Below are 57,671 nucleotides of genomic sequence, written 5' to 3'. Positions count from 1 at the left end.
AGGAATCCAATACGGTAATCGCAGACGAAACGCTAAAAGATATGATCAACAGGACAAACGACATTTTAGAAAAGCTCTATGCCGAGGGAAACATAGATTCGGCGGCTACTTATTTCGCTGACGACCTGATCCAGATGCCTCCGAATGCAAAGGTTATAAAGGGCAAGGAAGCCTTTATTGAAGAATGGAATCAATCTGTTGCCATAGGATTGTGGAAATTCGACCTGGAAGCTTTAGATGTGCGCCGTAGCGGGGAGATGGCCGTTGAGCTCGGCAGATACACTTTAACATTCGAACCCAATGAGAAAGCACCCATGCCGGGATTCACCGATACCGGGCATTACCTAGTGCTCTGGGAGAAACAGGGAGACGAATGGAAAATCATATGGGATGCTCCCGTAAGCGAACTCCCTCCAGGAGGTATGGAATAATTATTAAGAAAATATTCCTTATCTTCATCTCCATTAAAAACCCAAATCATGAGAACCTTAATTTGCTGCTTGTTTGGCGTCATGCTGTTATCCAGCGGATGCAAAACCATTATCGTACCTTCCGGAAGCGCCAAGGCACCCCCGGGTCAGGTCAAGAAAGTTACCGGGGCACAGTCGGCCAAGGCTTACGCACCGGGTCAACAAAAAAATAAGAATAAAAAGAATTAGAACATCAACCGGGCAGCGCCCGGTTTTTTTATGCTCCATTCCCCGGAAAATATTTAGGTCTACCTCGCTCAATATTAGCGCATTATTCTTATTTTTAAGCAACAACACCCATCAACATCATGATCATTACTACCAATATCATCAATGAATTTCTTCAGACCAGACAGGCCACAGATGAGATCTGCGCCCCCTTGAAGATCGAAGATTATGTGGTGCAGCCCATAGTGGATGTATCTCCCCCGAAATGGCACCTGGGGCATACGTCCTGGTTTTTTGAAGAATTTATCCTGACCAAACACAAACCGGGATATGAGCCCTACGATAAACGCTACAAATACATTTTTAACAGTTATTACGAAACTGCAGGAGAGCATATTTTGCGGACGAAACGTGGCAACCTTACCCGCCCTACGGTAGAGGAAGTTTATAGCTACCGGGATTTTATCACCCAGCAGCTCACTGAGTTTCTCGAGGATCATCTCAACGAGGAACTCTTTGACCTGATGACCATAGGAATACACCACGAAAAACAACACCAGGAACTCCTGATCTCAGATATCAAGTACATCCTCGGCCATAACCCCTTATTACCGAGGTATTCCCAAACGTTTGAGGAGCACGACCTGGAAAAACAGAAACAAAAATGGCTTCGGATTGACAAAGGGCTTTACGACATCGGCTACCAGGGTCGCGATTTTTGTTTCGACAATGAGCTCGGAGTACATAAGGTATATCTCGCCCCGTACAAGATCAGTAATAAACTCGTCACGAATGGGGAATACCTGGAATTCATGGAAGACGGCGGGTATGAAAAGGTAGATTTATGGCATGCTGAAGGTTGGGACTGGATAAGAAGAGAGCACATCAAAGCTCCCTTGTACTGGTATTGGCACAAGACCCGATGGAAACACTATACTCTGAAAGGTTTTAAGGAGATCGATCCGGAAACCCCGGTTACCCATATCTCCTATTACGAAGCCTATGCCTATGCACAATGGAAAGGAAAACGCCTTCCCACAGAATTTGAATGGGAAGCAGGACAGGAGGTTTTTGACTGGGGAAAACGATGGGAATGGACAGAGAGTGCCTACCTCCCTTATCCGGGATTCGCAAAGGCTGCAGGACCCCTGGGTGAATACAACGGTAAATTCATGGTGAACCAAAAAGTCTTAAGGGGAGCATCTGTTGCAACTTCCAGGAAGCACAGCAGGTCCACATACCGAAATTTCTTCCATCCACATCTCAGGTGGCAGTATACCGGGATTCGACTGGCGCAATAATCCGAAGAATGAGCACGGAAAAAACACCTGTCACATTTGCCAGCTCTTTTGAAAGGGATATATATGAAGGACTTACTGCCGATCCTAAATTCCTATATTCCAAATACATCTATGATCGAAGGGGAGATGAGCTCTTCCAAAAGATCATGGAACTACCCGAATACTATCTGACCCGGGCAGAATTTGAGATCCTGCGCACGCACCGAAAAGAGATCTGTCAGATCTTCAGGGGCAGCAAAGGGTTTGATCTTATTGAGCTGGGTGCTGGAGACGGTAAAAAAACCAGGCTTCTCCTTGAGGAACTGGATAAGGACGGTGCAGCATTCAGTTACATTCCCGTAGATATAAGTCAGAATGCATTGCACAACCTGGAGGCCAAACTCAAAGCAGAATTCCCAACCATGAAGGTCCTGCCAAGGCAGGGCATGTATTTTGAGGTGCTACAACAACTCTCCTCCTACAACAGCCGGAAAAAGGTCATCATGGTACTGGGTTCCAATATTGGAAACCTTCTGCATCCGCAGGCCATCACCTTTCTTAAGAACATTGAAAGCAGCATGAACAAAAGCGATATGCTATTCATGGGCTTTGACCAGAAAAAAGATCCTCAAAAGATCCTGGATGCCTATAATGATCCCGGGGGAGTTACTGCAGCCTTCAATAAGAATCTTCTGGTAAGAATCAACCGGGAACTCAAGGGTGACTTCTGTACAGAAAAGTTCCGGCACTGGGAATGTTATGATCCGGAATCGGGTACTGCCAAAAGTTTTCTGGTTGCCACAGAGGCTATGGAGGTGTACCTTAAAAAACTTGACCTCCGTATTCATTTCAAACCCTGGGAAACCATTCATACAGAAATCTCACAAAAATATGATGACGAGACTGTAACATGGCTTGCCAACCAGGCCAACCTAGCTATCACCGAGACCTTTACCAGCACTGAAGGCAGCTATAAGAATTATGTATTTAAGAAACAGTAATACGTTATACCCATGGAACCGGAAGGACTCTTAAACGCCCACCAACATAAATTACATCACCTGGCTCAATTTCTGGCCGCCTTCGGAAACAGTTATCTTCCGGCAGAACCTGATGACAGCCAGACCAACCTGGGTTGGGATATAGAAAAAAGCGCCCTCATTTCCCGGATTTACAATGAGGTTTATCTCGAACTGGAATATCCGGGATTAATGCTTTACCTGGTTTCAGGGCCGCAGCGCAAGGCTTTTGATCCCTTAGGTGCCTCCCCCGGAGACATTGAAAGCTGGATTAGGGAAACCCTTTCTTCCTGTGGTATTGACCCCGGAAAGTACCGGCTTCAAATGGGATTTACCCCCACCTCCCCGGAAGATCTTTTTATAAGCCTGGACAATACCGATGAGAAGGTCCTGCTGCAATTAACAGAGGAACGCAATATTGCTCAAAAAGCGCTGGAAGAATTCAGGGATACCCATCCAATGGAATGTTCCCCGGTTAGGATTTGGCCCCATCATTTTGACACCGGAATGCTGGTATATCCGGATCCGGATACAAAAAGTAAGAGTTTTGGCCTGGGATACGCCCCGGCAGACCGGGTTTCTGAGGTGCCATATTTTTATGCCTACGCCCGGTCAGACCGGAATATAAATTATGACGGTCTGCCTGAAATGGCGCCGGCTCAATGGCATATTAACAATTGGAAGGGGGCATTAATCCCGGTAGACCGGGCGCTGGATCTGAGGACCATCACCCGGTTCTACAAGGATTTTACTTTAGAAATGAAAAACAGGATTTGAATTACAAGCTCAGTACAGCATTCTCTGTACCCGCATAATCATTCCAGCGGAATCCGTCCGCCTGCTCCTCATTCACATAGTCACCATCGATCAGGTAACGAAACTCGTATGATTGCTCAACGGGAAGGTCAAGAGTTCCCTTGAAGTTTCCATTCTTCAGTTTCTTTAAAGCAGCTTTCTTAGGGTTCCATTCGTTAAAATCTCCCACTACGGCCACTTTTTTCGCTTCAGATGCAGGCACGGTAAAGGTTACCTTGCATACTGGCCTTGATTTAAGATACTGTTTAGAAATTGCCATGGTATTAAATTTAAATTGTTTGTTTATGAGAACAAATTTAGAATTTCATCCGAGCCAAACAACTGTATAACAAATAATTACCGATTTCTTAATATATACATGGTATAAATCAAAAATCGACAAATTATCTCCGACAATTCTTAATATTCTTAACGGGGTAGGCTATGCTTTAGGATATTCACAAGCTTATCCACCTCTTCCTTTTTATTATAATAATGAAAACCCACCCTGAGACGGCCGTTTCTAATAGCGAAAACAACATGTCGTTGCTCCAGGGCAGCCAACTGCTTTTCACTGACTTCAAGAGCGAAAAAGGGAGCGTGATCCTTCCGTCTGAGAACCCCTTCTTCAAGAAATCCCTCACTTCCTAGTGCCTCACGGGCATAATCCTTTAATTCCCGAACTCTATGCTCTACGGTTTCCATGCCAAGGGTACCGAGTTGATCCAGGGCAAACTTCAGGCTTCCCATAGCCATACTGTCCAGATGACCCGGCTCAAGATGGTTCTGCAAATGGGTGTTTTCCCGTAAAAACCACTCTTCTCTGGGCTCCCATTTCATAGAATGTTCGTAGAATCGTGAAGCCACCTCCGGCCTTACCAGGAAAAAACCATTCCCGGTTCCGGCCAACATCCATTTATATCCGCTCGCCCCCAGAACATCGATCCCCGACCGCTCAAAATCAAATTCTTCAACCCCAAGGTATTGGGTGGCATCGGCAACAAACAGGGTATCAGGGTACTGTTCCTTTAATGATCTGAGAAAGTCTATGCCCAGCTGTAAACCAGACAAATACTGCACAAGACTAAAAGCAAAGACATCAGGCGCATGGCGCTCAAAGTAACGGAGAATTTCCTCCTCCATATCAAAAGAGGCCTTCACCGTTCCGGTCTTTTTGAATCCAGATGTGATCACCGGCCAGTTCAGGGAGGGATAATCCCCATCCAGTAAGAGAAAGTGAAGGTCTTTCTTCAATCCGCCGCATAAGACCTTCCATCCGAAAGAAAAATTAGGCGTCAGGTAAACCCTGTCTGGGGTGGTATTGGTAAAAGAGGCCACGGTTGCCCTTACTCCATCAAGCTCCTTAATGAAGCGCTCCTTAAACCTGCTGCCCCCCACAAGGTAATCCAGGTCGTGTTCCTGCCTCCATTCCATCAGGCTTTCACTGAGTAATCCATAGGCCGGGGTATTGAGATAGGTATATTGCTGCGTATAAGGAAACTGGCTACCAAAATGACCTGTATGCTCCATAGGAATTGATTTCAATGCTGTTCTGCTATAATTTAGTCTTGCTTTGTGTAACTTTGTTAGACACACCTAAAGGTAATGATTATGTTCTCAAAGAAAAGAAACCTGAAAGAGATCGATCCCGAACAGCATGAGATGCTTGAAAAAGCGCAGAAACGGATTCAGCAGAAGAAGCGTCTGTATTATCATTTCGTGATCTTCCTGATCGGCAGCGTATTTATGATCGTCCTGAACAAGGTTCTTAAGTACGGAGAAGAATACAACTGGTTTTTATGGGCGATCCTCACCTGGGCCTTTCTTTTTATCATTCATTTCTTCAACGTCTTTATCACCCCTTCCTTTCTCGGGAAGGAATGGGAACGGGAACAACGTGAGAAGCTTGTTCAGAAGCAAAAAACCAGGATAGAAGAAATTAAAAGGGAGGTGGAAAGAACCCACCCGCTTCCTGAAGACCCTACTAAAACCCTCGAATAAATGATTACTATGATCGCGGCGGCCGCCGAGAATAATGCCCTGGGAAAAGACAATGACCTGGTATGGCATTTACCTGACGATTTTAAAAGATTTAAAGCCTTGACCACAGGCCATTTTATCTTAATGGGGAGAAAGACCTTTGAGAGCTTTCCCAAACTCCTGCCCAATCGCACCCATGTGGTCATTACAAGGCAGAAAAATTATCATCCGGAAGGGTGCATTATTACTGACAGTCTTGAAAAAGCCATCGAAGTATCAAAAAGCGACCCACAACCCTTTATTATCGGAGGGGGAGAGATCTACAGACAGGGCATGGAAAAAGCCGACCTGATAGAGCTTACACGGGTTCATGGGGAATTTGAGGCTGACACCTTCTTTCCAGATATCGATGAGGCACATTGGGAACTTATATCAGAGGAGTTTCACCCTGCAGACGAGCGTCACAATTACGCCTTTACCTACCTCACCTACAAACGAAAGTCCTGATCCATGCTCAGCGAACCCTTAAGGAACGCTATTGATTCCCGTTTTGGCAAGGTACAGGCACCCCCCGAGCCACTTCACGGGGGAGACATAAACGAGGTATGGCTGGTACATACGTCATTCGGTAAGATAGTACTCAAAACACACTCCGATCCCTACCCGGGCATGTTCCCCGCCGAAGCTAAGGGATTAAATCTCCTTTCCCGGTCGGATACCTTCAGGAATCCAGAGGTATACCTTGATTCTGAAGCGTACCTGATAATGGAATACATCTCCCCCGGCGCCCCACAGCAGGTCAAAGGAAACCAACTGGGAAATGCCCTGGCCGGGTTGCACCGAAATACCGCTGCCCTGTACGGACTGGATCACGATAATTACATTGGCAGCCTGCCACAGTCTAACCGGCAGCATAAAAACGCAGCGGAATTCTACGTACAGGAAAGACTCTTGCCTCAGTTTGAGATGGCCATAAATAAGGGGTATACCTTTCGCGGCCTGGACAACTTTCTTCAAAAACTTGAAGTTCTTATTCCGGAAGAGCCGGCATCATTGATCAATGGCGATCTGTGGAGTGGAAATTACATGGTGAGTGAAAAGGCAGAACCCTGCCTGATCGACCCCGCTGTGAGTTATGCCTCCAGGGAAATGGACCTGGCCATGATGGCCTTGTTTGGCGGATTTCCGAAGAACCATATACCGGCCTATAACGAAGTCTATCCCCTAACCCCTTTATGGGAGCAACGTATCCCGTTATGGCAATTGTATTACATTCTCGTGCATCTCAATCTGTTTGGGTCGGGATATTATTCGCGGGTGATGCAAATCATTAAAACGTATATTTAAGCTCCCCGTTTCTTTCCGGATAACACTTGATACCAGCTTTAAAAAAAGGTCTGATTCCCCACACGAAGGCACTACTTTTTGAGAAGAAGGAGATGGGATATGGCTATTAAACCGCCAGCATAAAAAAAGACTTTTTCCCGCTGTCATTGGAAAAGGGAAGTCATCCTTATGGGATGGGCGCGTAAGGCCGGCTTAGGGTGCTTTCTATTAAAATATGCAGTTTAAAACTCAAGCGGAAAGACCTCAAAAGGATCCTGGACATCATTCAGGAAGTACTTCAGAAGTTCCGGATCGCTATTGGTGTAAAATCTCAGGAAAGGCGGCTTACTATGGTCGGTAGCGGCAGCATGATGTACCTCCAGTACTCTCTTTGTCTGCATGGCCACGGCGCGACCGCTGTCAATGATCCTGATGCCATCCGGAAACATTTCAGAAATTCTATCGGCCAGGTACGGATAATGTGTACAGCCCAGCACCAGGTGATCGATGCCTTCTTCGATCATAGGGTCAAGGTATTTATGCAGAAGGAGGGTCATTTCATGGGATTCGACTTTCCCCTGCTCTATAAGGGGAACTAGGCCATCTCCCATTTGCTCGATCACTTTGATCCCGGCCGCGTAATCGCCGGAGGTCTTTGCAAAAAGTGCACTGCTGAGGGTCCCCCTGGTGGCCAGCACCCCTATCACCCCGGTAAGAGTTTGCAGGGCGGCGGGTTTTATTGCAGGCTCAATCCCGATAAAGGGCACCGGATAATGCGCCCGAAGGTAGGAAATGGCATTCGTTGTGGCGGTATTGCAGGCGACCACAATTAATTTACAGCCCATTTCGAGCAGCAATTCCGTATTTTTTATACTGAGTCCCAGGATCTCCTCAGAAGACCTTTCTCCATAAGGCGCGTTAGCGCTATCGGCCAAATAGATGGTCGATTCAAGAGGTAAAAGCCCGTGCAGCTCCTTCCATATGGAAGTACCACCAACGCCGGAGTCGAAAATGCCAACAGGTTGCGTGTTCATGATGCTTAAAAATAAAAAAACTGCCCGCAACATTGCGGGCAGTTTTTAAAAATTCGTTGTCCAACTTCTTAGAAGCCCAGAGCAGTTCTTACATCAGCTGTAATATCGGCTCCATCGGCCAGAATGATTCCAGAACCTGCAGAAGCATCAAGAACGTAGTCAAATCCTTTATCCTTCCCTACTTTCTGAATGGCATCATTCACTTTTTTAAGGATCGGCTCAAGAAGCTCCATTTTCTTCTTTTCGATCTCCTGGGCAGCTACCTGCTGAGCCTGCTGGATATTCGCCTGCATTCCCTGGATCTCCTGGGCTCTTTTCGCATTCTCCTCATCTGTTTTCCCGGCTGCTTCATTTTCATAAAGCTTCGCCTTGTTTTGTAATTCCTGGTAAGTAGAACGTATATCGGCCTCGTAGCTTTTTCCTAATTTCTGGATCTCAGCTTCTGCAGCTTTCATCTCCGGCATTTCGCTCATCAGTTTGTCCACAAAGATATGGGCCACCTTGGTTTGCGCGTTTGCAAAACTCATCGATCCTACTGCAATAACAACTGCAATTACTAACGTCTTTAAGTGTTTCATGGTTTTAAAATTTCAAAAATAGATTTAGTGTTACTTTTATTAATTGTATTCTGAACTTTGCTCTGAGTTCTCTTCAGAACCCTCTTCTCCGTTTTCTTTTTCCTTGGCTTTACGTTTGGCCTCGCGTTCCTCCAGCATTTTCTTGCGCCGCTCTTCGTAAGCCTTTTTACGATCTTCAATTTCTTTCAGCTTGGCTGCCCTTCTGGCCTCAATGAGGGAGTCTCTTTCCGATTTCTTTTCCTCATAGGCATCCTGACGCGCCTTTAGTTCCGGATCGATCTCTTCGAAAGCCTCCAGAACGGAAGGCTTCCCTTCCCGCGCATCGGTTTTCCTGTTGATATCGATCATCCGAAGCACCTGCTCACTCACATCGAAACGCTTTTCTGCAAAGAGCATAACCACATCTGCAGAACGGTCGAAAATGAAATCATACTTCCTGCTGGCTGCCAGCTCCTGAACGGCATTAAAAACCTGATCCTGTATGGGCTGAACCAACTGACTGCGTTGCCTTACCAGGTCTCCCTGAGGTCCAAAGCGATCCTGCTGATAATCCAGCACCTCTTCTTCCAGGGCCTTGATCTCTACCTCCCGCTCCTCAATAAGTTCTTTGGTCAGCAATATGCGTTCAGTATCGAGATCTTCCTTCATTTGCTCTATAGACAACTGCTGCTCTTCGATCTCCTTTTTCCATTTGGCGACCTTTTTCTGAAGCAGCTCATTGGCAACCTGATATTCATTCACATTCTCAAGAATGTAATCCATATCGACATAGCCAATGCGAACGCTTCGCTGTGCCAGTGCAAACTGGGTCGCGATCACGCTGAACATTATGAAAAGAACTTTTAATCTCATGGCAATTCCTGTTTTGATTTCCGGGTATTTCGGGCATAAAATACGCATAAAATACCACTTGAAACAGCCCAAATATATTAACAGCGATTAACAATAAGAAAATATCGTGCCAAAAATTAGAACTGTTGTCCGATGATAAAGTGGGTTTGCCAGCCACTGATCTGTGTATCTCCCGGAATACGGTCGAATCCATATCCAAAATCGATTCCTAGCAATCCGAATGCAGGCATAAAAATCCTGATTCCCAGACCAGCTGAACGTTTTAATTCAAAAGGATTATACTGTTGGAAATTGGTAAAGCCGGCTCCACCTTCTGCAAATCCAAGGGCATAAATAGAAGCCGATGGTTTAAGGGTGATCGGATACCTTAGTTCCAGGGAGAATTTATTATAAATGGTTGAACCTTCCTGTCCGGAAAGCGACTGGTTTGGATAACCACGCAACTGAACATTTTCTCTTCCATCGAGGGTAAAGTTTCCTAAACCGTCTCCTCCGAGGAAGAATCGTTCAAATGGAATCACTCCACGATCCTGGTTATAGGCCCCGAGGAAACCAAACTCTGCACCGGTTTTTAATACGAGCTTATCAATAATATTGGTATACCAGGCCCCGGAGAACTTGATCTTATAGAACTCCAGCCACTTTAACTTTTCCTGGGAGATCTTTCCCTGATCCGGAACTACTTGCCCCTGTTCGTCAAGTGTCTGAAAATCCGGGTCGTCTTCAAGATTGGCATAGTCTACCCCGTTAAATAATGAATAGGGTGCGGTTAACTTCACACTCACATTAAACAGCGACCCTCTTAACGGGAAGATCGGGTTTACCGAGGTGTTATTTCTGGTTAGCGCTACCGTATAAGACAGGTTGTTGGAATCTCCGTTTCCATCAGGGAAAGGGAAGATCGACTGGAATCCGAAATAATTCTGAAGTTCATAGCTCTGGAAGCTCAGGGCGTGCGACAACTGGAAGCTGTCGTCAGGCCACTGCAAACGCTTGGCTAATCCGAGCGTGATTCCGTTGATCACAAAACGCTGATCTCTATCTACCTCTCTTGAAATGAAATTGTACTGGAACTGAAGTGTTCTGGATAAAGAAACCGAGAATTGTACCGGTTTTTTCCCTCCCATCCATGGTTCTGAAAAAGAGAAGCTATAGGTCTGGAAAAAGCGGCTGGCCTGCAAACGCAAAGAAAGCTTTTGTCCGTCCCCCATAGGAATAGGTTTATAAGCGTCCTTATTAAATAAGTCTTTAATGGCAAAATTACTGAAAGAAAGTCCCAGGGTTCCGATAAATCCGCCTCCACCGTATCCACCCTGAAGTTCGATCTGGGAAGAACCTTTTTCCTGAACTCCATACTGCAGGTCCACAGTACCGTTTTGCGGATCCGGGTTTAGTACCTGGATATCTATGGTTTCCGGATCAAAGAATCCCATTTGTCCGAGTTCCCTGATCGTACGTACCACGCGGTCTTTAGAGTAGAGCTGTCCCGGACGGGTTCTCATTTCCCTGTAGATCACATGGTCATTGGTCTTATCGTTACCAACCACATCCACCCTGTTCAGGTAGGCTTGTTTCCCTTCGTTCACACGGATCTCAAAATCGATGGTATCGTTTACAGCCGCAACCTCCACGGTATTGATGCTTGAAAACAGGTACCCCGTATTCTGGTACAGGTTCTCAATGGTATTTGCGTCGGGATTCGGATCACTGATCTGTTCAGCCATCAGTACTCCATTATAGACATCTCCTTTATCGATCCCAAGCAGGGTATGCAGATATTCGTCTGTATAGGCCGCGTTCCCTACAAAGTCGATATCCCCAAAATAGTAACGGTCGCCTTCTTCCACAGCAATATCTATGGAAATGGTATTATCGTCATTATAGATGATCGAATCGGAAAGTACACGGGCATCGCGGTATCCGTTCTCCTTATATTTATTTACAATGGATTTCAGGTCTTCCTGATAATCTTCAGGGATAAACTTCGACTTCTTCCAAAAGCGTCCAAACACCTTTTCCTTGGTGTTCTTCATGGACTTTTTCACCTTCCCGTCAGAAAGTTTTTCATTGCCTTGAATAGCAATATCCTTGATCTTTACCTTCTCCCCCTTGTCTACATTGATCACCATTTTAACCCCATTAGCCTGGGTGGTATCTTGAATGGTATTGATGTTGACCTTAGTATTGAGGTATCCCTCCTTTTTATACTTGTTCAAAAGGTAGTTCCGGGTATTGGCAAGGAACCCTTCGGTTACCTTTTCTCCCTTCTTAACGTCAGCCTCCTTGAGTACCTCATCGGCCTTACGTTCTTTAACCCCCTTTATCTTTGCTTCGGTAAGGGTAGGCAATTCGACGATCTCCAGTTCGAGGTAGATCTTATCGCCCTCCACACCGGTCTGATATACATTGATATCACTAAACAATCGCAGGTCCCACAGCCGGTTGATCACCTCACTCAGTTCCTCTCCGGGAACGGTGATCTCCTGGCCCACTCTTAATCCTGTAAAGGTAATTACGGTTTGTTCATTAAAACTTTTTAGTCCAGTGACTTCCAGTCCGCCAAGCGTATAGGTCTTTCCCTTATCGAAAGAAACATCCTGGGCCTTTACCCCAAGCGTCATAGTCATAAACAGGATCACAAAAAATACACCCAAATATCTCCTTAGCATGATATATTTAGTTAAGTTGTTCGCTTGTCTTTCCAAATCTGCGTTCTCGGTTTTGATAATTTAAAATTGCTTCGAACAAGTGTTCTTCGGTAAAATCGGGCCACAAGGTACGGGTAAAGTACAATTCGGCATAGGCAATCTGCCATAAAAGAAAATTGCTTATCCGGTGTTCTCCACTGGTACGGATAAGCAGATCGACATCTGGCAGGTCATGTGTATAAAGATGATTATTAATGAGCTCTTCATCAATATCATCTTTAGAAATTATGTTATTTTTAACTTTATCGGCGATCTCTCTGACGGCGCTTTTCAGCTCTTCCCGGGAGCCGTAACTCAGCGCAAGGGTAAGGGTCATCCGATCGTTTTTACTGGTTTTTTCGATTACCTCCAGCAGCTCCTTTTTCGCCTTAGCAGGCAGGGCGTCCAGGGTACCGATGGCATTAAGTCTGATCCTATTTTCCTGCAGGGTACTCAATTCCTTGCGAAGAGAAGCCACCAATAATTTCATAAGGGTATCCACCTCCAGTTTCGGACGTTTCCAGTTTTCTGTAGAAAAAGCGTAGAGGGTCAGGTTCGCAACACCGATCCGGGCACAGGCCTCAACCACTTTGCGAACAGACTTGGTTCCATTTTCATGGCCAAAAACACGAAGTTTTCCTTTCTGTTTTGCCCACCTGCCATTGCCATCCATAATAATGGCAATATGTTTTGGTAAGTTATCCTTATTGATAAGCTGTTCATTCATCACACATCAGTCATAACACGAGTAACACGGTTTTCGTATAAAGGTGTAGGTTAGGGTTACACCCGTAAATACGAACCAATCGTTACTGTATACATTTCCAAATCTTTCGGCACTGTTCACATTACCTGAAGGGTTGCTGCCGTCCAGGTTATTGCTAAAAGAATACCTGGCACCCAGCTCGGCACCCAACACCCAATGCTGCCCTACCTTCCCTTTTGCGCCAAGGGCCATCGGTATGGCAAAAGTACTTCGGCTGCCATCTGCAACCGCTTCGGCATTAGTGGTTGCGGTATAGTACAGATCCTCGTGCATGAGCACCGATACACCACCGTAGATGTAAGGAGTGAAGGGTTTACTGAAATCGTGAAGATCGAACTCCACAAAATTAAACTCCATTCCCAGGGAAACTTCAAGGGCCTTATTCTTAAAGCTAAGATCCCTTTCCAGTCGGGCCGCATTGGTCGACTCGGCATCGTCTCCTCTAAGTTCGGTATAGATCACACTTAAACGGTAAGCATAACGCGAACTCAGGTTCCACTTCCCTAATCCCCCGAATGCCGGTTGGTTAGGCCTGATAAAATAATCGGACCCTACATCCCCAATGTAATTGGAGCCGCCCAGAAATGCCCCAAGCTCGTAGGTCTGGGCATTTACCAAGCCGGTAGTACACAGCAGTATGGCAACAAGTAAGGTTCTCATATAGTTCAAGGTTTGCAAATATATACAATATGACATACCAAAGGTAATATCACGTGAATGAATGTGCTTTTAAAACAAAAAATTACCAAAAATATTGCTCTGATTGATTGAACTGCTGTGCTCAGTTGCGCTTATCCTCACCCCAGAGGAGCTTTTTCCGAAGGGTATTCAAAAAGCTATCTTCTGTGAGGTAGACCATTCCAATGGAGAACGGGGCCTTTTCAATAAGGATCTCCGTTTCGTTGTGCAGGGTAGCCAGACGGCTATCCAGGGAAACCAAAAAGTACTCTTCCCTCCCACTTACAGTAAGGCGTATGCGTGTCTTATCCGGAATAACCAGTGGCCTGGCATTGAGATTATGGGGTGCAATGGGAGTAAGCACAAATGCGTTGGTAGCCGGGGTCACCACAGGACCATTACAACTCAGGGAGTACCCGGTTGACCCGGTGGGGGTGGCAATGATAAGTCCATCTGCCCAATAGGCCGTAAGGTATTCGTCGTCCAGCCAGGTATTTACTGTAATCATGGAAGTGGTGTTTTTTCTGCTAACCGCTACCTCATTCAGAGCGAAATTCACCTCTGTCTGAGCTTCCACCCCCGGCCTTGTGGTTACCTGGAGCAGGCTTCGCCTGCGCACCTCATAATTTCCATCGAGTACCGAATTGATCGCCCGGGTAATATCGCCTTTCTGCACGGTAGCCAAAAACCCCAGCCTTCCGGTATTCACTCCCATTATGGGAATATCGAGATCCCTTACAAATAAAACCGACCGGAGCATGGTGCCATCTCCCCCGACACTAATGAGGAGGTCATACGAATCGTTCAGGTCAAAAAAGGAGGAGAAACACGTGTAGGACCGCTTGAGAAGGCCATGACATTCAAGATCTTTGTAATATCGGGTCTCGAACACTACTTCCACCTGTCGTTCGTGAAGCAGATCGAGCAAACCACTCACATATTCTGCGGCATCTTCCTGGTAGTGCTGGCCGTAGATTCCTATTTTCAAAAGCTTATCTTTTTTGGTTTTTTTGATTACAAATTGCCGCGAACCGGCGGAGGGGTGTTTTTCGGTCAGATATTCAAATATCGGTTCAGGTATTCCGAACGTCTTTTAAGTTCTTCCACATAGCTGTCGTCCTCATTGCCCGAGATCACATTATAACTGTACCTTCTGAAGGTTTGAATGATATCGTCAAGGCCCGAGGAACTCACCTTCACAGTAACCTGGGTAATATCGTCATGCATATCGGAAATAAATGCTCCGAGCAGACGCCCATTGTTGCTTTCCACGATCTGAGAGATCTCGCTAAAGGAATAGTCAGACATCCCCTTCTCTACGATCACCACACCCCCTTGTTCACTCAGAAAGGGTGTTTCCCGAAAAAGTCCGATCATATCGAGTAGTTCATAATACCCCAGGTAATTTCCATCCTGGTCGAGAACGGGCATAATATTCGAGTTTCCTGCGGCAAAAGCTTCAAGAACGTCCAGCCAAACGGTGCGTTTTCTTACAAAAAAATGATCCAGCAGATAGAGGTAATCATTCACTTTCTTATCCTTATCAAACCCTTCCACATCTTCTTCTGAAATCAGTCCCAGCAACTTATCGTTATCCACCACGGGAATATGGGTGCAGGTTGAAAGGGCAAACATCTCCCCAGCCATAGCCACAGAGTAATTTGGCAGCAACGGCAAACAGTCGTTCATTATGTGGGATTGCAAATTCATTTCCGGCATTTCTTTAGCAAATTAATCAATTTATATAACAAAAAAGCAGTCTATCCTTTGTATTTTTGTGCAGTTTTTCCAAAAAACCATCCAACAATGGCAAAATTAAGCGTCAATATAAATAAGATCGCCACCCTGAGAAATTCAAGAGGCGGAAATGTGCCGGACCTGCTGAAGGCTGCCACAGACATACAGGATTTCGGAGCAGAAGGAATCACGATCCATCCCAGGCCTGATGAGCGACACATCAGGTACCAGGATGCCCGGGACCTGAAGCATGTGGTACACACCGAGTTCAACATTGAAGGCAACCCGGTTAAAAAGTTCATCGATTTGGTGCTGGAGGTGAAGCCTACCCAGGTTACCCTGGTACCCGATGCGGAGGATGCGATCACTTCCAATGCCGGATGGGATACGGTAAAACACAGGGATTTTCTCCGAGAAGTGATCTCCGAGTTCAAATCGAACAACATCAGAACCTCGATATTTGTAGACGCGGATAGCGCCATGATAGAGGGGGCTGTGGCCACAGGCACAGACCGGATAGAGCTGTATACCGAATCGTATGCCTTAGGTTACAGTCGAGGAGCACACGAGGCAGCCGTTCAGCCTTATGCAGAGGCCGCTGCACTCGCTACCAAACTTGGAATGGGGGTTAATGCAGGCCATGACCTTAACCTGGAAAATCTCCGGTATTTCAGGCAACAGCTGCCTTCATTACTGGAAGTCTCCATTGGTCATGCCCTGATATCTGAATCCCTGTATCTCGGCCTGGAGAACGTCGTTCAAATGTACCTGGAAAGACTTAGATAAATGGAAGAACAGCTGTATAGCAAAATACTAGGAAAAGGTACTCCCCTATTCATCTTACACGGATTTTTAGGCATGTCTGACAATTGGAAGACCCTGGGCGCCCAATACGCCGACGAGGGGTATGAAGTGCACCTTATTGATCAGCGAAATCACGGGAGGAGTTTTCATTCAGAGCGTTTTGATTACACCGCAATGAGTGAAGACCTGCTCCAGTACGCCAACCGGCATCACATAGAGCAATTTCTCCTGTTAGGGCATTCTATGGGAGGTAAATCTGCGATGACTTTTGCTGTGACACACCCCGAAATGGTAGCCGGGCTATTGGTAGCCGATATCGCACCAAAGTATTATCCGCCCCACCACCAGCAGATCATAAACGGGTTAAAGGCGATTAACCTTGGTGCAGTGCACTCGAGGGGGGATGCCGAAGCCATGCTGGCTGAACACATTAAGATAAGGAGCATACGGCAATTCCTCCTGAAGAACCTCTACCGGAAGAACAGCGATGAATTCGCGTTTCGTTTCAACCTCGATGTACTGGCCGGGCGAATGGAAGAAATTGGTGCGCCGCTTCAGGCTGCGGGCACCTATTCAGGTCCCACCCTATTTCTGAGAGGTGCGGCATCCGATTATATCAAAGACGAAGACAAAGCACAGATACAAAATCATTTCCCCCATGCAGGGGTTAAAGACATCTCTGGTGCCGGCCACTGGCTGCATGCAGAGAATCCCGAAGAATTCCTTAAAAAAAGCCTGGAATTCTTCAACCCTCTACATACCTGAACCTATTTTTTCAAACCTCTGGAATGCCCTGAATAAAACAGGGCTATCCTCAAATTAAATTCGATTTATGAAAACCAGATTTATGACGATTCTTGCCTTGTTGGCACTTGCACATTCGTATGCAGGTGGTTTCAGGGTAGCTTTACAAGGACAGAGAGCCCTGGCCATGGGACATACCGGAGTAGCGGTAGTAAACACATCTGAAGTGGCATTTTTTAATCCGGCCGGAATGAGCTTTCTGGAAGAAAAATTATCGGTAAGCTTCGGCATGAGTGCCATTTTCTCCAATATTGCCTTCCAGAATGAAGCTTTCGGATACAGTGTACGATCGGAAAGTTCTGTAGGAACCCCGTTCAACCTGTATGGCACGTATAAGATCAATGAAAAATTAAGCCTGGGAATTGCCGTTTACACCCCTTACGGTTCACAAGTGCAATACCCCGACAATTGGGCCGGTTCGCATCTGGTGAACGATATCGAACTTTCGGCTATTTTTTTCCAGCCCACCATTTCCTATAAGATCACAGATAAGATCAGTGTAGGAGGAGGCCCGATCTACGTTAGCGGAAATGTGAATTTCAGCAGAAACCTCGACCGTTCCACCACCAATACAGAGGGAGAGCGAATTGGGGTAACCATCGATCAAAGCGGGATCGGAGCATGGGGCTACACTGCCGGACTGATGTTTAAGCCTACAGACAAGCTCACCATGGGGATCAACTACCGCTCTGAGATCAATGTGGAGGCCCGGGACGGGAATGCAGATTTCAGAAATATCCCGGAGAACCTTCAAAACCAGTTCGCCGACGGTACTTTTGATGCCGACCTCCCGCTTCCAGCAGAACTATCTGTTGGAGCATCCTACCAGGTAAACGGAAAATGGCTGGTTGCGTTTGATTACAACAGAGTGTTCTGGAATGCATATGAAGCCCTGGATGTGCAATTCTCAAACGGTCTGGAATCGATTAATCCACGGAACTACAAAGATTCTTCCACCTACCGTTTTGGATTCCAGTACAACGCCAGCGAGACCTTCACCCTGAGAGGGGGCTATTATTTTGATGAGTCTCCGGTTCAGGATGGATACTTTGCCCCCGAGACTCCCAGAAATAACTCCAACAACTTTACTGCCGGGCTAAGCGTACAGATCAGCAACCGATTTGCCATAGACGCCTCTTTCCTGTATATCCATTTTAACGAGATCGACGCGTCTTACGATTATTATTTCGAAAACGGGCAGGCAGCACCTTTCGGAGGTACCTATAAAAACAACGCCTTTATTCCCGGACTCGGAATTACTTACTCTTTGTAACAACCAAATAAATGAAGATACCCATGAAGAAGATTTTATATATCGCTGTTGCCATGGCGGCTTTCAGCAGTTGTGAACCCGAATTCAACAACCCCGTAGACGAAGTCGGATTCTACGATCAGGGACAGGTGGACCTCTCCACCTATGTGGCCCTCGGAAATTCCCTTACTTCGGGATATGCCGACGGCGCCTTATACATTGACGCCCAGGAAAATTCCTATCCCAATATCCTGGCCTCGAAATTTGCCTTTGCAGGAGGCGGAAATTTCACCCAGCCCCTGATGAATGACAATATTGGAGGACTCCTTTTTAACGGGCAGGCCATTGCCGGAACCCGTTTGGTACTCAGCTATGACGCCAGCGGAAACCCATTCCCTACAAACATAGCGGGATCACCCACCACCGAGGTTACCAACACCCTGGAAGGACCTTTCAATAATATGGGCGTTCCAGGCGCCAAGAGTTATCACCTGGTGGCTCCCGGTTACGGTAATGCAGCCGGGATCGGATCGACCGCCAACCCTTACTTTGTAAGAATGGCCAGCGATGCAGAATCTACCGTATTGGCCGACGCGGCTGCTCAGTCTCCAACATTTTTCTCCCTTTGGATCGGTAATAACGATGTACTTACCTATGCCATTTCGGGCGGAACGGGAGAAGACCGAACCGGAAACCTCGACCCCACCTCGTATAACAGCAATGACATTACCGATCCGAATGTTTTTGCTGCCGTAACCTCACAGGTGGTTAACACCATGACCTCGGCCGGTGCTAAAGGGGTGCTGATCAATATCCCCGATGTAACCAAGGTGCCGTTCTTTACTACAGTACCCAACAACGCCCTGGTTCTGGATGCCGGACAGGCCGCCCAACTCACCCTGTTCTTCCAGGCAGTAGCCGGGATCACTACCCAGGGACTCATCAATCAGGGCGTACCTGCAGCTCAGGCGCAACAAATTGCGGCCCAGTATGCGATCAATTTTACCGAAGGTGCGAACCGATGGATCATCGATGTTCCAGCCACGCAAACAAACCCTCTGGGATTCCGACAAATGACGGAGGAAGAGCGGGTATTATTAACCATAGACCGATCTGCCCTGCAAACCCAGGGATACGGAAGCGTTGCCATTACCCCGGATGTACTCCAGGTACTTGGAAAACTGCAGCAAGGCGCCCAGATCACGGAAGCAGAAGCCAACCTGGTTATCGGAGCTGTTAACGGGATCGACGATAAGGATGCCCTTGACAGTAGCGAGATCAACGCCATCGACACGGCAAGAAGCGCTTACAACAGTACCCTGGCAGGACTGGCCCAGCAAAACGACCTGATCCTCCTGGATTTTGAAGCCCTGTTTGACCGTATCGCGGAATCGGGTTATCAGTTCAATGGCGGACAAGTCACCACCGAGTTTGGAAGCGGAGGCGCCTTCTCTCTTGACGGCATCCACCTTACTCCAAGAGGTTATGCCATTGTTGCACACGAGATGATCCAGGCGATCAACGAACAATACGAAGCAAATCTGCCTGGAGTGAACCCGGCAGATTACCCTACGGTATTTGTTCAATAAACTATAGCTGAAGTTTCAGGGGAATGTTTGAAAATTCTTTATATTTAAAGATAATTCACAAGACTTATGAAGTACATTTTCAACCTTCTCCTGAGCGCTTTAGCCGTTTTTATCCTTGAAAACATTCTACCCGGTGTCTCTGTTGACAGCTTCGGAACCGCAATATGGGTAGCTTTCGCCTTAAGCCTGCTCAACCTTTTTGTAAAACCCCTGCTCATTCTCCTGACCCTGCCGGTAACCATACTCACCCTCGGCCTGTTTCTTCTGGTGATCAATGCCCTGATCATACAGATGGCCAGCAGCCTGGTAGACGGTTTTAGTGTCAGCAGCTTCTGGTGGGCACTGATCTTCAGTCTCCTGTTCTCCATCCTGCAATCGATACTTCAATCGATGACCAAAGAAGGGCGGAAGAAATAATTCCGGAGAGCTCCACATTCCATCCTGTTCCCGAAAGGCCTGAACCTCAACAGAATTGTTAAGGAATATTAAAATTTTAATATTTTGTAATTCAGGTATTTAAAAACTTTGGGGAGTTCACATTTTGTACTATTTTTGCAAGCCGAAATTAAGGGGTTTAAACTATATTTTAGTACGAATGAATATTACAAGAGAGCAAATTGATGAGCTGAATGCAATTGTAAAAGTTGCCATCACTAAAGAAGATTACAGCGACCGTGTAGACAAGATACTAACTGATTACCGCAAGAACGCGAACATACCCGGATTCAGAAAGGGTCACGTTCCCATGGGATTGGTGAAAAAGCAATACGGCAAGGCCGTATTGGTTGACGAAGTTAACAAGCTACTTCAAGACTCCCTTAACAAATACCTTACAGAAGAAAAACTGGACGTACTTGGAAATCCGCTTCCCAAGACCCAGGACAACCTGGACTGGGATGCTGAAGAGTTCAACTTCGAGTTCGAACTCGGACTTGCACCGGAATTCGAAGTAGATCTGAATACAAAAAAACCGATCACTCATTACAACATCATCGCCGATGACAAGATGATCGATGAGCAGGTAGACCGTATCGCCAAGCAATACGGAAAACTGATCTCTCAGGAAGAAGTAAGCGAAGAGAGCGAGATCACAGGTACCTTCAAAAATGAGGAGAAAGAGATCGAAAACCGCTTCACATTCACATTGGATCAGATCAAAGGAAAGAACAACCAGAAGAAATTCACCGGTGCTAAACCCGGAGCGGTTCTCGAGCTGAAAAGCAAAAAGTTGTTCGAAGATGATCACCAGTTAATGCAGGCCCTTCAGGTAAGTCACGAAGAGGCTCATGACCTTGACATCGACCTTACATTCACCATTGACGAGATCAACAAAAGAGAGGCTGCCGAACTCACCCAGGAGCTTTTTGATAAGCTATTCGGAAAAGACGTGGTGACCTCGGAAGCGGAAATGCGCACCAAGATCAAGGAGGATGCCGAGAAGCAATTCCAGCAGCAGTCTGATCAGAAACTGTTAAATGACATCACCGAATATCTGGTAGAGCACACTGATTTCGCCCTTCCTGCCGAATTCCTTAAAAAGTGGATTCAGGTTACCGGAGAAAGCGAACTTACCGAGGAGCAAGCCAGCGAGGAATACGAAAAGTCTGAGAAAGGGCTGCGTTACCAACTTATCGAAGGCAAACTCATGAAAGACAATGGTATTGAAACCAAATATCAGGATCTTGTTGAATTCGCCAAGGATTACGTCAGAATGCAAATGGCACAATTCGGTCAGACCGATCCGGATGAAAAGGTACTGGAAGATATTGCAGGTCGCGTATTATCCAACCAGGAAGAAGCCAAAAGATTGTCTGAACAATTAATGAGTCAGAAACTGGTTGACCTTTACAAGGAAAAGGCAAACCTGAAGACCAAAGAGATCACCTATGAAGACTTCGTTAAAGAGGTTTATGGGTAATCTGTGTAAAAAATAAATAAGTATATTTAAGGCGTTAGAACGTAAGGTTTAACGCCTTTTTTATACAAATCTATAGTCAATCAAACACCTATGAACATAGAAAGAGAATTCAGAGCCTTTGCAACCAAAGATCAGGGAATAAGCAGCACCTATTACGACAAGATCGTAAGTTCGCTGACCCCGGTCGGGCTCACTCCGAATATTATCGAAGAACGCCAGATGAATGCCGTAGCCATGGACGTGTTTTCAAGGCTTATGATGGATCGAATCATCTTTCTGGGAACGGCTATTAACGACCAGGTCGCCAATATCGTTCAGGCCCAGTTGTTATTCCTGGAAAGCACAGATGCTTCAAAAGACATTCAGATCTATATCAATTCTCCGGGAGGAAGCGTTTACGCAGGCCTGGGGATATACGACACCATGCAGTACATTAAACCGGATGTAGCCACGATCTGCACCGGAATGGCGGCATCTATGGGAGCTGTATTGCTTTGTGCAGGGGAGAAAGGAAAACGTTCGGCCCTGCCACACTCCAGAGTAATGATACATCAGCCTCTTGGTGGTGCCCAGGGTCAGGCCAGTGACATTGAGATCACAGCCAGGGAGATCCTGAAATTAAAAGAGGAACTCTACCAGATCATTTCTAAACATTCTGGACAGACCTATAAAAAAGTGAATGAAGACAGTGACCGTGATTACTGGATGAAGGCGCATGAAGCCAAAGATTACGGAATGATTGATGAAGTGCTGGAACGGACCAAATAAACACATCCCTTCCGGACGGAAATGAAGTTTAAACAGGAATGGTTTTTTTCAAAAAAGCCACTCTGAAAGTGAATTAAAATGACAAAGGAAAATCTAGAATGTTCTTTTTGCGGACGTAAAAAACCGGAGACCAACCTGCTAATTGCAGGACTGGATGCCCATATTTGCGATCGTTGTATAGAGCAGGCTCATGGAATTGTCCTGGAAGAAACCAGTCAATCCAAGTCCAACGAACTCTCAGCAGAACTTGTTCTCAAAAAACCTATAGAGATCAAGGCCTTTCTGGATCAGTTCATCATCGGGCAGGAAGCCACTAAAAAAGTAATGTCGGTAGCGGTATACAACCACTATAAAAGGTTACTCCAACCCCCGTCTAAAGATGATATTGAAATTCAAAAGAGTAACATTATCATGGTCGGGCAAACTGGTACCGGAAAAACGCTTATCGCCAAAACCATAGCCAAGATGCTCAATGTACCCCTGGCTATTGTTGATGCGACCGTACTTACGGAGGCCGGATATGTAGGGGAGGATGTGGAAAGCATCCTGACCCGACTGTTACAGGCAGCAGATTACAACCTTGAAAAAGCAGAACGCGGGATTGTATTTATCGACGAGATCGACAAGATCGCCCGTAAGAGCGACAACCCTTCCATTACCAGGGATGTTTCCGGAGAAGGGGTGCAACAGGCCCTGTTGAAACTTCTTGAGGGTACTACTGTAAACGTTCCGCCTAAGGGAGGACGCAAGCACCCCGATCAGAAATTCATCGAGGTCAATACCGAGAACATTCTTTTTGTGGCCGGAGGTGCATTTGACGGCATCGAAAGAAATATTTCGAAACGACTCAATATGCAGGCCGTTGGATACAACTCGGCCAAAGAGTCTGAAATTCTTGATAAGGAAAACTTATTGCAGTACATTATCCCTAAGGACCTTAAGGACTTCGGACTTATCCCGGAGATCATCGGCCGATTACCGGTGCTTACCCATATGGATCCACTGGATGCCAAGACCCTGCGTGCAATTCTTACCGAACCTAAAAATGCGATCATCAAACAGTATGAAAAACTGTTCGACATGGATGATATCCGGTTCGAGATCAAGGAAGACGCCCTGGATTACATCGTAGAGAAGGCCATTGAATACAATCTCGGCGCAAGAGGACTGCGCTCTTTGTGTGAGACCATTCTTACCGATGCCATGTTTGAACTGCCCAGCGGGGAAGACAAGGAGTTCTCGGTAGACAAGTCATATGCCGAAGAAAAACTCACTAAAGCTAAGATCAACAAACTCAAGGCAGTATCCTGATACGGCCTTTTGCATAAATACACGAATCCCGGGAGCAATTCCGGGATTTTTTTATTTATAAGTACGAGATTTATTACTTTTATCTAAATTCTTTACTTATGCACCGTATCATATTACCTCTTTTTACCTTATTCTTTTTCAGCCTCTCTGTTCCGGCACAGACCTTATCTTCTGCCGAACAGGCCATTGTTACATCCGTTTCCCGGAATCATCAGGAAGCCCTTAAATTCCTGGAAGAGACGGTTAATACAAACAGCGGAACTTTAAACCTGGAAGGCGTAAGGCAGGTGGGTATGCTCTACAGAGAAGCGCTGGACGAGCTGGGGTTTGAGACCCGATGGATTTCTATGCCCGAAGAAATGGAACGGGCCGGGCATCTTTTCGCAGAGAAAAAAGGCACATCCGGAAAAAGCCTGTTACTCATCGGTCATCTGGATACGGTATTTGAAGACGACAGTCCCTTCCAGGATTTCACTGTGATCAATGATTCTACGGCGGCGGGTCCCGGGGCCAATGACATGAAGGGCGGAAATGCCATTATTGTTTACGCCCTGAAAGCCTTGCATGAGAATGGATTACTGGACAATGCCAGGATCACTGTTGCCCTAACCGGAGACGAAGAAAGCACGGGAAAGCCCTTATCGATAAGTCGCAGAGACCTGGTTGAAGCGGCTAAAAACAGTGATATCGCCTTAGGATTTGAAACTTCAAGCGGATTCGAATACGCCACGGTTGCACGAAGGGGTGCCTCCGGCTGGCAGCTAAAAGTTACCGGAAAAAGAGCACATTCTTCCGGTATTTTCAACGAGAGAACGGGAGCAGGAGCTATTTTCGAAACTTCCCGAATCCTGAATTCCTTTTACGACAGACTAAGCACTGTAAAATACCTCACCTTCAACCCAGGCATCATTCTCGGAGGCACCAGCATTACTTCTGAGAACCCCACAAAAGGCACCGCTTTCGGAAAAAGTAATGTGGTATCCCAGACAGCCATGGTGAGCGGTGGACTGCGTTTTATATCAGAAGCCCAGAAAGACAGCGCCAGGGCCATAATGAGTGAAATAGTAAAAAAACAATCTGCCGCAAACCTCTGCGGAGATTACCTTTACCGACAGCTATCCTGCCATGCCTCCTACAGAAGGCAATATGGCATTGCTGGAAGTGCTAAACCAGGTAAGCCTGGACCTTGGACAGGGAGGAGTCATGGCTTATGACCCCGGAAGAAGAGGCGCTGCAGACATCTCTTTTGTTGCCGCCTATGTAGATGGACTTGACGGACTCGGGTCTATGGGAACCGGGGCACACACCCTGGACGAAACGGTTGACCTCAACACCTTTGAGGCGCTCACCAAAAGAACAGCCCTGTTGATCTACAGGCTCATCAAGGAATAAAATAAAAATCACATGGTGTAAAAGCGGGATGATCCGTTGGCTAAAGGGAGTTAGCCTTCTGTTAGTTCATCAGCAACATCTCCTCCAGGTAATCCCTTGAATTGGAAAGGCGCGGCACCTTGTGCTGACCGCCGAGCTTATCGTGTTTCTTTAACCAATCGTAAAACAGGTTTTTTCGGGCTATATGAAGCAAGGGCCTTCTCAGGGTCATATTGTTATAGCGCTTGGCCTCGTAATCAGAGTTAAGCGACTGCAGATGGGTATCCAGCAATTCCAGGAACTGGTTCTCGCATTCGGGTAGTTTCCTGAATTCGATAAGCCATTCATGAGCCCCCTTCTCCTTCCCTTTCATAAAAACCGGAGCAGCCGTATAATCGATAATTTCGGCCCCGGTTGCACTGCAGGCGCGCTTCAGCGCTTCTTCAGCATTCTCTATGATGAGTTCTTCCCCGAAAACATTTATATGATGCTTGGTTCGCCCGGTTACCTTAACCCTATACGGGTGTACGGAGGTGAAGCGCACGGTATCTCCTATGAGGTAGCGCCACAACCCCGCATTCGTGGTAATAATCATGGCGTAATTCCGGTCCTTTTCGACCTCCCAAAGGGGAATCACCTTTTCTGAAGGGGTCCCGAAGGTTTCCATTGGAATAAACTCGTAAAAAATACCGTAATCCAGCATGAGAAGCAGCTCATCGGAATCATTGCGATCCTGGATCCCAAAAAAGCCTTCAGAGGCATTGTAGATCTCGTAATACCTGAAATTTCCTTTTGGCAGAAGCTTTTCGTATTGTTCGCGGTACGGATTAAAGCTTACCCCTCCGTGAAAATAGACCTCCAGGTTTTCCCATACCTCGAAAAGATGCTCCTTCCCGGTCTTTTCCAGGACCCGGTTCAACAACACCAGCATCCAGGAAGGAACCCCGGCAAAACTGGTAACATCCTCTTTTATCGTCTCCTCAACAATAGCTTCCAGTTTGGTTTCCCATTCACTCATCAGAGACACCCTGTTGCTCGGAGTACTGCTCATTTCTGCCCAGAAGGGAAGGTTATCAATAATGATGGCTGAAAGATCTCCAAAAAAGGTATTCTGATCCTGGTGAATCTCCTTACTTCCACCCAGCCTGAGGCTCTTCCCGTTAAACAGCTTCGAGTCTTCATTGTTGTTAAAATAGAGGGACAACATATCCTTGCCCGCCTTAAAATGGCAATCTTCCAGCGACTCGTTACTCACCGGAATAAACTTGCTCTTGGCGTTGGTTGTTCCGCTGCTCTTGGCAAACCACTTGATGGGGGTGGGCCAGAAGATATTTCCCTCTCCCCTTCTCGCCCGCTCGATCATAGGCTCAATGTCTTCGTACCTGCTCACAGGGATCCTGCGGGCGAAGTCCTCATACCCGGATAAGGATTCAAAATCAAACTTCCTGCCTATCTCTGTTTCCTGTGACACAGAGAGTACCTGGTGCAGCACTTCGGTCTGGACTTCTCCGGGATATTTTAAAAAAAGTTCGATCTGGTGAAAGCGCTTTTTTAAAAGCCAGGAGGCCACAGAATGAAATAAAGGGATTGGCATTTTTTTGATTTATATTTGGATAAAAATAGCAAAAAACTTTAACCATGTACGAAGGCGTTCTCACTAAAATGGAAACCGAATTCACCAAGCCGGTAAACTACTACCTGGTGTTTGAAAATGATTTTCTGAACATCAACCAATTACTGGACAAAAAGGTGAGTATACGCTTTATAAAACATCAATGTCTCAACTGCGGACTCAACAAGCCCATTTACCGCCAGGGATTCTGCCAGAGTTGTTTTTTCGAGGTACCCCAGGCTGCAGAATGGATCATGAAGCCTGAACTTTCCAAAGCGCATACAGGAGAGGAAGATCGCGACCTGGAATACGAAAAAAGGGTGCAGTTACAACCCCATATTGTTTACCTGGCCAACTCCAGCAATATTAAGGTAGGAGTTACGCGAAAGACCCAGGTACCCACACGATGGATCGACCAGGGCGCTCATGAAGCGATAGAGATCGTGGAAGTACCCAACCGCTACCTGGCAGGGATCACCGAGGTAGCCCTGAAAGAACATATATCCGACAAGACCAACTGGAGAAAAATGCTCCGGAATGAGATTGATGATGAAGACCTGGTAAGTTACAGAGATCAGTTAAAACAATACATTCCGGAAGAGGCCCTGGAATATTTTATCGCCAGTAACAAGGAGACCAATATCGACTTCCCGGTACTCCAATACCCACAAAAACCAAAAAGCCTCAACCTTGACAAAACCCCGGAATATCAAGGGGTGCTAAAAGGAGTTAAGGGTCAATACCTGATCTTTGAAGATGAGACCGTTTTTAATGTGAGGAGTTATGAGGGATATGTGGTGAAGGTCGAGGTGGTTTAGTTTGTTGGGTACGGAGGTACATGGGTACGGAGGTACACGGGTACATGGGTACGGAGGTACAAGGGTACGGAAGGGCAGTAAACTTTAAGCAATATAATAGCCTCACGACTCACGACCTACCGTGCTTTGCACAGGCAGGCAAGCTCCCGACTACCGACCTACCGTGCTTCGCACAGGCAAGCAAGCTCCCGACTCCCGACTCCCGACTACCTCTTAATCCGTATTCACCTTCCAGGCGTGACTTTCATCAGCAAAGATCTCCTTCCCGAAGATGGGCACCTCCGATTTTACCCGGTTCACGATCTCTTCGGTAGCCTGGTAGATCATTTTGCGCCTTTCGGCTGAGGCAAACACCACAAAACAAATCTCTCCGGCATTTACCCTGCCCAGGCTGTGGTAGATATGCAGGCAATGCAACGGGTATTTTTCAAACGCCGCTTCCCTGATCTCACTGAGCTTCTCATGCGCCATGGAGGTATAGGAACTGAATTCTATCGCCGCCACTTCCTTTCCGTCCATTTCATCGGCTCTGACCTGTCCCATAAAGATATTATGTGCTCCGATCCCGGTTTTGGTGCGATGCTTATCGATTACCTCTGCCAGGAAGGTTGCCGGAATGGCCCCTTCAAAAAAAACCTTATCTATTTTCTTTCCCATAATGCGATTTTTCAAAATATTCTGGTGCACTTCGCCTACATCCGGAAAGTGCCCCTTAAAACTACATATTTTTCCGGAACCCTTTCCTGAAAACCGTTTCACAATGCGAATCCATCCCGGATTCTGTGATGCAAATTATTTTGCATGGCCTCAGGTGCTTAACCGAAACCGCAGCAAACAACTCCCTTCCAATTAAACACCGGAAACCATATTCTAACATCCTGCTATTTTTTATATTTACGGTCTATGGAAAAATCAACCTTATTTACAGCCATCCGCGACAATCACCTGAACAAGGTAAAAGAGATCCTCACCGCGCATCCGGATTGGATCAACGCCACAGACGACCGTGGCTCGGGACCGTTACTTTTATCGGCCTATTTCGGACTCATTGAGATGACACGCCTGCTCCTGGAATTCAACCCCGATGTAGACGCCAAAGACCTTTCCGGAAACACCGCTCTTATGGGAGTCTCTTTTAAGGGGTATACCAATATTGCACGTATGCTACTGGAAGCCGGAGCCGATACAAACATCAAGAATGGGAATAACTCCACTGCCCTGATCTTTGCAGCCACTTTCGGAAAAGATGATATCGTAAAACTCCTGCTGGAGCATGGAGCAAAAAAAGAGATCACAGACAGTGCGGGATATACGGCGCTGGATCACGCCAAAATGCAGGGGATGCAGCAGGCAGTCAGCCTCCTGGAGTAAGGTCTTAGCTAAGTGCCCGGATGCAGATGATATTCCAGCAACCCTTCGATCGGACGACGAATAAAATTACCAGGCATCATTCCGTGGGCCTCTAGTATTTCTGACAAAAGGGGCCGGGCGTGATAAGCCACTGATCCGGCAAAATGAACGGGGTAGGTCGAACATTCCTCTTTATAGAACCCCAGATGTGTATCTACAAAAGATTCCAACACATCCCGGGTAAGCTCCTGCATAAAGGGATGGTCCAGATTTTCTAAGACAAAGGGCGCAAAGGATGCCAGGTATGCATTGGGGTAGCCTGAATTGTAAACACCCTGCCTTACTGCTTGCGGACTCACCTCATAATCAGTCCTTAATTGCTTCGCCAGCGCTTCCGGCAACCGGTTATAATAAAACGCCTTGAGCAGTACCCGACCCAGGTGATTTCCGCTCCCATCATCCATCAGCATATACCCGAGAGAAGGTTGCCTGATCTCCACTTCCGATCCGTTATAAAAACAGCAATTGGAACCGGTTCCCAGAATGGCTACAACTCCGGGGGTCCTGGTACAGCTGTATACCGCTCCAAGGATATCCTCCCGGACGGTAAACCTGGTGGCCGACTGAAAGAATGACCTGAAGATCTCCTTTAGAAAATCCTGAGAAACTGCAGCACCGCATCCGGCCCCATAGAAATACACCTCTTTTACAAGGTGCCTGACCGCTGTGAGCTCTGCACATTCCAATAGCCGCGCCTCTAGATCTTCCTTCCGGAGCAACCCGGGATTTAATCCGCGCGTACGAAACCTGGTCTTTTCTTCCGTTTGCGCATTATACAAGATCCAGTCGCATTTGGTAGATCCGCCATCTGCTACCAGGATCATTTCGTTTGTTTAAAATGATACCGCTTAAAGGCCTCAATTGCGGCGTAATCGGCAAGACCAAGCTTGTGAGATTTAGCCGCAGTATGTTTGTTCCTTTCTTCTGCCCGTACCCAGAACTCCCTCGAATCGTCGCCCTGGAACATCACCCCGTCTTTTTGGGACTGATGAAAGAAAATGGCGCTGCGCTTTTTAAGTACCTGATCGGGACTCATAGGCACAGCCATTTCGATCTCGTGCATATCCCATTCATGCCATGCTCCGCGATACAACCACACCCAGCAGTCGTCCATATAAGCATTATCCTTCAGAACGTCCAGTGCCTCAAACAAGGCATCCAGACAAACCTTGTGCGTTCCGTGCGGATCTGCAAGGTCGCCCGCCGCATAGATCTGATGCGGCTTTATACCCTCGATCAGGCTACACATGATGTCAATATCATCCTGGCCCAGGGGTTTTTTCTTTATGGCTCCAGTTTCATAAAAAGGGAGATTGAGGAAATGAACATGATCGTCAGCCAGCCCAAGGTACCTGGCAGCTCCAAGTGATTCCTTTTGCCGTATCAGTCCCTTGAGAGCTCTCACCTCAGGAGCGTCAATACTTCCGTCGTCGTGCGCTTTTATACTCTTAATAATGTCTTTAAAGACAGCTGAATCCGGATTAAGCTTTGTGGCCACCTCTGCAAACTTTAAGGCCTCATGATTGGATACCGCGATATTGCCTGAAGTCTGGTAAGCCACATGCACCTCATGCCCCTGCTCTACCAGGCGATCAAAGGTGCCTCCCATGGAGATCACGTCGTCATCAGGGTGCGGACTCAGGATAAGCACCCGTTTTCTCGCAGGTTCAGAGCGCTCCGGACGATTGGAATCGTCTGCCCCGGGCTTACCGCCCGGCCACCCCGAAATGGTGTGCTGCAATACGTTAAACATTTTGATATTAAGATCGTAGGAGGATCCTTCCTTAGTGAGAAGGCCTTCCATTCCGTTATCGTTATAATCCTTATCGGTGAGTCTGAGAATGGATTTCTCCGTCCTGTCGCATAACCAGACCACGGCTTTTCTGGTAAGCTCCGTTGTCCACTCACAAGGACCTACCAGCCAGGGCGTTTTTATTCGTGTAAGCTCTGCCGCAGCCCCCTTATCCATGATAAAGGTGGTGTTCTTATGTTCCTGTAAATAGGTAGAGGGCACATGTGAAGTCACCGGTCCTTCGACCGCCTTCTGAACGATCTCCGCCTTGTTTTGTCCCCAGGCCAGCAAAACGATACGCCGGGCATCCAGTACCGATCGCACCCCCATGGTGATGGCCTTTTTGGGTACATTTTCGATTCCTAAAAATGACGGAGCTGCATCTGAACGGGTAAGGTGATCAAGGGTGATGAGCCGCGTACGCGAATTGTAATGAGATCCGGGCTCATTAAACCCGATATGTCCGGTTCTTCCGATCCCTAAAAGCTGAAAATCCAGCCCTCCATATGACTTTATCTTCTTCTCATAATTCACACAAAATTCCAGCACCTCCTCAGGCTCAATGTCGCCCTTGGGAATATTGATCTGATCTTCGGGAATGTCGATGTGACGGAATAAATATTCATGCATAAAATAATGATAGCTCTGTACGTTCTGAGCTGTCATCGGATAGTACTCATCCAGGTTAAAGGTGACCACGTTCTTAAAACTGAGTCCTTCTTCCCTGTGCATGCGCACCAATTCTTCATAAACCCGTATAGGGGAAGATCCTGTTGCCAGTCCGAGCACACAGGGCTTGCCTTCCACCTCTTTCTGGCGGATGAGCGCTGCGATCTCCATGGCCACTACCGTGGAGGCGAAATGCGCATCATCGTAAACCACATTGTGAATTTTTTCAAATCGGGTATTCTCGTAGATCCCCGCTTCCTGGTAACTGATATCCTTTAGGTTCCGTAGCTGTTCTTCGGCTATCATGATGAGTTGGTTTAATGTTGAATACTAAATGCCGGGGTACCCCCGAACCGATAGCAAATGCTGCTATTCAAATTAAAATTACAAAAATTAATAGCAATATACTGCATTTTTTAAGATAAAAAACTGCAATAAATTGCAGTATCGCCTGCCGATTTACTGCAAACCCCGTTTATTCCTGGGGCTGAAGTAAGAAAAGTATGCCCAAATAGATATTGAAACGTTGTGCTTTAGCTCTGAGGGAGAAGAAGTGGGGTTTACAGAAAAGAACCCTTTATGAAGCTTGCTTTTGTTCGTAGCAGGGAGAAGAACATGATATTTTTACCAATCGCCTTCTGCATTAAGTACGGGCATGCAGCATACCTGTATATATACCATGTCCGGGCACCTGCTATCTTGGTCCGCACTATTGGCATAACCCCATCATGACACGGTAAAAGCATCGAAGCAATCCGAAAAACACAAACCCTGCCCGAACAGGTTAATTACGGTTTTGGGTGGTGTCTTTTTTCTTTTTATTGAAAAGGGAATTCAAAATATTTCCGGCAGCCTCCTTTACAGCATCCTTCTCCGCTGAAGTAGCGGTTTTTGTACTATCTGCAACTGCACCGGTACCGGCGCCGTCATTCTGTCCGAGCACTTTATTCACCAGGTTCCCCAGTTCATCAGTACCTTTCTTAGTAAGTTCTTCTGTTTTTTCCCTTGACAATTGGGCGATAAAATTCTCGACCGACTTATCCAGGTTGGTGGTAAAGGAAGGGCTGTTGAGCGCCCCACCGATCTTCACATCCACCGGCACGGTACGCTTCTCAAAATCCTTTATATTCAACTTACCGGCCAGGCTGCTCACATCCTTTCCGAGGTATGATGCCGGAACATCAATGGTCAGGGTATAATCCATGTTCCCGTCAAAATAATGCCCGCCGCTAATTACTGCATGCATTCCCTTTACATTCACATCCAGGGGTCTGAGTCGAACCTGGCCGTCTGCAAAATCAAGGGCAGCTTTAAGCTCTTTCCCCGCAAGTTCTCCCAGATCTACGAAAGCGAGTTTCTCATTCAGGGAGTTCACCATGCCGAGTTCATTTTTCTTCACTTGCTCCACCTTGAGCTGACCCAGAAGTTCACCTGCAAGGGAACTCCAAACGGGATGCATATCTTTATCAAGTATTCCGGCAAGGTTAATTGTACCATTAAGCTCGCCTTCGAAAATTCTCGCCACGGGCGCAAGGTTCTTCAAAACCTCCATTTTGGAGAAGGCGGAGGCGAAATCAAATTCAGAAGCTTTGAGACTCACATCGTATACAGGCTGAAGGGTCTGCCCTTTCACCAGCCCGTTCATCGCGACCCGTCCGCCGAATAATCCGGAACTGAGCTCGGTAATCCTCAGGTCCTGGTCGGCCAGCATCATTTTAGCCCGGGCCTGTTTTAGTGTCATATTATCGTAAACCACTTCCTGAGCGGCCCCATTGATCTCCAGGTTCATAAAAGCGGGAAACAACCCTTCGTCTGATGAAGATTCTCCGGGGTTCGCAGCAGGGTCCTTATCCTCCGCTCCGGTTCCACCTTCCTGGGCGCCTTCCTGCTCCATATCCATAAAATCTGCCACCACCAGCTTATCTGAGCGGAGGTCCAGCTTTCCGCGAACAACCCCATCATCAGAAAGAACATTCAGATAATTGGTGAGCACCCCGTTAAGCTCGAGATCGGATGTGCCGGTGCGGACCCTGGCCTTTTCGACATTCATTGAAGTATTGGTAACCCTTAGAAAAGCCTCTTCCACCATTACATCCTGAGGCAGGTAGTCGCTTCCGAAACGCACTCCCTTTAACCTGAGATCTCCCCTTACATCAATTTGTTCGTATGCCTGCCTTTCCACAGCCTGCATATCGAAGGATGAAAACACCTCCATATCCACAATTCCCTGAAGATCCTTAAGTGTACCTGCGGGCATTAATTTCGAGAAGTTTCCAAGATTCAGCACCCCACTTGCCTGCAGTCTTACTCTGGGGTTCCCACCAAGTTTTTCCGCAAGCACCTGCATATCAAGACGATCTCCTGCCAAATTAAAATGCAGGGTATCCAGGCGAAGAAAGGTGTCCTCTGCAACACCTGACGCATTGCCCAGCTCTCCCCTCAGGCTGATTTCCTCCATGGAAAGGGGCATGGAGGTATATTTAAAGGAGGCATTATCAGCTCCCATCTGAACGGAAAACTGCGGGATGGTTTCCTCCCCAAGCAGCCCCGAAACATTCCCTCTAAAGGTAAAGGACCCACTGGCTTCGATACCGGCCAGGTCTCCGGAATACTTTTCAGGGATAAGGGAGAGAAATTGTCTGAAATCTGTAGAAGGAGTTTCAAACCTGAGATCAAAATCGGTCCCCGTTTCCAACAGGGCAATACCCCCATCAAAAACCAGAGGCAACCGGTTGATATGAGCCGTATTCTCCTTAAATACGAACGACAGGATCTCGAGATCCAGCTCCATATCCGCCTTCCAGTCAAATACATTCCTTTTCAAATAATCGGTCCCCCCGTAGCTCATTGTAAACAAGCCGGAGGTTTCTGTTGACAGTACCGTTTTTTGAGCCGATAGATCCCCGGTTCCGCGGTGATAAAGGCTGTCCAACTCCACATATAATCCTTCTTTTCGGTCTTCATAGATCAACCTGATATCTTCAAGTTCATAAGCTTTAAGGGTAAGCCCCTTTCCGGGCCCCTCTTCGGCCGGAGATGATGTATTTCCAGTACCGGGATCCTCCTTGGCGATATCGTAATTCACCCTACCCTGTTCATCTGAAACCAGGCGAACATAGGCCTCCCGGATCCTGAAATGATCGATGGTGTAAGGAGCTACACTCCCTGAAAACAGGGTTTTAATTGGCATGTCCAGGTCAACCCTTTCCGCATAAAACAGGGTATCTCCCTCAAAAGGAGCCTGATTCACGATACTCAGGTTATCGATTCCAAGGTTAAGCGAAGGAAAGCTCCGGAAAAAACTGAGATCGGTGTCGCCAAAATCTACGGTAGCCTGAAGCTCTTTGTTGATTTGCTGTTTCAAGGCCTCGGTAAGACGCCCCCTGAACAAAAAGGGTAACAGTACCAGCAGGAGCAGAAGCACAGCAAAAATTACGATTACGGGGCGGAGAATTTTTTTCATAACATAAGATCTTTAACAGGACCGCTAAAGCATTTTGCGATCCCGGGCGCTTTCGAGGTGAAAGCCAAGATCGATCTCTTCATTGATGGCAAGACCGAACTGTTTCCTGAAAATATAAACAAACAAATACAATAATGGGGTATCGAGCAGGGCGATTATCACTTTAAATATAAAACCACTCACCACCAAACCATAGAAATTATCCCAGGAGAGCACACCGAAAATACAAAGCAACAGGATAACGGTAAACGTATCGATAAATTGCGAACTAAAGGTGGAAAAATTATTTCTAAGCCAGAGGTATTTCCCCTTGGTCAATCGCTTCCAGAAATGATAGATCCCTATATCGATATACTGAGCGAAAAGGTAAGCCAGCATGGAAGCCAGCACCGCTATCGGAGAAAGGGCGAAAACCGTTTGAAACAGATCGTCGTTCACCGGCGACCAGCTGTTCGCAGGCACCACATTAGCGAGCAGGATGATCGTCATGGAAAAGAGGGAAGCAAAGATCCCTGCCGTCACTACCTGGTTTGCCTTCTTGCGCCCATAGACCTCAGAGATAAGGTCCGTTATTAAAAAGGTTAACGGGTAAGGCAGAATTCCCACGGAAAGCTCAAACAAGGGAGCCCCGAACAGCTGGGTATCTTCTCCAAAAGGGTACCAGTAAAAGAATTTCTGGAAGATCAGGTTAGACACCACCAGGGAAGTGATGAACAAAGCCGCTAGAAAGAGATACACCTTAAACGCGAGGCGTTTCTTTTTTAGATCCATAAAAGTTTATTGTATTTGGAGTTCAAAGGGCAACCTTGCCTGCACGCCTTTCATAGCAGCCATTTGCCGGATCTTTGTAAGCAGCTCATACACTTCGGCCCCAAGTTCCTGTTTGAGAATATCTTCCCGGGCATCAAAGAATCCTATCCCCAGGTCGCCCAGTGCATCCCTGAAATTGGATTCATACACGGGGTAATCAACTGTAACGTAGTCGGAAATCCCAGCCGATCCGGCAGCATATCTGATCGCATCGTCCAGAGACCCCAACTCATCCACCAATCCCTTTTCCACCGCCTGGGCTCCACTCCAGACCCGACCCTGAGCCACCTCATTAACCTGTTCTGTGGTCATGTCGCGACCCTCTGCCACGATTCGCAGAAAATGCTGGTAATTCTCCTCAATAGATTCTTCTGAATACTTTTTGAAGGTTTCTGTTGGTGACTCGAACAGGCTGTAGGCCGTTGAGTTCTTATTGGTATTCACCTGCTCGGCATTGATACCCCACCTGGAAGCCAGTTCCCGGATATTAGGAATGGTAACAAACACCCCGATAGAGCCGGTAATGGTGGTTGGCTCAGCAAAGATCCGGTTTCCTGCGGCAGCGATATAATAGCCGCCGGATGCCGCATAGTTCCCCATGGAAACCACAACGGGCTTCACTTTTTGTGTCACCTCCACCTCACGCCATATGAGGTCTGAGGTAAGCGCCAATCCTCCCGGGGAATTCACCCTGAGCACAATAGCCTTTACCCTGTTGTCTTCCCGGGCATCTTTAAGGGACTTATACATGATACCCTGCCCGATCACATCCTTAGAACCTTTCCCGTACCCGATATCGCCCTGGGCATACACTACAGCAATACGGTTGGCTGCCGACTTTGATCGGGTTCTGGCCGTATATTCAGCGTACTTCTCCAGGTTGATGAACTCAAGGTCATTACCCGCATTCGTACCTGCCTGCTCCTTTAAGAAATCATCGTACTGATCTGCATAGAGAAGGCCATCTACGAATCCATTTTCCAGCGCCATCTCCGGGGTTCGGGCCAGCAACTGATCGGCGTACCCATTCAGGGTTTCCACCTCCAGGCCCCGGCTTTCTGAAATATCCAGGAGGTACTGTTCCCATACCGACCCCAATAATTCGGTGATCTGCCGTCGGTTTTCCTCGCTCATGGAGTTCCCCAGAAAAGGCTCTACAGCGCTTTTGTATTTTCCATGACGCACCACTTCCATCCGCAAACCGCTTTTATCCTGGAAATCGCCAAAGAAAAGCACCTCAGACGAAAGTCCTCTGAAATCCAGGATCCCCTGAGGGTTCAGAAAAACAGAATCAGCTACAGAAGACAACCAATAATCTTTCTGGGCATACAACTCCGCATAGGCGTAAACAAACTTCCCGGAATCTTTAAATTCCTGCAAGGCTTTGCGCAGTGTCTGGGCCGTGGCATTACCAGCCTGAAGCATTGAATTTTCGATACTGATCCCTTTTATCCTGTCATCCTCAGCCGCATGCTCAATAGCCCGAAGCATATGATTTAAGCCGTCATACTCTTCAAACTCATAATCGAGATCGTTGATGCGAAATTGCCCTCCGTAATCCGGAACCGGCCCCTGAAGAGAAATTCTCAGGATCGAATTGTTTTTTACCCGTACTACCGGGTCGGCCCCGGCAGTGGCTCCTACCATAATGAGCAGCAACAACATAAAGATAATTCCCAGGGCAAGTAAGGTCCCTAAAATGGAAGCGAGAAGATTTCTCAGAAAATTCATAGGCTAGAACTGATTATCAGGCAGCAGGGGGCAACAGTCAAATCCACCCCCAATAAACCATCGCAATTTTTTATTAACATGAGTAACAAAGATAATCTTTTGTAGATTTCTTTTAGTTACTTTGCCAAGATCATGAAACAGTTGAAGAAGGCATATATTTCTTTGGGAAGTAACAGTGGAGAGAAACTATACAATCTGCAAACCGCCGTTTCTTTATTAAGGGAAAGAGCCGGAACTGTAACCAAGGTTTCGCAGGTATACCAAACCCCTTCCTGGGGATTCGAGGCAGATGATTTTTTAAATGCCTGCATCGCCCTGGATACAGAACTCCACCCACAGGAATTGCTTGAGATCCTGCTGAATATCGAAAAATCCTTAGGACGGGTACGATCGGACCAGAAAGGTTACCAATCGCGAAGCATCGACCTGGACATCCTGTTTTATGACCGGGAGATCATAGACGAAACCGACCTTCGGATCCCCCACCCTCAGCTGGAAAAAAGGAGGTTTGTTTTGCAACCCCTGGCCGATATCGCTCCTGATCTATTGCACCCTGTACTGAATAAGACCACCTCCGAGCTTTTGGAAGCGTGTCCGGACACAAGCACATTGGAGCGCACTTCGATGGTCCTGCACAGCAGCATTCATAATTTCAGTAAATTCAATTATGTGGCCATCGAGGGAAATATTGGTGCAGGTAAAACCACCTTATCCACAATGATATCAGGGGACTTTAACGGTAAACTTCTTTTAGAGCAGTTTGCAGACAATCCATTTCTCCCAAGGTTCTACGAAGACAAGGACCGTTACGCCTTCCCCCTGGAAATGTCCTTTCTCGCCGAACGCTATCAGCAATTCGTAAACGACAGTACTCAGAAAGACCTGTTCAAATCGTTTATGGTGAGCGATTACGACATCTATAAATCGTTGATATTTGCCCGGGTTACCCTCCAGGATGAAGAGTTCAAACTCTACAGGCGATTATTCAACATCATGTATAAGGATATCACCAAACCGGACATCTACGTATACCTGTACCAAAGCACAGAACGTCTTTTGGAGAACATCAGAAAGAGAGGAAGAAGCTACGAGCAGCAGATCGCCCCGGAATACCTGAAAGACATCAATCGTGCCTACCTGGATTTTATCAAAACTCAGCCCGAACTAAATGCCCTGATCATCGATATCACAGAACTGGACTTTGTTAAAAACCCCCAGGACTACCAACATATAATCGACGAAATACATCTTTTTTCAGATAAACAGTAGAGGCGCTATTTTTTTAAGATATTTTTTGGTTTTTCCGTCAAGGATGCATTAATTAGGGGCACCAAAAACACCTTGAAAACTAGCTAACTTTACTTAATATTTAAACCACCAAGCCCGATCTGTCGGGCTTTTTTTATTCAAGGTTCCAGGTATTCTTCGCCTTTAATTTCGCGAACATATCCCAAAGCACCACCCCGGCACTTACTGAAATATTAAGAGAATGTTTGGTTCCGTATTGCGGAATTTCAATCACCGCCTTACAGGCACTCACCACTTTTTGCTGCACCCCTTTCACCTCATTTCCAAATACCAGGGCGTAGATAGTATTAGGCTCCGGCTCAAAGTCGTTAAGCATCACCGCGTTTTCGGCCTGCTCCACAGCCAGGGTAACCACCCCCCGGGCGTTCAGTTCTTCTATCACCTCCAGGCAATCTTCCTCATATTGCCATGCCACACTATCTGTAGCACCCAGAGCAGTTTTATGAATGTCTTTATGGGGCGGGGTGGCCGTGATACCACAGAGGATCACTTTTTCCACCAGGAATGCATCACAACTGCGAAATACAGAGCCAATATTGTTCAGGCTTCTGATGTTGTCGAGCACCACAATAAGCGGCACCTTTTCTGCCTTTTTAAATCCTTCCACATCCAGCCTGTTCAATTCGCTGTTCCTGAGTTTGCGCATACCGAAATCTTTAGGTGCAAAAATAACCCTATCCCCCGATATAAAAAACTGTGTCAGCACCAAGTTTAAGTGGGGTGCTGCAGGAAAAAATAATCAACAACACCTGTTTATAAAGAATGGAGGGCAGGTCTGAAAACCGGGCAAAAAAACGTAAATTTGAGGTTCACCAAAAAGCAGACAGTTTTGGCAAAATCAGGCAAGAAAGAGACTCCGTTAATGAAGCAATACAACAGCATCAAGGCCAAATATCCGGATGCCTTGTTACTGTTCAGAGTGGGTGATTTTTATGAAACTTTTGGAGAAGATGCCGTTCGGGCAGCCAAGATCCTTGGCATAGTACTCACCCAGAGAAATAACGGGGGCGACCGGACCGAATTGGCCGGATTCCCTCATCATTCCCTTCACACCTACCTGCCGAAACTGGTAAAGGCCGGAGAGCGGGTCGCCATATGCGACCAGCTGGAAGACCCAAAGCAAACCAAGACCATCGTAAAACGCGGGGTTACCGAACTGGTCACTCCCGGAGTAGCCCTGAATGACGACATCCTGCGTTCGCGATCCAACAACTTTCTCTGCGCCGTACACTACGGCAAGAAAGAACTCGGAATAGCCTTTCTGGATGTATCCACCGGAGAATTTCTTACAGCCCAGGGCAATGAAGAACATATCGACAAGCTCCTGCAAAATTTTAATCCAAGTGAGGTCCTGATCTCCAAAAAACACAAGAAGGAGTACCTGGATACCTATCAGAAGGAGTACCATAGTTTTTTCCTGGAAGACTGGGTATACCAGGAAGACTATGCCCAGGAAACCCTGAACAAGCATTTTAAGACTTCCTCCCTGAAAGGGTTCGGGATCGACCACCTCAGGGAAGGCATCATTGCTGCAGGTGCAGCACTTCACTACCTCAGTGAAACCCAGCACACCCAGCTCAACCACATCAACACCATCAATCGTATTGCCCAGGAGTCCTATGTCTGGATGGACCGCTTTACGATCAGGAACCTGGAACTCTACCAGACCCCGCAGCAACAAGGGGTCACCCTGCTGGATGTGATCGACAAGACCATCTCTCCTATGGGAGGCCGACTGATGAAGCGATGGTTAGCACTGCCACTGAAAGACCCGAAACAGATCCTGGAGCGGCAGGAGATCACCGCCTTCCTGATCGGGGAGGAAACCCTCCTGGAGAAAATACTGCACCATATCAAACAACTCAGCGATATTGAACGCCTTATCTCCAAGGTTGCCACCGGAAAGATCAACCCCAGGGAGGTGATCCAGCTCAAGAATTCCCTGGAGGCCATTATTCCGCTGAAGCAACTGGCAATAAACAGCGAGAATGAAACCCTGAGTCGCCTGGGCCAACAGATCGGCGATTGCGAGGCTTTGAGAACCCGTATCAAGGAGATGCTCAACGAGGAAGCTCCGGTAAACATCGCTAAGGGAGATGCTATCGCCCAGGGATACTCTGAAGAACTTGACGAACTGCGCGCTCTGGCCTTTTCCGGAAAAGATTACCTGGATGCCATGCTGGAAAGGGAGATGAAGGCTACCGGGATCCCCTCTTTAAAAATATCGAGCAACAATGTTTTCGGCTACTATATCGAGGTGCGTAATACACATAAGGATAAAGTCCCTGAAGGATGGGTTCGCAAGCAAACCCTGGTAAGCGCAGAGCGATATATCACTGAAGAATTAAAGGAATACGAAGCAAAGATCCTCGGAGCAGAAGAAAAGATCGGCATCCTGGAACAACAGATCTTCACCCAGCTGGTCGTATGGATGCAGGAATACATTTCGGAGGTCAAGAAAAATGCTACCCTTGTGGCCCGGATCGACTGCCTGGCGGGCTTTGCTGTTCTGGCTAAGGAGAACAACTATACCCGCCCGAATGTGAACGACAGCTGTGACCTGGAGATCAAGGAAGGGCGTCATCCGGTAATTGAAAAACAACTCCCGCCGGGAGAACCTTATATTGCCAACGACGTGCGACTTGACAGGGATGCCCAGCAACTGATCATGATCACCGGGCCCAACATGAGTGGTAAATCGGCTATCCTTCGCCAGACCGCCCTAATCGTTCTGCTGGCACAGATGGGAAGTTTTGTGCCTGCCACCGCGGCAGATATAGGCGTGGTCGATAAGATTTTTACCCGGGTGGGTGCCAGCGACAATATTTCGATGGGGGAATCGACCTTTATGGTGGAAATGAATGAAACTGCCTCTATTCTTAATAACATCAGTGATCGCAGCCTGGTTTTACTCGATGAGATCGGACGCGGCACCAGCACCTATGACGGGATCTCGATTGCATGGGCCATAGCCGAATACCTTCACGAGCATCCGTCCCGGGCAAAGACGCTTTTTGCCACACATTACCACGAGCTTAACGAAATGAGCGAGACCTTTGAGCGCATAAAGAATTACAATGTCTCAGTAAAAGAACTGAAAGACAACGTACTCTTTCTCCGCAAACTGGTTCCGGGCGGCAGCGAACACAGCTTCGGGATCCATGTGGCCAGGATGGCGGGAATGCCCAACCAGGTGATTAACAGGGCGAATAAGATCCTTGCGAAACTGGAGAAGTCGCACAGCAGTGAAGAGCTCACCAGTAAATTACAGGATGCCAGGGATGAAATGCAACTGAGTTTCTTTAACCTGGACGATCCGCTTCTTGAGGAGATCAAACAGGAAATTCTGCACACAGACATCGATACCCTCACCCCGGTTGAAGCCCTGATGAAGCTCAATGAGATCAAGCGGATGTTATTAAAGAAAAAGCAGGCGTAGTGAGGTTCGAGAGCTGAGTTTCAGGGACGAGTTTGAGCAAGGAGTTCGAGGGACGAGTTTCAGGAACGAGTAATTAAGTACAGATATTAAACCCATCGTCTTCGCGAGGGAGCAACGTGACCGTGGCGACCTGCTGAAATGACTTAAGAGGTACGGGTTAAGGGTGGTTGGAGTCACCTTTTTGGAATTTGAAATTTTGATTTCGGGAATTAAATTTCCGATTTAGCATTTAACTTCAACTCGGCCTGCAGGTTGCTTTAAAATGGGAAAAATAATTTTCAAAAAATCTTTGCAATAAGGAGAATTGTTTTAAATTTGCGACCGCAATAAGGCCTGTTCCATCAGGCATTGCACGATCTTAACATCCATGCGAAAATAGCTCAGTTGGTAGAGCGCAACCTTGCCAAGGTTGAGGTCGCGGGTTCGAATCCCGTTTTTCGCTCAAAGGCCCGAAGAGGCATGTTCTTATAAATACGGGGTTGCATCAACCGCGTATTTTTTTTACCGATGCGAAAGCAGCTCGAGTGGTGGAATTGGTAGACACGCTGGACTTAAAATCCAGTGGGCAGCAATGTCCGTGCGGGTTCAAGTCCCGCCTCGAGTACAGATGCATAAAAAGCCGGAACTTGCGTTCCGGCTTTTTTGTTTTCAGGAGCCCGTCAAAAACTTGTTTTTGAAAGGGCGGATGGAAACAAAAAAGGAGGACCCGAAGGGGCCTGGCTTTTTATGTTCAACATGTTCGGACGGGACTCAGCGAGCTTAGCGAGCTAACACCGCCACGATAGTGATAGAGTTATGCAGTGATGCGGTTATACAGTAATGCCGTAAGAAATCACATCCCGAAGGAGCGGGGCTTTTTATACTAAACATGACGTTTTCGGGACTCAGCGAGCTTAGCGAGCTAACACCGCCACGATAGTGATAGAGTTATGCAGTGATGCGGTTATACAGTGATGCCGCAAGAAATCACATCCCGAAGGGGTCTGGCTTTTTATACTCAACATGACGTTTTCGGGACTCAGCGAGCTTAGCGAGCTAACACCGCCTAATTAAAGTAATGGAGTGACAAGGTGATGTTATGAAAACTTAGTACTGAAGGAATCTTAACCTTAAAAGCAATACCTGCACCCCCGCCCCCTTCCGTCAACGCCTTTGGCGTTGTACCCCATGTGCCATCAGGCTCCTTCGCTAAAATGGTTCACCGAACCATTTCTATACGCTCGACCCTCCCCTACAGGGGAAGGAACCCATCACCTGTAATCCATTTACGCGAGGTCCGGCTTATTATGCTCAACATGTTTGGGTGGGAGTCGGGAGTCGGGAGTCGGGAGTCGGGAGTCGGGAGTCGGGAGTCGGGAGTCGGGAGTCGGGAGTCGGGAGTCGGGAGTCGGGAGTCGGGAGTCGGGAGTCGGGAGTCGATAAAAATTTAGTTGTCCTGAATACCCAAAAACATTGTCATGTATTTACTTTTAAATTATTTTCTTACATTTAATAGGTGTAACTAAAATATTTTCAGCTATTTACCACAGCACACCCCACTAAAAACAACCTTTTTTCATTTGTTATAATACCGAATCAAAACTGTCTTTTGGTGTTATTTTAAACTACAAGAAAAAACCATCTTCCAACCAAATACCGCATTTCATGAAAAAATTGTTCCTCCTGATTATCCTGGCCCTTCTTGGCGCCAATTGCAATACGCAACAACCGGAATCCACCACAAAAACCGACACAGCAGACCAAAAATCAGGCTACCTGGATTATTCCGGACGGGATGATATCCTCAGCGGCGGGGTCAAAATGATCCCCATCACTACCCCAAAGGGAGAATTTGAGGTATGGACCAAACGCATTGGAAACAATCCTGATATGAAGGTACTGATCCTTCATGGCGGGCCCGGTGCAAACCATGAACTTTATGAAGTTTTCGACTCCTTTTTCCCGGCAGCCAACATCGAGTATTATTACTATGACCAATTGGAATCGGCCTTTAGTGATCAACCCAATGATCCGGATCTCTGGACCATCGACCACTTTGTAGAAGAGGTGGAACAAGTACGGCAGGCTCTGAACCTGGACAGCTCCAACTTCTACCTGTACGGGAATTCCTGGGGAGGGATCTTAGCCATGGAATATGCCTTTAAGTACCAGAACAACCTGAAGGGACTTATCATTTCCAACATGGTGTCCTCTGTGCCCGAATACAACAAATACGCTAACGAGGTACTCGCTCCGATGCTTCCGGAAGAAGTCCTGAAAGAAGTCAGGAAGTTGGAGGCGAATGAAGAATACGACAATCCAAGGTACAGTGAACTCCTATTCGAACACTATTATACCGAACACATTCTCCGGATGCCTCTGGAAGAATGGCCGGAACCGGTTATGAGAGGATTTTCAAGATTAAATTACGACATCTACCTGGCCATGCAGGGGCCCAGTGAATTTGGTATCGTAGGTGATGCTTCCCTGAAAGACTGGGATCGCAGCAAAGACCTGCCTCAAATTTCCGTTCCTACCCTGGTAATCGGCGCCGCTCACGATACCATGGACCCGAAACACATGGAATGGATGGCGGGTCAGGTAGAAAACGGCCAATACCTGCATTGCCCCAATGGAAGTCACCTGGCCATGTACGACGATGCCGACACCTATTTTACAGGGATGATAAAATTCATCAGGGAGGTTAATTCCGGAGCCTTTAACCAACCCTCATCCTGAAATATGGACTCGCTATTTAACAACACCTGGATCGTCAACATTCTATCCGGCCTGCTAACCTCGGTGATCCTGTTTGCCGGGGGCTTCTTTCTGGGTAAGCAAAGGGAACGAAAAAAGAGCAAGGGAAGATCCCTGGAAGAATATGAATTCTACCCCTTCATTGTTGATGAGCATGGCTTTCCCAATTTTGACCTTCCCAGGTTTAACGAAGGAGTAAGATACCTGCTCAAAAGCTATGACTTTTCAGCCGCCCGTCAGTTGTTGTTCATAGGAGAACAGAACAATGTGCGATTCTTCCTCACGGGAGATGAACTCCGCAATTACAAAAAATTCTTTAAGAAGTACAACGGCAACGAGGTTATAGACGACAACCTGGCCCACCTGGAGAACTACAAGACCCTGGTGAAGCTCATTGGAAAAACCTTCAGACACAGTGGTATTGAGATCCTGTTGCACAACCTGATGAATCCATCCAAATCAATCATCGCCCTGGAGAATCCGGTAACCGGACGTCAGATTGGGGATGGAACCACCATGCTTGTACTCGATCTTAAAAAGCGTAATGCCCTGAAGCAGGATAAACTTAATTATGAACTCAATATCGGAAGCAGAACCTTTAAGTGCACCACCATCCCGATCTACCGAAAGGATTTTGGACTCATAGGAGCCGTTTGCATTAACATCGACGTGAACTACATCAATGACCATGTCATGGAAACGATGGAAAATGTCCGGGATTTTTTCAGGGATTTTTGTGAAACTGAAATGGTCCTGGAAGAAAATATACTGAGCAAATACGAATACAAACTGGCCAGCGCCGGAAAACGGCATTTTAAAGACAGGGCTGGCGCCCATTAATATGAGAATGCGTTAAATCCTTACCAGACGGGAAGGAATTGGTTACAGCTGCATTTATCGCTTACCGATATTTACGATCAAAAAACAGGGCGCTATCCAGTAGATCTGCCTATTCTAGCATGGCTTAGTCAAAACCCCTTACCACCTTCGGCCTGGAAAATATTTTTTACCACACTGGTTATCTGACATTTAACTATCTTTACATTACCTATTGAATACTACCTGCCGTTAAAAATAAACAACCCATGAAAAGGCTCGAATTTCTCAAAAAAGGACTCTTTGGGATAGGTGGTGTTATAGGAATAAACACCCTTATTTCTTCAGGAAAGCAGCAACCGGATCCCACCAATACACCCTGCAACACCACCCCGACCGAAACCAGGGGACCCTTCCCAAATAAAACCCCGTTGGATTATGTAAGGGAAAATATCATAGGAAACCGGGTAGGCATTCCTCTGCAGATAGCACTGGAAGTTCTCGACAGCAAAAATAATTGCACCCCCATTAGCGGTGTAGCCATAGACATATGGCATTGTGATAATCATGGGAAATATTCTGAATACGGTAACCACCGCCTGCAACCTGAAGACCTGACGGCGGAGCATTTCTTAAGAGGACGGCAAATTACCGATGCCATGGGCAGGGCGAACTTCATCAGTATATTCCCCGGCTTCTACCCGGACAGGGCACCTCATATACACGTAGAGATCAAGGACCAACATGAAAACTCCCTGCTGATAACGCAAATTGCCTTTCCCGATACCCTTTGTGAAGAGGTTTACCAAACCCAACATTATGACGGAACCAATTTTCTGCACAACCTCTCGGATGGTATTTTCAAAGACAGCCTGGACCTGAACATGACCGAAACCATCACCGGGAATGTCAATGAAGGCTACAGCATGAAAAAGAAACTCATTATTTGATAAACTTTATCCACTTTCGGAGCCTGCAATTGCTCTTAATACAGGAATGAAAGGTAATTTCTATATTTGAGGATGTCTTGTTAAAATCCATTATGTTCATGAAAAATGAAATGAAATGGGTGGCCCTATGCATCCTGATAGCAGGAAGTTTCTGCCTGATAATAACAGGTGGCGACTTTGCTCCGGATACAGAGGTTACCCTGAATGTTCGCGACACCTACTACCTTATCCATCAACGGGTCTTATACCTCCTGTCCTCCCTGTTATTGCTGATACTGGTGTATTCAGGAAGGTTACTCTTCTATCGGTTCAGAAACCTGTGGGTTAACTTTATTTTTCTAACCTCCCTTTTCGGGCTCTTCGCAGCGATAACCCATCTCCTCTTTTAATAACACCGGCGACTCCGGCAAATCAAAAATTCAGGCAGGGGGCTCCTCACGTCATTTTTCTTAAACTCCCTTCCGGAAAACCACCGTCTATTTTCCAGCTCCGGATCATTTGACAATTATTCGTATATTATTTCGATTTTTTTCCTGACCTAAAACACTAAAAATGAAAGCTCTTTATTACTTCCTGCTCCTGGTCTTTGCCACCGGCATTCAAGTCAACGCCCAGGTTAAAACCAACCTTGAACCCATCGACATATTTGACATGGAATATGTCTCAGACCCCCGAATCTCGCCAGATGGATCGAAGATCATTTATGTGCGGAACTTTAAGGATATCATGACCGACAAAAACCTTTCCAACCTTTGGATGGTCAATGCTGACGGCACTAACAACCGTCCTTTAACCACAGGGAATCAAAACGATGTAGCGCCCCGGTGGTCTCATGACGGAAAAAAGGTGGTGTACCGCTCCAACCGGGAAGACGATAAAATGAAGCTTTACCTGATGTGGATGGATACCAGGGAAACGATGGCCCTTACCAATACTCCGGTTTCTCCGGGCACAGTTACCTGGTCGCCCGACGACAGCGCTCTTGCCTTTACCATGTTTGTGCCTAAAAAAAAGAGCTCCCTGATCAAAATGCCGGCCAAGCCTGAAGGGGCACAATGGAATGCTCCCCCGATCTATATTGACGATATGACCTACAGGGCCGACGGACGCGGTTATCTCCAACCCGGAAACACCCAGATCTTTACCCTGCCCATACAGGGAGGAACGCCCCGGCAACTCACCTTTAAGGATTTTGACCACGGCACCCCTGCCTGGTCTTCAGATGGTTCGCATTTGTTTTTCAGTGCCAACTTTCACGAAGAATCGGAAATGGAACCCCAGGATTCGGATATCTACCGCTTAACCATTAACACCGGCGAATTGAAAAAACTCACCGATCGCTACGGGCCGGATAGAAATCCGGTACTCTCTCCGGACGGTCAAAAGATCGCGTACCTCGGTTACGACGATGCACTCCTGGGCTACCAGCAGGCCAAACTTTACATCATGGATACCGACGGCAGCAACAGCCGTGAGATCCCAACCGGCCTGGACCGCAGTATTGAAGATATGGCCTGGAACGGCAACAAAGGGCTGTTCATACAGTATACGGATAAGGGCGAAACCAAACTGGCTTCTGTTAGTCTCAGCGGAAAAGTAACTCCCCTGGCAGGAAATCTGGGCGGGCTATCTCTGGGCAGACCTTATAATGCAGCCAGTTTCAGTGCGTCAGCAAACGGGCAGTTCGCCTATACCTACGGCACTCCCGAAAGTCCTGCCGATCTTGGCGCAGGCGACAGCAGGAAGCAAACAAGGATCACCCACCTCAACGACGACCTGTTCGCATTCAAGAACCGGGGAGCGGTTGAGGAACTCTGGTGGAAATCAAGTCACGACCAACGGGATATCCAGGGCTGGGTGGTAACTCCGCCCGATTTTGATCCGAATAAAGAATATCCGCTGATCCTGGAGATCCACGGTGGTCCCTTTACCAGCTATGGCTCGGTTTTCTCAGCAGAAGTTCAGGCTTATGCGGCTGCCGGTTATGTGGTACTGTATTCGAATCCGCGGGGAAGTACAAGCTACGGAATGGAATTCGGCAACCTCATCCACCACAACTATCCCAGTAACGACTATGAAGACCTTATGTCCGGGGTGGATGCCGTAATAGAAAAGGGCTTTATAGACACAGACAACCTCTTTGTAACGGGAGGCAGTGGTGGTGGTGTACTCACCGCCTGGATCGTTGGAAAGACCGACCGTTTTAAGGCGGCTGTAGTTGCCAAACCCGTGATCAACTGGACCAGCTTTGTACTCCACGCAGATAATCCGCAGTTCTTTTACAAATACTGGTTTGGGAAGAAGCCCTGGGAAGACCCTGAAAACTATTTTAAAAGGTCACCATTGAATTACGTTGGTAATGTAACCACCCCAACCATGCTGTTAACCGGGGAACAGGATTTCAGAACTCCTATCTCCGAGTCTGAGCAATTGTATGCAGCCCTGAAGATCGAAGGCGTGGAAACCGCCATGGTACGCATTCCAAATTCCGGCCATGGTATTGCCAACAAACCCAGCAACCTGGTAGCTAAGATCACCGCCATACTGGCCTGGTTCGAAAAATACCGCAATGTCGATAGTGAAAACGTGGCTTCCGGTACCGATAAAAAGGGGAAATAAAATATCAGGAACCAGAAAGATAAGAATCCCCTTTATTAAAAAAGATCATCACAAAAACCATCGCTATGAAAGCTGTCTATGCATTGGCGCTCATTTGCTTTTTTTCTGTATCGGCAACATCCCAAACGGTTAACCTCGAATTAAAAGCCGAATTGGATTCGATCATGACCCTTGACCAGGGGACCCGCCAATTGACGGACCAGAACATTACAAAGGAAAAGAAATCAGAAATTCTTCAAAAGATAGGGTATACCGAAAAAGAATTTGACGCGAATCCCTGGGGCATTATCACGAAGCACGATTCCCTCAACCAAAAAAGAATCTACGAGATCCTTGATCAATATGGATATCCCGGGAAATCCCTGGTGGGTACCCCTACGCATTTGTCTGCCTGGTTGGTTATTCAACATTCGGGTGCCATTGAAAAATACTTCCCATTGATCAAAGAGGCCGGAGAACAGGAAGAGCTTCCCATGCAATATGTTGGATTAATGGAAGACCGCCTCCTGATGCAACAGGGCAGGGAGCAGGTTTATGGCACACAGGCCTGGGGGTCTGCGCTAAAAAATGCTCCTAAGGGAAAAGGAGACCAGGTGTTCATTATCTGGCCGATCAAAGACCCGGAAACGGTAAACCAGCGCCGGGAGCAAGCGGGATTCACCAATACAGTGGAGGAATATGCCCGGCAAATGGAGATCGATTATAAGGTTTACACTCTTGAGGAGGTGAAAAATATGTTTAAACACCTCCCGGGAACGAATTAATAATCCCCGCTTAAAGGATCCGCCACCATAAAGATTACAGAGAGCAAATACCATTATGACCGTTAGTAGCTTTGCAATATCCGGGCAGCATCTAAGCCGAATCGCAGGATTTAGTTACCTGGTTATTTTTATTGCGGCCATTTTCGCCAACTTCTTTATGCTGGAATCCCTGAAAACACAACCACTTCTCACTGTACAGGAGGCAGATCTAACCGTGCGTCTGGGCATTCTAGCCTTTCTTATCACCGCGGTTTTTGATGTGGTGGTGGCCTGGGCCCTGCACCTGCTCTATCGGTCGCACCCGCTCACCGGATTAAGCACTCTTTTCCGGATGATGCACGCCGCTATCATGGGAGTGGCTGTTTTTAGTCTGCCCGAAGTTTTAACATCAGCAGACCCCTCTTTTATTTTACAACAGATCAACCAGTTTAATACGATCTGGCTCATTGGCTTGTTCTTCTTTGGTATCCATTTGATCCTGCTTGCCTTCATTATTAAAAGTCCGCGGTTTATCGCACTATTCCTGCTCCTGGCAGGGATAATGTATATGTCCGATACCGTAGCGCATTTTATGATTCCCGGCTACGACCAGTATAGTTATTTATTTTTATTACTGGTTGCCGTTCCCAGTCTTATCGGGGAAATGTCCCTGGCTGTATGGCTGATTATAAAAGGTGGAAAAGTAAGTGTTAAAGACACAATCCAATAACTAATTATGGAAAACTACGATCTTTCGTTTTACGATTCCAAAGCCTACAAGCTAACCCTCAGTGTGGTTATGGCGATTTTCTTTTATGCCTTTATCGTTTTCTTTCTTCCTTTCGGGGTAGATAACTACGACCCTAACCATGACTATGACATTTACTTCTTCAGAGAGATCTTTTATTTCTTTTTGGTCTTAATCCTTTGTTCCCTGGCTAATGAATTTCTTTTAAGACCACTTTTCTTCACCAAGGCTTCGCTCAAAAGGATCGTTTTGTGGAGCCTTTGGACCCTGTTATTCCTTGATACTGCCATATTCTTTACTTATAATTTCCTGGGCAATTGGCACGATCTGCGTTTCAGCAGTTACCAGGGTTTCTTAAGGGATGTTTCCGCGGTGTTGATCTTCCCCATGACAGGGGTATTTTTCTTTTTCCGGTACCGCTCTCTGCAAACCAGGATGGAGCACATTTTAACCGAAAAAGATTCGGCGGTCAATCCCGACAGATTGCTCCACTTCAAAGGAGCCGGTAATAAAGACGAGATCACCCTGGCTTCTTCGCGCTTTCTGTATGGAAGAGCCCAGGATAATTATGTAGAGCTGTTCTACCTCGAGCAAGGCAACGAATATAAATTTGTAATGAGGGGCAGCTTAAGCAAATTAGTAACACAAATAAATGACCCGGCAATTTGCCGTTGTCACCGTTCGTATTTGATCAATCTGGATCATGTAACGGGCATAAAGGGCTCTAAACTGGATACTACCCTTGTTCTTGACCCTTTTGACACTATGGTTCCTGTATCAAAAACCTACCGGGAGCCACTCTTAAAGAAGCTTCAGGAGCTCAAAGTAATGGGCTGACAAACATTTCACCACAAATAGAAACTTTTCACCACAACAAGCTAAACCCCCTGTAACTACGAGGGGTTTCACTCTTCTATATGGTGTGACCACAACGTACTATTAACCAAAAAACGAATTAAAATGAGAACTATGTATCACAAAAAAAGAAGCCTACTCCAATTCCTGTTCCCTGTACTTATATTGAGTTTCTTTTGTACTCAGGCACAGGAAAAAACAACAGAATCCATTCTAAGCGATTTTGTTGAGAGTTACAAAACTGACCCCATGGCCCATTCTGTTTATTTCGGTATTAAAGTGGGAGATGAATGGTGGCATGTCCGATCGGAAAGGACACAGGAAGCGTATAAGGTAGGAAAGAATAAGCAATATACCTTCCACAACTATGGACCTCACCAGGTGACCCTGCACCAGGGAAAACCCGAAACTCCTACCTGGTACTTTGATTTTGCAGGTAAAGAAGTGCTGGACAACCTCTATTCCGGGAAATGGACCGCAGCCACAGCCTCAGCCAAATCTTTCGGCACAGACCAGGTAGGTTTAAATATCCGCTCCATGGATGGCTTTTCCATAGGGGTAAGAGAAGATGCTCTGGGCTATGAGGTGATGGAACATTTCTGGAAAACCGGAATCGTAGAGATCACCCGCTTCGCAAGAGATGGTTCCCTGCCCACTCACGGGGTAGATCATGTCGGGCTTTACACCATGAAAGATAAGCGTATCGGATGGTTCAGCATCGGACCCGAGCAGGCCGCCAATGCCGAACGCGGACTTGATAAAGGCCAGGTTCCCAATTTAATTATCATTACCAAAGGAAAGGGTAAGGCTGAGCTCGGCGATGAAGTTATAGAATTAAAACCCGGAATGAGCGTATTTGTCCCCCCTTACGTCAGGCACGTGATCTACAACCCTTATGCCGAACCCATGGAAGGAATCGTAGTGCTGTTTGGAGACAACATCGATTTTGCCGAGGGAAAATCCTATATGGACTTCCTGGAGGAACAACACGATTTTTATAAGCATTACGACCTGAACGCTCGAAACTAGTGGTTTGTTGATGCTGAAGAGGTGAAACCGGGCTTATTACCGAGGTTCGGTTTCATCTTCATTCATCCGGGAAGCCCCTAAACCTCACGATCTGCAACATATACAGATGTGGTATTGTAACCATTCTAAACATTTAACGTCATACTATTAATCATCAATTAATCAATCAAAAAACCAACCTCATGCAACCTTTATTTATCAATCCTTCGGAAGCGAGACTGCGAACAGGATGGCGTATCCTACTATTTATAATCCTTTTTTGGACGCTTAGCGCAACTGCACTTATAATTAAACCCTTGCTGGGTGAAATCACAAAAAAAGAATACGTTCAGGATTACAGCCTGATAATCGTATCCGTCCTGGCTATTTCCACTACGATCGCTGTATTTCTCGGACGCAAATTTCTCGACAAAAAGACCCTGCTCTCCCTGGGCCTGCAATTTAACCGTACCGCTGTTAAAGACCTTGGGGTTGGGTTCCTTTTAAGCGGATTAATGGGCCTGACTTTTTTCACCATCCTGCTCGTTTTCGGTCTTATTCAGTTTCACGGAATTAATTTCAACCTTTACCCGGAACAGGAATTCACTACCGATTTCATCAGTTTTATGAGTACCATTTCACTTGGTTCACTATCCCTTATCTTACTGGAAAACATCCTTGTCGGATATTGGGAAGAAGTGGTCTTCAGGGGGTATCTTTTACAAAATTTCGCTGAAGGCATGGGATGGGTCCCGGCCATTGTTCTTTCCTGTATTATCTACGGTCTGCTACATGCCGCAAACCCCAATGCAGGACTGCTTTCCACTGTGATCATTATGGGATTTGGATTTTTGCGGATCTACGGGTACCTGACCACGAAAATGCTGTGGTTGTCTATGGGGATGCATATTGGATGGAATTTCTTCCAGGGTCCCGTTTTCGGGTTCACAGCCAGCGGCCATGAAAAGCCACGAATTTCCGAGATCACCTTTACTTCTGATAAATCCTGGCTTACAGGGGGAGAATTCGGGCCGGAAGGCAGTGTAATAATCATTCCGATATTGATATTTACCCTGTATATTATGAAGTTATATACTAAAAACAGGCACTGTTAATACCAATTCCAACTTTACTGCCTGTTACCATTCAGAATGGGGGCTTCATCCCGATGAATCAGATCAGGGGCCCTTTCGCTTACGTTCCGAAAAATACCTGAAGCAACTACAGGATTCTGCAATATAATTTTATTTTTCCGGGTTACCCCACTACCTGAGGATACCCTGGAATTTACTATTCATTTCGCTTCCTGGCCTTTAATCTGAATACCTAAAATCAGCCAGCCATCTCTTCTACAACAGCCAGGCACTTATCGACTTCTTCTTCGGTATTGATCACACAGGGCGTAAGCCTTGTGTAGCTTACCGCATAAGGAGAAGCGCTTGCAATAATGCCTTTCTCATGAAGTTTCTGAACCAGTTCGGGGGTTTGCATTCCCTTCACCATAAAGCAATTGATCCCGGCAGAAAGCCCTTCATCAGCGGGAGTAATAAGATCTACATGACCCATGCTCTGAAGTCCTGATTTAAGCCGGGTACTCAATTCAGTAGTCCGCTCATGTACCTTGTCTCTTCCCAGTTCACTTTGAAAATCAAAAGCTGCATTCAGTGCCCACCGATGATCAAAGGCGTGGAAACCACCGGGCGACATCAATTCGTTAAAGGTTGGCTGGGCAGGCGTATCAATACCCAGCCAGGTGTCATAAGCATACCTGGAAAATGCCGGAATGGTAGGCCTGACAAAATCCCATGCACTCTTTTTACCGTAGAGCACTCCCGTACCCCTGGGGCCAAAGATCCATTTATGGGTGCCTGCAGAAAAAAAGTCACATCCAAGGGCACTGATATCCTCGTCCTGGTTTCCAAACCCATGGACACCATCGACGACAAAATAGAGGCGGTCTTCATCACCCCGCCCCTGATTAACTTCTGCAATAACCTCAGATATGGCCCTTATCGGAAGTTTTACCCCCGTACAACTATGTACCCAGGTTACCACTACAACCCTGGTCTTATCAGAAATGGCTTTTCGTATATTGGAAGTCACTTCGTCTACCGAGACCGTGCGGGGATCCGCGTATTCATCAATCCTTCGATACACGGCGCCACTCTTCTCACATGCATATTTCACAGACATATCGGTAACGTAATGGTCGTGGGTGGTTTGCAGGACCTCGTCTCCGGGTTTCAGTTTCATACCGTTGAACAACAGGGAAGTTCCCATGGTCGTACTATCGGTCAGAGCGATCTCCTCCGGGTCTACATTCATGTATTTGCCGGCTGCTGCAGTTACCTCTTTCTCGGCCGTCATAAAGTGCTCTTCCCAATACGTTGCCGGACTCTCATTATAGGCCGTTCTGTGTTTGGCAATAGCCTCCTTTACAGGAAGCGGGTGGGAAGCCAACAGCATCTGAGACATCTGTATCCTGGAATGGTCCAGTTCAAACTGGGTACGTACCCAATCCCAGGAAGATGTATCCAAGACAGGGGCTATACCCTGAGCAGCAGGCTGGGCGGCAGTATCCCAGGTGGTTAATACGGAAGGAAAGAATCCTGCGAGTCCCATGGTCAGGCCGGAGGAATTGATAAATTTACGACGGTTCATCTTATTTCAGGTTAGGAATTAATGAACCTGTAAATTAGTGATTTTAAAGCATATATATGCTTATGTGTTTAATTTTGAGAAAGTTAAAAGGATTTCCAGGTCCTGTTCAGCAACCCCTTCCGTCAGTGCTTATGCACTGCCACCTTCCCCTCGTTCAGGGGAAGGGGAACGTAATTGCAATAAGCGAACTGTCGCTTTAAAGCGTAACTCTTATAATTACGCCCAAAGCATGAACACCTTCCGTCAGTGCTTATGCACTGCCACCTTCCCCTGAAACAGGGGAAGGGGTAGTTAATTCTAAAGGATTAGAGGGAGATCTCGGTAGTGGTCTTTATATCACGGGAAGAGGTTCCGATCCGGATCTCGTATCTGCCTTCTTCCACCACCCAGCGGGATGCTTTCTCATCCCAGTAGGCGAGGTCTGAAACCGGGATCTTCATGGAAATCACAGCTTCCTGGCCAGGTTCCAGTAAGGCGGTCTTTTCGAAGGCTTTAAGTTCCTTTTCCGGCCTGTCGACCATGGAATCCGGTTTGGACACATAGACCTGAAACACTTCCTTACCGGGAAATTTCCCCGAATTTTTCACCTCCAGAGTCACCCTTACGGTATCGTTAGCAAGACTAATTTCAGGAACTCCATAGCTAAAAGTGGTATACGACAACCCATACCCAAAGGGGTAGGATACCTCCAGTCCCTTCTTATCGAAATGACGATAGCCTACATAAATGCCTTCTTCATAATCGGTAAAATCATGATTACGCACTTCGGCGCTTTTTTTAGCCGGACCGCTAAAAATGAGGTCGGTCAGGCTCATCGGTTCCCCGTCAAGCGGAAAATTGGAGTGGGAAGCGTGATCGCTTACCGCAACAGGAAAGGTCACCGGAAGTTTACCGCTTGGGGTTGTCTTCCCGCTCAGGATATCTGCCACTGCATTTCCCCCTTCCTGTCCGCCCTGCCAGGCGAGCAGAATGGCATCGGGAAGCGATTTCCAGGAAGCCGTTTCGATTACCCCACCGATATTTAATACTACAATGACCCTTTTCCCCTGCCGGTGAAATACCTCGCAGGTATTCCTGATCATTTCCTGTTCTTCGGCTGTCAGTAAAAAATCATCCACCTCTACCCTGTCGCCACCTTCCCCCGCGTTACGACCAATGGTAATCACAGCCACATCCGATGTTGCAGCCAGTTTATTGAGTTGAGCAAAGGTATAGGTGAGTTGCGGCGGCTGATAAGGGGTAAACATAGCATCGATTCCTTCAGGCTTTACAAAGGCTTCCGGCTGTGTTTTTTTAAGGGCCTCATACATATCCCTGGCTTCGCGGTTAATGGTGTAGCCTGCATTTATTAAACCTTCCTCCAGGGAAACCGTGTACGCCTCATTTACATCGCCGGAACCCGTACCTCCTGCGATAAAGTCATAGGAGGTAACACCCAGTAAGGCCACATTAAGCGCCGGTGGCAAGGGCAGCGTTTTCTTGTTCCTGAGCAGCACCATGCCCTCGGATGCAGACAAGCGGGTAATTTCGGCATGAGCTTCCAGGTCCGGGTTGTTATCATAGGCGTAATTCTCCATTTTCCCGGAGGTAATGATAAGTTTCAGTATCCGACGCACCGCCGTATCAATATCCCCTTCCGACAGACTTCCATCGTTGTAAGCGTCCTTTAAGGCATCCCACTGTTTTTTGGTTCCGGGCTCCAACAGATCATTTCCCGCTTTGATCATGGCCGGGGCATCTTCACCTCCGAACCAGTCTGACATCACCAGGCCTTCAAATTGCCATTCATCTCTCAACACCCCGGTCAACAGTTTCCTGCTTTCGGCAGTATACGTGCCATTTACCATATTATACGACGACATTATCGTAGCTGGCTGCGCCTTTTTAACGATGATCTCAAAGCCTTTGAGATAGATCTCGCGCAGGGCGCGTTCCGAGATACGCACATCGTTGTATTTGCGATTGGTTTCCTGGTTGTTGGCCACAAAATGCTTTACCGAGGTTCCCACCCCGCTGGCTTCTATCCCATTAACCATGGCAGCGCCCATATCTCCCGACAAAACCGGGTCTTCAGAATAGTATTCAAAATTTCTTCCGCAAAAAGGATGACGATGAATGTTTGCCCCTGGCCCCAGGATCACATCAATCCCATATGCCTTCGCCTCGTCGCCCATGGCAGCTCCAACCGCTTCTACAAGATCCGCATTCCAGGTGGAAGCAAGAAGGGTGGCTATGGGAAAAGCCGTACAGTAATAGCTGCGCTCTTCCCCTTCCCGGGTAGGTTCTATGCGCAATC

52 protein-coding genes and 2 tRNA genes (2 of these 54 only partly in view) are annotated in these 57,671 nt (G+C 46.9%); 34 read left to right on the top strand and 20 right to left on the bottom strand.

What is annotated here, in order from left to right:
* The 5 genes from K7R11_RS04000 to K7R11_RS03980 form a co-directional block, all read left to right on the top strand.
* Positions 1–431, top strand: the 3' portion of a protein-coding gene (locus tag K7R11_RS04000) for a YybH family protein (RefSeq protein WP_224488828.1). Its footprint begins 58 nt before the window's first position; the window shows 431 of its 489 coding nt (coding positions 59–489); its start codon lies beyond the left edge, outside the window; it ends in the stop codon at positions 429–431.
* A 48-nt stretch (positions 432–479) separates the two neighbouring features.
* Positions 480–659 (top strand): hypothetical protein, encoded by a 180-nt coding sequence (locus K7R11_RS03995; protein WP_224489143.1) that lies wholly within the window; start codon positions 480–482, stop codon positions 657–659.
* A gap of 119 nt (positions 660–778) precedes the next feature.
* Positions 779–1,939, top strand: a complete 1,161-nt coding sequence (gene egtB, locus K7R11_RS03990; protein ID WP_224488826.1) for an ergothioneine biosynthesis protein EgtB — start codon at positions 779–781, stop codon at positions 1,937–1,939.
* A gap of 8 nt (positions 1,940–1,947) precedes the next feature.
* A complete protein-coding gene (locus K7R11_RS03985) occupies positions 1,948–2,919 on the top strand; it encodes an L-histidine N(alpha)-methyltransferase (protein WP_224488824.1) in 972 nt (323 codons plus the stop codon).
* A gap of 12 nt (positions 2,920–2,931) precedes the next feature.
* The gene (locus K7R11_RS03980) at positions 2,932–3,714 is read left to right on the top strand and encodes a hypothetical protein (protein WP_224488822.1); all 783 of its coding nucleotides are present in this window, start codon (positions 2,932–2,934) and stop codon (positions 3,712–3,714) included.
* Between the two features lies 1 nt (position 3,715).
* Here K7R11_RS03980 and K7R11_RS03975 read toward each other — a convergent pair whose 3' ends face one another.
* Complete coding sequence (locus tag K7R11_RS03975; protein ID WP_224488820.1) at positions 3,716–4,012, bottom strand: isoamylase early set domain-containing protein; 297 nt, start codon at positions 4,010–4,012, stop codon at positions 3,716–3,718.
* 149 nt (positions 4,013–4,161) lie between these two features.
* Entirely contained in the window at positions 4,162–5,262 is a 1,101-nt protein-coding gene (locus tag K7R11_RS03970; protein WP_224488818.1) for an aminotransferase class V-fold PLP-dependent enzyme, read from the bottom strand.
* A gap of 81 nt (positions 5,263–5,343) precedes the next feature.
* On the opposite strand from K7R11_RS03970, the gene K7R11_RS03965 reads away from it, so the two are divergent.
* The 3 genes from K7R11_RS03965 to K7R11_RS03955 are packed head-to-tail and all read left to right on the top strand — an operon-like array spanning position 5,344 to position 7,059.
* Positions 5,344–5,733 carry a 2TM domain-containing protein gene (locus K7R11_RS03965; protein WP_224488816.1) on the top strand — a complete coding sequence of 130 codons (390 nt, stop codon included), beginning with the start codon at positions 5,344–5,346 and terminating at the stop codon, positions 5,731–5,733.
* The gene (locus K7R11_RS03960) at positions 5,734–6,219 is read left to right on the top strand and encodes a dihydrofolate reductase (protein ID WP_224488814.1); all 486 of its coding nucleotides are present in this window, start codon (positions 5,734–5,736) and stop codon (positions 6,217–6,219) included.
* A 3-nt stretch (positions 6,220–6,222) separates the two neighbouring features.
* Positions 6,223–7,059: a fructosamine kinase family protein gene (locus K7R11_RS03955; protein WP_224488812.1), complete on the top strand. Its 837-nt coding sequence runs from the start codon at positions 6,223–6,225 to the stop codon at positions 7,057–7,059.
* 221 nt (positions 7,060–7,280) lie between these two features.
* Here K7R11_RS03955 and murI read toward each other — a convergent pair whose 3' ends face one another.
* From murI to K7R11_RS03915, 8 genes are all read right to left on the bottom strand, one after another.
* Complete coding sequence (murI, locus tag K7R11_RS03950) at positions 7,281–8,072, bottom strand: glutamate racemase (RefSeq protein WP_224488810.1); 792 nt, start codon at positions 8,070–8,072, stop codon at positions 7,281–7,283.
* A 68-nt stretch (positions 8,073–8,140) separates the two neighbouring features.
* Entirely contained in the window at positions 8,141–8,650 is a 510-nt protein-coding gene (locus tag K7R11_RS03945) for an OmpH/Skp family outer membrane protein (protein ID WP_224488808.1), read from the bottom strand.
* Positions 8,651–8,689: 39 nt separating this feature from the next.
* A complete protein-coding gene (locus K7R11_RS03940; RefSeq protein WP_224488806.1) occupies positions 8,690–9,502 on the bottom strand; it encodes an OmpH/Skp family outer membrane protein in 813 nt (270 codons plus the stop codon).
* Between the two features lie 116 nt (positions 9,503–9,618).
* Positions 9,619–12,171: an outer membrane protein assembly factor BamA gene (gene bamA, locus K7R11_RS03935; protein ID WP_224488803.1), complete on the bottom strand. Its 2,553-nt coding sequence runs from the start codon at positions 12,169–12,171 to the stop codon at positions 9,619–9,621.
* Positions 12,172–12,178: 7 nt separating this feature from the next.
* A complete protein-coding gene (locus K7R11_RS03930; RefSeq protein WP_224488801.1) occupies positions 12,179–12,916 on the bottom strand; it encodes an isoprenyl transferase in 738 nt (245 codons plus the stop codon).
* 6 nt (positions 12,917–12,922) lie between these two features.
* A complete protein-coding gene (gene porG / locus K7R11_RS03925) occupies positions 12,923–13,615 on the bottom strand; it encodes a type IX secretion system protein PorG (protein ID WP_224488800.1) in 693 nt (230 codons plus the stop codon).
* Between the two features lie 121 nt (positions 13,616–13,736).
* Complete coding sequence (locus K7R11_RS03920) at positions 13,737–14,621, bottom strand: NAD kinase (protein WP_224488799.1); 885 nt, start codon at positions 14,619–14,621, stop codon at positions 13,737–13,739.
* 65 nt (positions 14,622–14,686) lie between these two features.
* Complete coding sequence (locus K7R11_RS03915; RefSeq protein WP_317196465.1) at positions 14,687–15,322, bottom strand: CBS domain-containing protein; 636 nt, start codon at positions 15,320–15,322, stop codon at positions 14,687–14,689.
* 117 nt (positions 15,323–15,439) lie between these two features.
* Between K7R11_RS03915 and K7R11_RS03910 the strand changes: the two genes are divergently transcribed.
* The 10 genes from K7R11_RS03910 (at position 15,440) to K7R11_RS15080 (ending at position 25,208) form a co-directional block, all read left to right on the top strand.
* Positions 15,440–16,156 (top strand): pyridoxine 5'-phosphate synthase, encoded by a 717-nt coding sequence (locus K7R11_RS03910; protein WP_224488797.1) that lies wholly within the window; start codon positions 15,440–15,442, stop codon positions 16,154–16,156.
* Positions 16,157–16,939, top strand: coding sequence for an alpha/beta fold hydrolase (locus K7R11_RS03905; protein WP_224488796.1), 783 nt, complete (start codon positions 16,157–16,159; stop codon positions 16,937–16,939).
* 67 nt (positions 16,940–17,006) lie between these two features.
* Positions 17,007–18,251 carry an OmpP1/FadL family transporter gene (locus K7R11_RS03900; RefSeq protein ID WP_224488795.1) on the top strand — a complete coding sequence of 415 codons (1,245 nt, stop codon included), beginning with the start codon at positions 17,007–17,009 and terminating at the stop codon, positions 18,249–18,251.
* 23 nt (positions 18,252–18,274) lie between these two features.
* The gene (locus K7R11_RS03895) at positions 18,275–19,819 is read left to right on the top strand and encodes an SGNH/GDSL hydrolase family protein (RefSeq protein WP_224488793.1); all 1,545 of its coding nucleotides are present in this window, start codon (positions 18,275–18,277) and stop codon (positions 19,817–19,819) included.
* A 66-nt stretch (positions 19,820–19,885) separates the two neighbouring features.
* The gene (locus K7R11_RS03890) at positions 19,886–20,236 is read left to right on the top strand and encodes a phage holin family protein (protein WP_224488791.1); all 351 of its coding nucleotides are present in this window, start codon (positions 19,886–19,888) and stop codon (positions 20,234–20,236) included.
* A 178-nt stretch (positions 20,237–20,414) separates the two neighbouring features.
* A complete protein-coding gene (gene tig / locus K7R11_RS03885) occupies positions 20,415–21,737 on the top strand; it encodes a trigger factor (protein ID WP_224488789.1) in 1,323 nt (440 codons plus the stop codon).
* A gap of 90 nt (positions 21,738–21,827) precedes the next feature.
* Positions 21,828–22,505, top strand: a complete 678-nt coding sequence (gene clpP / locus K7R11_RS03880; protein WP_224488788.1) for an ATP-dependent Clp endopeptidase proteolytic subunit ClpP — start codon at positions 21,828–21,830, stop codon at positions 22,503–22,505.
* 78 nt (positions 22,506–22,583) lie between these two features.
* A complete protein-coding gene (gene clpX, locus K7R11_RS03875; protein WP_224488787.1) occupies positions 22,584–23,816 on the top strand; it encodes an ATP-dependent Clp protease ATP-binding subunit ClpX in 1,233 nt (410 codons plus the stop codon).
* A 98-nt stretch (positions 23,817–23,914) separates the two neighbouring features.
* Positions 23,915–25,030 carry a M20/M25/M40 family metallo-hydrolase gene (locus K7R11_RS03870; protein WP_317196464.1) on the top strand — a complete coding sequence of 372 codons (1,116 nt, stop codon included), beginning with the start codon at positions 23,915–23,917 and terminating at the stop codon, positions 25,028–25,030.
* Positions 24,978–25,208 carry a hypothetical protein gene (locus K7R11_RS15080; RefSeq protein WP_317196463.1) on the top strand — a complete coding sequence of 77 codons (231 nt, stop codon included), beginning with the start codon at positions 24,978–24,980 and terminating at the stop codon, positions 25,206–25,208. Before K7R11_RS03870 ends, K7R11_RS15080 begins: the two co-directional genes overlap by 53 nt.
* Before the next feature lie 61 nt (positions 25,209–25,269).
* Here K7R11_RS15080 and K7R11_RS03865 read toward each other — a convergent pair whose 3' ends face one another.
* On the bottom strand, positions 25,270–26,781 hold the full coding sequence (locus K7R11_RS03865) for a GH3 auxin-responsive promoter family protein (protein WP_224488786.1): 1,512 nt from the start codon (positions 26,779–26,781) through the stop codon (positions 25,270–25,272).
* Positions 26,782–26,825: 44 nt separating this feature from the next.
* On the opposite strand from K7R11_RS03865, the gene K7R11_RS03860 reads away from it, so the two are divergent.
* Positions 26,826–27,617, top strand: coding sequence for a DUF2797 domain-containing protein (locus K7R11_RS03860; RefSeq protein WP_224488785.1), 792 nt, complete (start codon positions 26,826–26,828; stop codon positions 27,615–27,617).
* A 213-nt stretch (positions 27,618–27,830) separates the two neighbouring features.
* On the opposite strand, the gene K7R11_RS03855 is transcribed toward K7R11_RS03860, so the two are convergent.
* Positions 27,831–28,274: a molybdenum cofactor biosynthesis protein MoaE gene (locus tag K7R11_RS03855; RefSeq protein ID WP_224488784.1), complete on the bottom strand. Its 444-nt coding sequence runs from the start codon at positions 28,272–28,274 to the stop codon at positions 27,831–27,833.
* 246 nt (positions 28,275–28,520) lie between these two features.
* Between K7R11_RS03855 and K7R11_RS03850 the strand changes: the two genes are divergently transcribed.
* Positions 28,521–28,988 carry an ankyrin repeat domain-containing protein gene (locus K7R11_RS03850; protein WP_224488782.1) on the top strand — a complete coding sequence of 156 codons (468 nt, stop codon included), beginning with the start codon at positions 28,521–28,523 and terminating at the stop codon, positions 28,986–28,988.
* Between the two features lie 8 nt (positions 28,989–28,996).
* Here K7R11_RS03850 and K7R11_RS03845 read toward each other — a convergent pair whose 3' ends face one another.
* From K7R11_RS03845 to sppA, 5 genes are all read right to left on the bottom strand, one after another.
* A complete protein-coding gene (locus K7R11_RS03845) occupies positions 28,997–29,851 on the bottom strand; it encodes an N-acetylglucosamine kinase (RefSeq protein ID WP_224488780.1) in 855 nt (284 codons plus the stop codon).
* Positions 29,848–31,794 carry a glucosamine-6-phosphate deaminase gene (nagB, locus tag K7R11_RS03840; RefSeq protein WP_224488778.1) on the bottom strand — a complete coding sequence of 649 codons (1,947 nt, stop codon included), beginning with the start codon at positions 31,792–31,794 and terminating at the stop codon, positions 29,848–29,850. The genes K7R11_RS03845 and nagB overlap by 4 nt, the downstream gene beginning before the upstream one ends.
* Positions 31,795–32,272: 478 nt before the next feature.
* Positions 32,273–34,951 (bottom strand): AsmA family protein, encoded by a 2,679-nt coding sequence (locus tag K7R11_RS03835; RefSeq protein ID WP_224488776.1) that lies wholly within the window; start codon positions 34,949–34,951, stop codon positions 32,273–32,275.
* Positions 34,952–34,975: 24 nt separating this feature from the next.
* Positions 34,976–35,722, bottom strand: a complete 747-nt coding sequence (locus K7R11_RS03830; RefSeq protein ID WP_224488774.1) for a queuosine precursor transporter — start codon at positions 35,720–35,722, stop codon at positions 34,976–34,978.
* 6 nt (positions 35,723–35,728) lie between these two features.
* Positions 35,729–37,492, bottom strand: a complete 1,764-nt coding sequence (gene sppA, locus K7R11_RS03825) for a signal peptide peptidase SppA (RefSeq protein WP_224488772.1) — start codon at positions 37,490–37,492, stop codon at positions 35,729–35,731.
* 132 nt (positions 37,493–37,624) lie between these two features.
* On the opposite strand from sppA, the gene folK reads away from it, so the two are divergent.
* A complete protein-coding gene (gene folK / locus K7R11_RS03820) occupies positions 37,625–38,761 on the top strand; it encodes a 2-amino-4-hydroxy-6-hydroxymethyldihydropteridine diphosphokinase (RefSeq protein WP_224488770.1) in 1,137 nt (378 codons plus the stop codon).
* 133 nt (positions 38,762–38,894) lie between these two features.
* Here folK and K7R11_RS03815 read toward each other — a convergent pair whose 3' ends face one another.
* Positions 38,895–39,446 (bottom strand): RNA methyltransferase, encoded by a 552-nt coding sequence (locus tag K7R11_RS03815; RefSeq protein ID WP_224488769.1) that lies wholly within the window; start codon positions 39,444–39,446, stop codon positions 38,895–38,897.
* Positions 39,447–39,629: 183 nt separating this feature from the next.
* On the opposite strand from K7R11_RS03815, the gene mutS reads away from it, so the two are divergent.
* The 13 genes from mutS to K7R11_RS03750 all read left to right on the top strand — a co-directional run bounded on the left by mutS (position 39,630) and on the right by K7R11_RS03750 (position 53,829).
* On the top strand, positions 39,630–42,239 hold the full coding sequence (mutS, locus tag K7R11_RS03810) for a DNA mismatch repair protein MutS (protein ID WP_224488768.1): 2,610 nt from the start codon (positions 39,630–39,632) through the stop codon (positions 42,237–42,239).
* Between the two features lie 369 nt (positions 42,240–42,608).
* Positions 42,609–42,681: transfer RNA gene (locus tag K7R11_RS03805), tRNA-Gly, on the top strand.
* Between the two features lie 76 nt (positions 42,682–42,757).
* Positions 42,758–42,843, top strand: a tRNA-Leu gene (locus tag K7R11_RS03800).
* Between the two features lie 1,040 nt (positions 42,844–43,883).
* Positions 43,884–44,957 carry a proline iminopeptidase-family hydrolase gene (locus K7R11_RS03795; protein ID WP_224488767.1) on the top strand — a complete coding sequence of 358 codons (1,074 nt, stop codon included), beginning with the start codon at positions 43,884–43,886 and terminating at the stop codon, positions 44,955–44,957.
* A gap of 3 nt (positions 44,958–44,960) precedes the next feature.
* The gene (locus tag K7R11_RS03790) at positions 44,961–45,815 is read left to right on the top strand and encodes a PAS domain-containing protein (protein WP_224488766.1); all 855 of its coding nucleotides are present in this window, start codon (positions 44,961–44,963) and stop codon (positions 45,813–45,815) included.
* Positions 45,816–46,060: 245 nt separating this feature from the next.
* Complete coding sequence (locus K7R11_RS03785) at positions 46,061–46,741, top strand: dioxygenase family protein (RefSeq protein WP_224488765.1); 681 nt, start codon at positions 46,061–46,063, stop codon at positions 46,739–46,741.
* 98 nt (positions 46,742–46,839) lie between these two features.
* Complete coding sequence (locus K7R11_RS03780; RefSeq protein WP_224488764.1) at positions 46,840–47,130, top strand: hypothetical protein; 291 nt, start codon at positions 46,840–46,842, stop codon at positions 47,128–47,130.
* A 163-nt stretch (positions 47,131–47,293) separates the two neighbouring features.
* Positions 47,294–49,360, top strand: coding sequence for a S9 family peptidase (locus K7R11_RS03775; RefSeq protein ID WP_224488761.1), 2,067 nt, complete (start codon positions 47,294–47,296; stop codon positions 49,358–49,360).
* 65 nt (positions 49,361–49,425) lie between these two features.
* Positions 49,426–50,124 (top strand): DUF6624 domain-containing protein, encoded by a 699-nt coding sequence (locus tag K7R11_RS03770; protein ID WP_224488759.1) that lies wholly within the window; start codon positions 49,426–49,428, stop codon positions 50,122–50,124.
* Between the two features lie 55 nt (positions 50,125–50,179).
* Complete coding sequence (locus K7R11_RS03765) at positions 50,180–50,833, top strand: DUF4386 domain-containing protein (RefSeq protein ID WP_224488757.1); 654 nt, start codon at positions 50,180–50,182, stop codon at positions 50,831–50,833.
* A 6-nt stretch (positions 50,834–50,839) separates the two neighbouring features.
* Positions 50,840–51,688 carry a LytTR family DNA-binding domain-containing protein gene (locus tag K7R11_RS03760; protein WP_224488755.1) on the top strand — a complete coding sequence of 283 codons (849 nt, stop codon included), beginning with the start codon at positions 50,840–50,842 and terminating at the stop codon, positions 51,686–51,688.
* Positions 51,689–51,820: 132 nt separating this feature from the next.
* Positions 51,821–52,735: a cupin domain-containing protein gene (locus K7R11_RS03755; protein WP_224488753.1), complete on the top strand. Its 915-nt coding sequence runs from the start codon at positions 51,821–51,823 to the stop codon at positions 52,733–52,735.
* Between the two features lie 182 nt (positions 52,736–52,917).
* A complete protein-coding gene (locus K7R11_RS03750; RefSeq protein ID WP_224488752.1) occupies positions 52,918–53,829 on the top strand; it encodes a CPBP family intramembrane glutamic endopeptidase in 912 nt (303 codons plus the stop codon).
* Positions 53,830–54,046: 217 nt separating this feature from the next.
* Here K7R11_RS03750 and K7R11_RS03745 read toward each other — a convergent pair whose 3' ends face one another.
* Positions 54,047–55,375, bottom strand: a complete 1,329-nt coding sequence (locus tag K7R11_RS03745) for an aminotransferase class V-fold PLP-dependent enzyme (protein ID WP_224488751.1) — start codon at positions 55,373–55,375, stop codon at positions 54,047–54,049.
* A gap of 305 nt (positions 55,376–55,680) precedes the next feature.
* Positions 55,681–57,671 carry the 3' portion of a beta-glucosidase family protein gene (locus K7R11_RS03740; RefSeq protein WP_224488750.1) on the bottom strand. It continues 418 nt past the right edge of the window, so the window shows 1,991 of its 2,409 coding nt (coding positions 419–2,409); its start codon lies beyond the right edge, outside the window; it ends in the stop codon at positions 55,681–55,683.

Source organism: Robertkochia flava (assembly GCF_020166515.1).
GTDB lineage: Bacteria > Bacteroidota > Bacteroidia > Flavobacteriales > Flavobacteriaceae > Robertkochia > Robertkochia flava.
This window is presented reverse-complemented; position numbering and strand designations above follow the sequence as displayed.

What these genes read in the sequence shown, in the direction of transcription:
- K7R11_RS03790 (WP_224488766.1), top strand. Translation starts at nt 44,961, where the DNA reads ATGGACTCGCTATTTAACAACACCTGGATCGTCAACATTCTATCCGGC.
- K7R11_RS03815 (WP_224488769.1), bottom strand. Translation starts at nt 39,446, where the DNA reads ATGCGCAAACTCAGGAACAGCGAATTGAACAGGCTGGATGTGGAAGGA.
- murI (WP_224488810.1), bottom strand. Translation starts at nt 8,072, where the DNA reads ATGAACACGCAACCTGTTGGCATTTTCGACTCCGGCGTTGGTGGTACT.
- K7R11_RS03915 (WP_317196465.1), bottom strand. Translation starts at nt 15,322, where the DNA reads ATGAACGACTGTTTGCCGTTGCTGCCAAATTACTCTGTGGCTATGGCT.
- K7R11_RS03780 (WP_224488764.1), top strand. Translation starts at nt 46,840, where the DNA reads ATGAAAAATGAAATGAAATGGGTGGCCCTATGCATCCTGATAGCAGGA.
- porG (WP_224488800.1), bottom strand. Translation starts at nt 13,615, where the DNA reads ATGAGAACCTTACTTGTTGCCATACTGCTGTGTACTACCGGCTTGGTA.
- K7R11_RS03835 (WP_224488776.1), bottom strand. Translation starts at nt 34,951, where the DNA reads ATGAAAAAAATTCTCCGCCCCGTAATCGTAATTTTTGCTGTGCTTCTG.
- clpP (WP_224488788.1), top strand. Translation starts at nt 21,828, where the DNA reads ATGAACATAGAAAGAGAATTCAGAGCCTTTGCAACCAAAGATCAGGGA.
- K7R11_RS03865 (WP_224488786.1), bottom strand. Translation starts at nt 26,781, where the DNA reads ATGCCAATCCCTTTATTTCATTCTGTGGCCTCCTGGCTTTTAAAAAAG.
- K7R11_RS03940 (WP_224488806.1), bottom strand. Translation starts at nt 9,502, where the DNA reads ATGAGATTAAAAGTTCTTTTCATAATGTTCAGCGTGATCGCGACCCAG.
- K7R11_RS03770 (WP_224488759.1), top strand. Translation starts at nt 49,426, where the DNA reads ATGAAAGCTGTCTATGCATTGGCGCTCATTTGCTTTTTTTCTGTATCG.
- K7R11_RS03850 (WP_224488782.1), top strand. Translation starts at nt 28,521, where the DNA reads ATGGAAAAATCAACCTTATTTACAGCCATCCGCGACAATCACCTGAAC.
- K7R11_RS03965 (WP_224488816.1), top strand. Translation starts at nt 5,344, where the DNA reads ATGTTCTCAAAGAAAAGAAACCTGAAAGAGATCGATCCCGAACAGCAT.
- sppA (WP_224488772.1), bottom strand. Translation starts at nt 37,492, where the DNA reads ATGAATTTTCTGAGAAATCTTCTCGCTTCCATTTTAGGGACCTTACTT.
- K7R11_RS03765 (WP_224488757.1), top strand. Translation starts at nt 50,180, where the DNA reads ATGACCGTTAGTAGCTTTGCAATATCCGGGCAGCATCTAAGCCGAATC.
- nagB (WP_224488778.1), bottom strand. Translation starts at nt 31,794, where the DNA reads ATGATAGCCGAAGAACAGCTACGGAACCTAAAGGATATCAGTTACCAG.
- K7R11_RS03775 (WP_224488761.1), top strand. Translation starts at nt 47,294, where the DNA reads ATGAAAGCTCTTTATTACTTCCTGCTCCTGGTCTTTGCCACCGGCATT.
- K7R11_RS03975 (WP_224488820.1), bottom strand. Translation starts at nt 4,012, where the DNA reads ATGGCAATTTCTAAACAGTATCTTAAATCAAGGCCAGTATGCAAGGTA.
- K7R11_RS03890 (WP_224488791.1), top strand. Translation starts at nt 19,886, where the DNA reads ATGAAGTACATTTTCAACCTTCTCCTGAGCGCTTTAGCCGTTTTTATC.
- K7R11_RS03930 (WP_224488801.1), bottom strand. Translation starts at nt 12,916, where the DNA reads ATGAATGAACAGCTTATCAATAAGGATAACTTACCAAAACATATTGCC.
- clpX (WP_224488787.1), top strand. Translation starts at nt 22,584, where the DNA reads ATGACAAAGGAAAATCTAGAATGTTCTTTTTGCGGACGTAAAAAACCG.
- bamA (WP_224488803.1), bottom strand. Translation starts at nt 12,171, where the DNA reads ATGCTAAGGAGATATTTGGGTGTATTTTTTGTGATCCTGTTTATGACT.
- K7R11_RS03870 (WP_317196464.1), top strand. Translation starts at nt 23,915, where the DNA reads ATGCACCGTATCATATTACCTCTTTTTACCTTATTCTTTTTCAGCCTC.
- tig (WP_224488789.1), top strand. Translation starts at nt 20,415, where the DNA reads ATGAATATTACAAGAGAGCAAATTGATGAGCTGAATGCAATTGTAAAA.
- K7R11_RS03910 (WP_224488797.1), top strand. Translation starts at nt 15,440, where the DNA reads ATGGCAAAATTAAGCGTCAATATAAATAAGATCGCCACCCTGAGAAAT.
- K7R11_RS03795 (WP_224488767.1), top strand. Translation starts at nt 43,884, where the DNA reads ATGAAAAAATTGTTCCTCCTGATTATCCTGGCCCTTCTTGGCGCCAAT.
- K7R11_RS03995 (WP_224489143.1), top strand. Translation starts at nt 480, where the DNA reads ATGAGAACCTTAATTTGCTGCTTGTTTGGCGTCATGCTGTTATCCAGC.
- K7R11_RS03845 (WP_224488780.1), bottom strand. Translation starts at nt 29,851, where the DNA reads ATGATCCTGGTAGCAGATGGCGGATCTACCAAATGCGACTGGATCTTG.
- K7R11_RS03830 (WP_224488774.1), bottom strand. Translation starts at nt 35,722, where the DNA reads ATGGATCTAAAAAAGAAACGCCTCGCGTTTAAGGTGTATCTCTTTCTA.
- K7R11_RS03745 (WP_224488751.1), bottom strand. Translation starts at nt 55,375, where the DNA reads ATGAACCGTCGTAAATTTATCAATTCCTCCGGCCTGACCATGGGACTC.
- K7R11_RS03985 (WP_224488824.1), top strand. Translation starts at nt 1,948, where the DNA reads ATGAGCACGGAAAAAACACCTGTCACATTTGCCAGCTCTTTTGAAAGG.
- K7R11_RS03895 (WP_224488793.1), top strand. Translation starts at nt 18,275, where the DNA reads ATGAAGAAGATTTTATATATCGCTGTTGCCATGGCGGCTTTCAGCAGT.
- K7R11_RS03905 (WP_224488796.1), top strand. Translation starts at nt 16,157, where the DNA reads ATGGAAGAACAGCTGTATAGCAAAATACTAGGAAAAGGTACTCCCCTA.
- folK (WP_224488770.1), top strand. Translation starts at nt 37,625, where the DNA reads ATGAAACAGTTGAAGAAGGCATATATTTCTTTGGGAAGTAACAGTGGA.
- K7R11_RS03980 (WP_224488822.1), top strand. Translation starts at nt 2,932, where the DNA reads ATGGAACCGGAAGGACTCTTAAACGCCCACCAACATAAATTACATCAC.
- K7R11_RS03750 (WP_224488752.1), top strand. Translation starts at nt 52,918, where the DNA reads ATGCAACCTTTATTTATCAATCCTTCGGAAGCGAGACTGCGAACAGGA.
- K7R11_RS03760 (WP_224488755.1), top strand. Translation starts at nt 50,840, where the DNA reads ATGGAAAACTACGATCTTTCGTTTTACGATTCCAAAGCCTACAAGCTA.
- K7R11_RS03945 (WP_224488808.1), bottom strand. Translation starts at nt 8,650, where the DNA reads ATGAAACACTTAAAGACGTTAGTAATTGCAGTTGTTATTGCAGTAGGA.
- K7R11_RS03900 (WP_224488795.1), top strand. Translation starts at nt 17,007, where the DNA reads ATGAAAACCAGATTTATGACGATTCTTGCCTTGTTGGCACTTGCACAT.
- K7R11_RS03855 (WP_224488784.1), bottom strand. Translation starts at nt 28,274, where the DNA reads ATGGGAAAGAAAATAGATAAGGTTTTTTTTGAAGGGGCCATTCCGGCA.
- K7R11_RS03860 (WP_224488785.1), top strand. Translation starts at nt 26,826, where the DNA reads ATGTACGAAGGCGTTCTCACTAAAATGGAAACCGAATTCACCAAGCCG.
- K7R11_RS03960 (WP_224488814.1), top strand. Translation starts at nt 5,734, where the DNA reads ATGATTACTATGATCGCGGCGGCCGCCGAGAATAATGCCCTGGGAAAA.
- egtB (WP_224488826.1), top strand. Translation starts at nt 779, where the DNA reads ATGATCATTACTACCAATATCATCAATGAATTTCTTCAGACCAGACAG.
- K7R11_RS03755 (WP_224488753.1), top strand. Translation starts at nt 51,821, where the DNA reads ATGTATCACAAAAAAAGAAGCCTACTCCAATTCCTGTTCCCTGTACTT.
- K7R11_RS03785 (WP_224488765.1), top strand. Translation starts at nt 46,061, where the DNA reads ATGAAAAGGCTCGAATTTCTCAAAAAAGGACTCTTTGGGATAGGTGGT.
- K7R11_RS03955 (WP_224488812.1), top strand. Translation starts at nt 6,223, where the DNA reads ATGCTCAGCGAACCCTTAAGGAACGCTATTGATTCCCGTTTTGGCAAG.
- K7R11_RS03970 (WP_224488818.1), bottom strand. Translation starts at nt 5,262, where the DNA reads ATGGAGCATACAGGTCATTTTGGTAGCCAGTTTCCTTATACGCAGCAA.